The organism is Acetivibrio cellulolyticus CD2 (assembly GCF_000179595.2).
GTDB classification, from domain to species: domain Bacteria; phylum Bacillota; class Clostridia; order Acetivibrionales; family Acetivibrionaceae; genus Acetivibrio; species Acetivibrio cellulolyticus.
Genome location: NZ_JH556658.1, coordinates 176,808 through 234,478, shown reverse-complemented (window position 1 = coordinate 234,478; position 57,671 = coordinate 176,808). Strand labels below are relative to the sequence as shown.

The following is a 57,671-nucleotide window of genomic DNA, read 5'->3' as shown; positions in this document are numbered from 1 at the left end:
TTTATGTTATTCTCAGTATAAATAGATGCATTACATTTTGAAAGCTCAGTAAATACTGCACTCCGCACCGGGTCCTGCTCATTTTTGATACGGCATAGGAAGGCCAAAGTCTCATCAACGCCATGCCTTGATAAAGCTGTGCTTCTAATCAGCCAGGTAAGTGCTTGTGCCCTTTCCTCTGCGTTTGATGAACGTGCTGCTGTTTGTAGTATTTCTCTTGCATTATCTATATCACGATATAAAGTAATCATATAAGTTTTTGCCCGGCTTTCGTTGATTTGGCGAAGTCCAAGCATACGAGCGGCTTCTCTGTCACGTAATTTATGCGGCAATTCATATAATAATGCTTCTGGAAAAACTATTTCCTTTCGGATTTCTTTCTCATATACAGCCTCAAACAAATCTTCCCGGTCTGAAGGAGCGATATGATGCAGAAATTCTGCTATATGCGCAGGTTTCTCAGCAAGCAATTTACCTAACCCAATCTGTTGGTCTTTTGAGAAACATTTTAGGTTTTTTAATAAAGTTGTAGGTATTCCGTTTGAAATCAACTCTTTGCGTGATTCATTCCTGACCAACAAATCATATACTTTTTCAGGACATTTACGCACTAAAATACCTATGTTGGTTTTCAATAAAGGATGTACTATATCCTTTGGCCCCAAATTCATTGCACAATCCAGAATAAAATCCGGTTTCAATTCACACATAAGCTGAATTGCAGTGGAGAACCACCACCAAATATAAGTTTTTTGCCTTGATGATGCTTTTTCTAAGGACGTCTTAAAATAGTCCGAAACCACATCAAGATTCCTATAAGCTAGCATATGCCAACTGCTTATTACATGTCCGATGTCCAAAAGATATTTTTCAACAGTTTCTTTACTACAAGCCGGCAGCAGAATTGCTGCCTCATGTGCTCCCCACCTTTTGTACACCAATCCAATCAACCGTTCCGCCAATACCTGACGATTAATTTTTGTAATATTGCGTAGTAGGCATCTACGGCAATCCTGAGATAAATTTTCTATCTCTTTTACTATGTCATCATCTGAGGCTGCTTTTGCCAAAAGTCCTGCTGCTTTTTTTCTAACACTAACCATGCGATGCTTTAAGGCCGACAAGATTATATCAGTGTTTTTGGTTACTGAAGCACCTGTAAGCGCAAGCTGTGCTTCATATGCACCATCCTCAAGTAATGAAGAAAGCAATTTATGATATTGCTTTGAACTATTATTGTCACGGCCCATAATAGCCATTTTTTTCACCCTGTCCGAATAGCCAAGTAAATCTAATTCTTTTAGTAAATCTTTTTTATCAGGAACTTTTTTATTGAAAAGCATGTGTCACCTCATCACAAGAATTATTGTTTTACCCATTCTCCATTTTCTTCATAAGTATTGGTCAAAAAATCCCAAATAGTTTTTTCTTATAAGTAACCCCCTCTTTATAAAGGGCTTCAATAGTTTGCTCTATCACGTTGTTATTTGGATATAGATCATGCAGTTTGAATTCACCTTTCTTTAAACTCTATTTTATTTTTTTTCGATAAAACATCATATTCTGCAATAACAATATCATCATCTCTTAATTGAGCATTAAACTTATCCCTGAATATTTTTTCTACACAAACAACCGGATTTTTAATATAATGATATTTTGTTTTGATTTGGTCACTAAAATAATTTATAAAATCTGAGACATTAATATAATCTTCAAATTCTCCTATTCGCTTCATTTCCCAATGATGACAATCTCTCGGCACATCATAATTGTAATAACGGACATCTGTGATTACTTTCTTATTGTAATTTACACTAATATCGCAACCTAATAAACAATCACCAATTTCATATTTGTTTAAGCAGGTATAATTAAATATCAGCTTGGTATCATTTGTTAATTTTTTTGTATCATTATTATTTATATACATAGAAAACTCTTTAAGTTCAAAATCTGTATCAAACTCTTTTGCTATTTTACTACACTGTTCTTCAATTTGAGAAAGCTTATCTATTTCAGAAATTTTTATTTCTTTCAAACTGGAATAAGATGGATATGCATTTATATAAAGAATTACAAAAGAACATAATGTAAATATAAAAAGAATAGACAAAAATACAATTCCGATTTTTCGAATCATCTTAAGTAAATGATTATTAAAATAAAGCCTGTAAATCAACTCTGTAGCCCCGTATAATGGCAATACAGCAACACATATTAAAACCATTTTTAAGTACATACTCTCTACAATCATTTTCTCACCACTTAATCAATAATATGTATAAATTTAAGTATATATAAAAATGCAGTTGGGAAAAATATAAAATGCATAAAACACAAACCCACTGGCACATATAAAGCTTTCTTATTTTTGAATAATTTTATAAATATAGTTATTGGCAGAGCCAAATAAATTAAAACAGCCAATTTACTCAAATATACTTTACTCAGCACTGCATAAATAATCATACACACAATTGATAATACTAAATCTCCAATAAAACCTCCAACAAAAATTTTAAAAGTATTCAAAAGGAATCTAGAAAACAATTCAATAAAATTATCTTTTGTTCCACCTGTTTCAATGATCCCAGTATGTGAATTCTTTTGACTATTATCTTTCATAATTTATCCGGTTCCTTTTGTGATATTTACATTTTTCTGCCGCAATAATTTATATGAACTATACAAATACTCCTATTTCAAATTATAACATATATTATTACAGTAATATAATAAAGATTTCCAGATTAAGTGGTGTTATATTACTAAGTCGAAATTTCATAATGTCTCTAAAAATATAACACTATTGACTTTCCTAAACTATTGCAATAGTAATAAGGAGGAACAAACAATGAAACGCTTTCTAATTTTGGCTTTATGCTTACTTTTAATAATTTCTGTCATCGAAAGTAAGTCCGGTAACTCTATCTCAATATCTGCCGGTAACAGCAAACTCCCGGCTTTGGAATTAACAAAAGACAATGTAGTTCAGCTGTTTCTGCCAAAATTAAAGCAAACTTATAATTCTGCCTATGTAACCTTTCTTGTAGGCACAGTAATATCTTTTCCGTACATAATGGCCACAAATGCTATTTATTATGAGGAATTAATGCATCATTGCACTATCCTCTTGTTTTTCTGCAAATGCAATTGATCCAGAATTCTCCTTCCCTTCCCGGTCTGACATCTTGGGTTTTCCAAATTTCAATTCGCTGTAATTGATCAAAAGTTCTTAATAAATCATATCCAGTATTTTAAAATACAAATGCCCATCGAGATAACAGCTACAATGAAAATTATAGAAAAATTCAAATAAAAAATCAATTGCGAACTTGAAACATTTAACAGGATGACAATAAAAAGGCAGACAATGAAGCTTACAGTGTTTTGGAGAATCCCGGAGGATTGTTGAAGATAAGCTGGCAGAAAAGAAATTCTATATTACAAAGCCTGTAAATAAGGCATAACTTTATAAAAAGTTAGAGAACAAATAATATATCTCTATCTTTTTTATCAAATTAGTGATTAAAATCTACAGTTATTACTCAAAACCAAGAAGATTATCGTTATTTATGAATAGTCATATACTGGTCTTTTTAATTTCTTTATCTATATCCATTCCACCATATAAAACACGGATAACAGTGACTGTTTTATCCTCGTTTTGGGGAATATAAAACACTATGAAATTGTCTACAGGCATTTGGCAAAGCCTCCTACTACGCCATGGTTCTATTTCAAGCCTACGAAACCGACCCGGCATTTCATCAAGACCCCGTATGCCTTTTTCGATACTTTTCAATTGGCCTTCTGCTATCGCAGGCTCATGCAAGTTAAATGCGATGTACTCATAAATCCTTCTTAAATCAGCATCTGCTTGTTCTGTTATAACTATTTTGTATTTCATATGTTATAATCCCTACGGATGCGGGAAAACACCTTATCTGCAGGTTTTGTATTCCCTTTCACCAAATCTGCAAAACCTTTTTCCAACTCCGTATCCAGTTCAGTTTCAGTTAAGCTGGAAACTGCCACAGGTTTTTGAGCAGGAAGCTTAACATCAAAAGGAATTCCTCCATGCATAACAACCTGCTTTAAAAATATATTCACTGCATTAGATAGTGGAATACCTAATTGTTCCAGAACAGATTCTGCCTGCTCCTTCAGTTCTGGTTCAAGTCTTACATATAAATTTGTCGTCTTAGCCATAACCAATCACTCCTTCTATTAATATTATATCCAAATGTATTTACAATAGCAATACATTAAAAACCATGATCAGTTAAACCAAACCACCCTCTCATTACAGATACTTGAATTTCTGTACATTTTCCATAACCATTCATAGCTCTACCATACGTACCTCCCAGTATGAAATATCCCCCCACTTCTTTATAAATTTGATTACGACTACTACAATAATTATTTTATTTAATCTATGGAACTTTTTATATATAAAAAGTTATTTTACAATTCAAATTTGCATATTGACATTTATGCTAATCCTATAATATGATTAAATAGTACTTACATATTAACCCATAATAATCAGGTGAGAGGAGTGTTGAAAATGCAAACAACAATAAATAATGAGGTGTTATGTTTATAATTTAATATTGGGCCAAAAGAGCTATATTTATTCTGTTCTTGTGGCCAACCTTAAAAGTAACCGTCACCTGATAGCAATATAGAATTTTGCTATATAAGCGCGATAAGTTATCGTGTTTTTTTATTGCCATTTTTAAAATAGGATTATGATCCAGTAAATGACGCCGTGGTTACTATATCACGGTATTTTTATGCCCTTTAAGGGTCAGATATATGGAAGGAGAAATATAAATATATATGAATAATGTAACTATTATTTCATCTGAGAAGAATTGGCTTGAACAAAATGCTGTAAACCAACTTAACCAGATCAGTACACTGCCTGGCGTAGTAAAAGCAGTCGGATTGCCTGATCTCCACCCTGGTAAAACACCTGTTGGAGCAACAATTATCACTGAGGGTATCATTTACCCTCACCTGATAGGAAATGATATCGGCTGCGGAATGAGCATGTTTGCGACAGACATAGAAAAAAGGAAATTAAAAATAGATAGAATGGTTAAAAAAGCTGAAGATATTCAAAATTTAAAAGAAATTCCATTACCCGAATCAGAAGAAACAAATCAGACCTCCTCTCCCCTTGGCGCAAGCCTTGGTACTATAGGCGGAGGTAACCATTTTGCAGAATTTCAGGAGGTTGATACAATATTCGAGGAAAAAGCATTTAATAGCCTTGGTTTTGACAAGAACAGAATTACGCTTCTGATCCACAGTGGTTCAAGGGGTTACGGTCAGGCAATTCTTGATGATTGTATAAGAATTCATTCCGCTCAAAACGGTTTATCACAGTCTTCTGAAGCAGCTGCAGAATATCTTTCAAAACATGACAATGCAGTTTATTGGGCATCCCTCAATAGGAAGTTAATTGCATATAGACTTCTTAAAGCACTGGGAATAAGTACTCAAGCTGATAGGTTGATAGATTGTTGCCATAATAGCGTAAGTATAAAGAAATCTGATGACAAATTGCAATACCTTCATAGAAAAGGTTCACTACCCACAGATAAAGGCGCTGTTGTAATTCCCGGGTCAAGAGGCTCGCTAACATATTTGGTGATGCCAACGGATGCAACTTGTGTCTCAGGCTATTCTTTAGCACACGGTGCAGGCCGGAAATGGGAGAGAAGCTTGTGTAGGTCAAGACTTGAAAGCAAATATACAAAAGAAAGTATCAAGTCAACCAAGCTTAAAGGCAGAGTTGTTTGTGATGATACAAAATTGCTTTTTGAAGAAGCCCCGGAAGCTTACAAGAATATTGATATAGTAATTCAGAGTTTGATTGACTTTGGGTTGATAAGTATCATTGCAACTTTTAAACCATTATTAACGTATAAAAATTAGGAGGATTTATGTGGATACAGATTAGTTCTGGAAAAGGGCCTGATGAGTGCGAGCTCGCTGTGAGCCTTTTCCTGAAATCATATCAGAATGAATGTAAAAATAAAGGAATAATAACAAACGTAATCGACGCAATACCTGGTAACATATCAGGCAACTTAAAATCGGTGCTCCTGTCTCTGGAATGTCAGGCGCAAGAAGAATTAAACGGTACCGTTCTATGGATTTGCAAAAGCCCATACCGTCCTAACCATAAGAGAAAAAACTGGTTTATAAATGTAGAGGCTTTTCAATCCACTGAAAAACTCAACTTTTCTGAAAAGGATGTAAGTTTTGAGTCAATGAGAAGCTCAGGTCCCGGTGGTCAAAATGTCAACAAAGTTGAATCCGCCGTCAGGGCAATTCACCTCCCCACTGGCTTGACAGTGACGGCAAGTGAGGAAAGGTCACAGTATATGAATAAAAAATTGGCACTTGGCAGGTTATCAAACCTTATAAAAGCAATAAATAACGAGGATTCAGCATCACATAAAAAAACAATGTGGATGCAGCATAACGACCTTGAAAGAGGCAACCCGATCAGGATTTATGAGGGTTTGAATTTTAAACTCAAAGAGACAAAATAAAGTTTAAATTCAGCTGAAATGTCAATACAAATACGGTTAAGGGCTAACCCCACCACCTTAAGAATGTTTAAATAGTGTATAATAGTTAGTAAATTGATTGTTTTTGCTATTCATAAAAAGGCCTTTGGAAGAACTCTGTAAGGCCTTTTTTTATCTCCAATTCGCAATTCAATACTGAAATGTTTAAACTCAGTATGATATTATGCTACTCATAAACAGACCATTAGCTCTAACGCCAATCTAAATTTCTCGCTCCATCTATTATCTCATCAGGAAATCCTACATATTCCAGAAGTTTTATTGCATTTTTTGAAGTTGATGCTCCTTTATATATTTTATAATCAAAAGTAATATCCTTATCTTGCATCTGTTCACGAAAATGATAATTATCATACATTTTATCTAAGATTTTTGTTAGCTCAATATCATGAGATGCAACTATTGCAATGCAATTCTTTTTATGTAAAAACCTTAATATTGAAGCAGATGCCGCAATTCTTTCTTCAGTATTAGTTCCACGTAAAATCTCATCAATCGCACAGATAACTAATCTTTCTTCACTTAAATTCTTAATAATTCGATTCAAATATTTTATTTCCTTAATATAGTAACTCTCTCCTGCCATCAAATCATCACGTACCGCCATTGAAGTAATAATTCTTGCAAATGGTAAAATCATCTGTTTAGCCATACATGTGTGTATACTTTGCGCAAGAATTATGTTTATAGCAACCGCTTTTATATATGTAGATTTACCAGAAGCATTTGAACCGGTAATAATGCAACTTTTGTCTATTGTTACTGAATTACAAACAGGTTCATCAATTAATGGATGATATATTTGCTCTATTTTTAGTATATGTTCTTTATGAAAAGTCGGGGTACAAAACAAAGACAGACTTTTTCGAAATGAGGCTATTGTTATTGCCACATCAATCTCTCCAACCCTTTTATACAACTCTATAAACTCATTTTGCTTATTCTTTAGTTCACGAATAATCCGGTCATATCTCACAAAATCCCATAAAGTCGCACCTATTAGATAATCGGATAAAATACCAATGAAATCTCCTGATATAGTAGCATCTTTTTGGTTTTTTATTCTATTAACAATATTTGATAGCCTTTTGAATAAAACAACCTCTTTCTTCAAGTCATTAAATTTACTCTCATACATGAATTTTTTTGTATTAACAATTCGATTACCTACAGCTATTAAATCAATTATACTATCGAGCGTGTCAAGGTTAGCCTCATACACTATCTTACCTTTTAGGTAAATTGCTAAATTAATAGCAAATATAAATGCTGTTAGATATAAGAATTCAAAATTCTGCAGGATAATCGCCGGAAGAACGGATAGTGCTAATAATACTTGCATAAACCGATATCTCCATATGCCTGAAATCTTAAATTCATCTAAATTTGCTATAAATTTGGGCAAGTAATAGCACTTTTCATCCTTGCCAAGTCCACTTAGTAATAACTGAATTTCTTCTCTTTCCTTATCATTAGATGCAAAAAAACAAATTTTCTTTTCTAATAATTCTGTATGCGTATTGTTTTTAGGCAAACAATGAAGTAAAAAATATAATATCTGCTCCCCCACAAAAGAATTACAATTATTAATCCTAAAAAATATTTTGTCCATCTCCAAATCATTCCATGTTATGCTATCTAATTTTTCATCATTTGGTATTGATTCTGAATACTCACCCCAATAATAACCAATTTTTTCAACGTCATTTTTAGATACCATAGGTTTCTTACCAAACTGCCACTTTATAAACTTGCGAAGTTTTCTAATTTTTTTATTTCGATTGTAAATGCTTGATATACATACTAAAATAAGTATGCTTACTATAATTACTACTATCTGCATATTCTGTCTCCCCATAATATCTGTTTGTAAATTTATATTCTTAATGGTAAAGCTTTTATCATGCCCAATATGTACATTCTAAATATTGCAAAATCCGGTGAATTAACACTACCATCAAGGTTTAAATCTGATGCTGCAAGCTTATCCTCTGCCAATTTAGTAATACCAAGGAGATATCCTCTCATTAATGCAAAATCAATAGAGTTTGCGCTTCCATCTCCGTTTAAATCTCCATAAATAATATTTGGTGTAGGAGTTGGGGTTGCAATTATATCAGAATCCGGTTTCCAATTGTCGGTTCCTTTTAACAAGTTATCTATTGAATATAATGCAGCTTCGTCATCAGTCAATTGTCTTCTGGATGAATTAATAACCGCCCCTGGACCAGTGCTTTTGTATTCAAAAAAGCGGGCATTCTCTGGTAAATTGCCGCTCATACTAGTCCAACCGATGTCTTTTATATGTGCTCCCAAATAACATTCTTTATAAACTACATTTCCATTCGGGCGCCATGGTCTTCCCAAATATGTTGAATTTGCTGCAGCATCACTTTTTAAGTTGCAATTTAAAAACAGGTATCCGTAATTTGCAATATCTGTGCTTGCTGCCGTAACATAACCACCTCTTGAAGTTGAAACTATTTCACAATTATCAAATACAGCTGTTGCACCACCAAAAATGAAATCTGTATCACCAATAATTTTGCATTTTGAATAATACTGTCTGCCTGAGTGTGCATATAATGTATCCTGATTCCCAATAAAGATACAATCTTTTACTATTTGCCTATCACCGCGCATATAGGCAGCTACAGCCTGTTTACCGTCAGTATTGATATTTTCATCAAAGGAATTTTCGATAGTAAGGTTCTCAATAATTGCATCCGTTCCGTAGAGATAAAATGACGCTGAACCAGATGTACCATATGTAGTACCATCTGATTTTAATTTTCCAGCATAATTATCATATGTTATTATTGCTCCAGTGCTACTTTCCCCAATAAGATGAACTCTATTCTTTCTTATTGTCACGACCTCTTTGTATGTTCCATTCTTTACAAGTATGACAACTTCTTCCGAATTATCTGACGGTACTGAGTCAATTGCCGCTTGTACAGTGCTAAAATCACCGGTACCGTTTTTAGCAACTATTATATCTGCACTAACCGCGGCAGAAGTTACAATAGTATTAGAGTTTGTAAATAATGTTGCAATAGTAAAAATTACAGTTAAGAAAGCAGAAAACCTTTTTTGCACAAAAACTCCTCCTCATTAACATTCACATGGTTCAATCTAATAATAGTATACAATAAATTGGAGCATCTACCAACCATGCACCTTATTTACCTAATTGATGAATTTTGTGCAAATATTCATAAAAAACTATATACATTTAACAAATTGATGCCTGTGAAGATAAGCTGATAAAGTGAAACTTTACGAAAAGGTAGAGAATTTATCAAACTCTACCTTTTCATCAGATTAATAGTCAAAATCAACATTTATTATTTCAAAACCAAGAAGATTATCGTTATTTCTAAGTTTCATAATATTTTGAGTAGGAGCTGTAATAATTGCTGTTTTAACCATAACTCCATTTGATTTGATATACTCCTTCATGTGGGTCAATACTTTTTTTGCCTCTTCAAAATCATCCTGCTTTAATTCAACATCCGTATTTTCACTTTTGTATAGATCGAAAAAATATTTGTAGTTGCCTTCAAACCAAGCAAACTCCTTTTCAAAAAGACTTGCAGGATATTTTACCTGCATATCAAATTTAAGACCTCTATAAAACATACCCCGCTGGTAATCAAGGTATGCGTTTGTAGAAACATCCTCCGGCGTGAAAACAGAAAAACCTACGGGATGTGTGATGAAAAAGCGAAGAGAGTTTGTGTCCTTATTGGCATCATAAATCTTTTGGAATCCGGTGTCTACAGAAAACCAGCAGTATTCCAGCTTAACATCACCAATATCCCTTAAGATGTCTGGAAGTTCCTCAACTTTATAAGGTTTTTTGAAAATTGTAATTGCTTGGGTAATAGAACCTTGTGGAGAATTTTCGAGCTTGTCAAACTGTTCACCAAGTTTTTTATAACGGTTTTCGTATTTTTCTTCAGTAAGAAAATTATCAAGAGTAATCCAAGCGAGCTTACTATCTGTTTTTCCATACAATAAATCCAGATCAGTTTTATGTTCTATCTTTCCAAATATATTTGGCAGTATATACCGTTCCTTCTGTTTCGAAAAATTTTCTCCAAAAATATTCGCTGAGTATTCGCACTCGATTACTGTTTTTAATAGCCCTGGTTTATGTGTTATATGAACATCTGAGACAAGAAACTTTTTGAGGGTAACATTGTCAAGTATAGCTCTCTGATAGTTAAGGTCTCTTTCCGAATAAACATTTCTCATTATTTCAGGACCAATAAAGTTTACAAATATAAGAGAAAATGCAACTGCAGCTACAGATATCGCAATAACTTTGAAATAGAACTGTATTCTCAATTTTTTCAAGCCTTTCAAGATTTTCTTATCCCGAGAAACAAAGGTTTTATCTTCCATATCTTCTACTGATCGCTGACATTCCTCACACTCTTTCAGGTGTTGCTCTACCAAAACTGTTTCACTTTCGGACAGTTCACCGTCTATGTATTTTTTTAACTTTGATAATATGGATTTGCAATCATTACTTTTCATTTTCATACACCTCTCTAAATTTTTCTCGTGCCCTATGTAGAGTGACTTTTGCGGAATTTTCGGTAATACCTAAAATTGAAGCAATTTCCCTCAGAGAAAATCCGAAATAGTCCTTAAGAAGAATTATGGACCGGTATCTGACAGGTAACTTGTCAAGGGTAATATTAATAGTCATATTTGACAGTAGTCTCTCCTGTGGAATATAATCCATTGACCTTTCGTAATCCTCATTAATCAACCACCTGTCTTTCTTTCTCACATAATCTATGAACAAATTGTGTGCCACCCTTACAAGCCATGCCTCTCCAAACTCCGAAAGTTTGCCGGCATTTATCAGCATCAGAGTCTTGTAAAAAGTCTCTTGCACGATATCTTCCGAAAGTTTGGAATTGTTACAGAGATTAAGAATATAGCAGTATATTTTGTTGTAGTACTTTCTATAAATGCCTGTAAAATTATCCATATTCTCCTCGGGATGTTTTTCTAATAATTATAACGTATGATTGTGTTAAAAGGTTACACCAGTAAAAAACAATTTTACACTGGCGTTCCAGTCAATGTGTATGAGGTATGTCGAATGTGTCATCTAAAAAATTGAAGCCCCTGGGATCTAGGATAACATGACCCAGGGGCTAAAGTTAATTTTATAAAATATTCGTACCTTCTTAATGGAACAAGGTACTCACCCATTATAAATAAATTATGCGCATTTTGTAAATTAAATCATATAATTCAATTTAAATCGACTAAATAGTCTAATACGATGCTATTATTAATTTGATATTTTTGGAAAATTATGATATTTTTAGTACAGACTCGTCAAGATAAAACACCATTGATCGAATATATTTAGGAAATACTTAGTGCAGTTTTTCCAATAAATTAGCATAATCAAATCTCTCATTAAACTCCAAATAACATACTTATGGGGGCAAATAAGCCCCCACTTTTTTTGTAAACTTGATTTTCACATTTTTCTCTAATTTCGAAGACTGTGTAGAGGCGCTGGAATACGTCCTCCCCTATCAACAAACTCCTTACTGCTAAACTGGTTCACCTTCATAACTGGACCTGATCCCAAAAGTCCTCCAAATTCGACCATATCACCGACTTTTTTGCCTGGAGCCGGTATAATTCTAACTGCAGTGGTCTTATTATTTACAACTCCTATAGCCGCTTCATCGGCAATAATCGCCGAGATGGTTTCTGCACTTGTATCTCCAGGTACTACTATCATATCAAGACCTACAGAACACACACAGGTCATTGCCTCCAGCTTTTCTATTGAAAGAGCTCCATCAACTACAGCATTTATCATACCAGCGTCCTCACTTACAGGAATAAACGCTCCGCTCAACCCTCCTACAAAGGATGATGCCATTGTACCACCCTTTTTAACTGCATCATTCAACAATGCCAACGCAGCAGTAGTTCCATGAGTACCGCACTTTTCAAGTCCCATTTCTTCCAGTATATATGCCACACTATCCCCTATAGCCGGTGTTGGAGCTAACGAAAGGTCAACTATCCCAAATGAAACGCCCAACCTATTTGACGCTTCCCTTGCTACTAATTGGCCAATTCTTGTTATTTTAAAAGCAGTCTTTTTGATTGTTTCTGAAACAGTTTCGAAATCTGCTCCCTTTACCTTTGTAAGAGCGCTTTTCACAGTACCCGGTCCGCTTACACCTACATTAATAACACATTCAGGCTCACCTACCCCATGAAAAGCCCCAGCCATAAACGGATTATCCTCGGGTGCATTTGCAAAAACAACCAGTTTCGCACAGCCTAAGCCCCCACTATCAGCAGTTAGTTCAGCAGCTTTCTTGATAATCTGCCCCATTTCCTTAACAGCATCCATATTTATTCCTGATTTAGTAGTAGCAAGATTTACTGATGAACACACCTTTTTTGTAGTACTTAAAGCTATAGGAATAGATTGTATCAGTTTTTTATCGCCATTGGTATATCCCTTATGAACCAATGCAGTAAATCCACCTATAAAGTTAACACCTACTTCATCAGCAGCTTTGTCCATGATCTGTGCAAATTTAACATAATCTTCCTCATCAGAACTCTCGGCAATCAAAGATATTGGTGTAACTGAAATTCTTTTATTTATAATTGGTATCCCATATTCTTTTTCAATATCTTCTCCAACCTTTACAAGATTAGCTGCAAGTCTGGTAATTTTGTCGTATATTTTCTTCCTTGCAACATTTCCATCATGACTGCAACAGTCTCTGAGAGAAATACCCATTGTTATGGTTCTTATATCAAGATTTTCTTCCTGAATCATTTTTATTGTTTCAATTATCTCAAAAGGTCTTATCACAAAGATTCCCCCCTTATATCTGGTGCATGGAGTCAAAAATATCTTCATGCTGAATTTTAACAGATAAGCCTATTTCAACACCTTTTTTCTCCAGTTGCTCAGCTAAACCTGAAAAAGAAATAGACAACCCCGAAATATCAACCAACATTATCATCGTAAAAACATCCTGCATTGTAGTCTGTGAAATATCTAAAATATTTACATTGCAATTAGCAAGTATATTACTCAACGAAGCAATAATTCCAACTTTATCCTTTCCAATAACAGTCACTATCGCTCTCATATCCAATTCCCCCTTTGACAAAAATTTATCATAGTAGTAATTATACTCGTCCATCCTCACATTAGCAATATACTATTCTTCTTAAATAGCTTGTTTTTTGACATTATTTTTTGGTAATTGTTTTATCGGTCACACATTATAATTATGTTCATCCATGTAATAGTGCAAAAAAAAATGGTCAAAAGACCATTACATTTTTCTCAATAATATCTCAGCCTCATTTGCTTGTAACGGTTTGCTTAATAAAAATCCCTGCACCTTATCACACATATGCTCCTTTAGAAATTCCAGCTGTTCTTTTGTCTCTACACCTTCTGCCACCACTGAAAGATGCATTTTATGAGCAAGACTGATAACTGACTTAGCAATAGCTTCTTCATTGGAGTTTGATGTTATATCTCGCACAAAGCTCTTATCTATCTTCAGTGTATCGATTGGCAGCATCTTTAAATAATTTAAAGATGAATACCCTGTACCAAAATCGTCCAGGGAAATTCTAATTCCCTTTTCTCTCAATTCTTTTAAAACTGCTATCGTAAAATCAATATCTTGCATCGCAATACTCTCAGTTATTTCAAGTTCAAGGAGTTTTGGATCAAGACCGGTTTCATTGAGCACATTCTCAATTATTTTAACAAGGTTTTGCTGTTGAAACTGCTTTGCAGAAAGGTTTACGGCTATTAATACCGGTTTAATACCCTTTCTTATCCATTCAACATTCTGCATACATGCGGCTCTAAGTACCCATTCCCCTAAAGGGATAATTAAACCCGATTCTTCAATCATAGGTATGAACTCCATTGGAGGTACAAGTCCAATCCCCTCACGATTCCACCTTATTAGAGCTTCCACCCCAATAATATTTCCAGTTTTAATGTCTATCTGAGGTTGATAGAACAGTACAAATTCCTCTTTCTCTAGTGCATGTCTTAAGCTATTTTCCATATCAAGCTTGTCAATTATATTTTTATTCATTGATTCCATAAACATCTCATAACTATTTTTCCCGGTTTCTTTTGCCTTGTACATTGCTATGTCGGCATTTCTTATTAAGGTCTGCTCATCTTCTCCATCATTAGGATAAACAGCTATTCCAATACTTGCAGTTACATAATATTCTCTTCCCTCCAAAATCCATGGCTTTTGGAACTTTTCAATTATCCTCTCTACAGCTCTTGTAATATCAGTTAAAAGCCTTACATTAGGCTGTAGGATAATAAACTCGTCTCCGGCAAACCTTGCAACCGTATCAACTTCTCTTATATAGCCTTTGATCTTTTCACCCATCTGTTTTAATATTTCATCACCACAAGCATGTCCTAATGTATCATTAATTGTTTTAAAATTGTCGAGATCAAGAATGATAATTGCACATTTTAAACCACTTCTACGTGCATTAGCCAATGCCATATTGAGCCTATCGGAAAATAACGCCTTATTCGGCAAACCCGTAAGAGAGTCATAATACTCCATATCATATATTCTCTTTTCAGACCTCTTTATTTCAGTAATATCCTTAATCGCACTCACCGTACCAATTATTTCTCCTAATTCATTTCTTATTGGCAAAATCGCTCCTGTAACAAGATGTTCGTTACCATCAGTAGAGGCTAATACCGATATACTTTCCAGGTTTAGTTTAACTCCTCGATTTATTACTTCTTCCACGGAAAAGCTGCATGGCGCTCCATTCTCATCCATTAATCCACCAAGAACTTCATTCAGACATTTTTTCATAAACTCATCTTCGGATAAGGAAAACATTTTTTGTGCCTCAAGATTTGTAAACATAATAACGCCCTTTTCGTCAGTCGCAATTATCGCTTCACCTATGCTTGAAATAGTTACTTCCAACCACTCATGATGTTTTCTAAGCTCCCTATAAGCTCTCGTTATTTTCTTTTTAAGACGCTTAATATGAACCTGTAGCAAAATAAAAATAATAATTATCAAAACTGTAATGAATATAAACTTGTTTCTATGATAATTATCATAATACTCTGAGTGAGCGCCAAAATATTTCTGATATAAATTTTCATACTCACCTGTACTTATCAGATATTCAAGCTTTTTATTTACATATTTTACAAGGTCCTTATTTCCCTTCCTCACACCATATGCCAGCTGAACCGGATAAAGATTACTTTCCTGCGACTTGATTCTTGTCTTTAGTTCCTTTTCAATCAAATAGTAGTTCACTGCTTCCTGATTTTCAAAAAGAACATCTATCGTTCCCTTATCCAATGCTTCTAAAGCTTCTTCTACCGTGCTGAATGTAGAATAATTTTTAATTCCAACAACATCATGTAATATCTCCTCGGTGTACTGCTTATATCCAACGCCAACATGATACTGCTCCAAATCCTTAACGGAAACAATATTAAAATCGCTTCTGGTATATATTGAAATATAGCCTTTTAATACAACATTTGAAAATAAGAGTTCTCTCTTTCTTTCTTCATTTATAGCAACTAAACCACAAGTATCGATTTTATCATTAGCAACACCATCATAAACTCTGCTCCAGGAATCTGTTGAAAATTCAACATTATAATCACCATCAGCAAAAATAATATTTGATAGTTCAATTTCAAAACCATTAAATTTTCCATTTTGGCTGAATTTATAAGGTGGATAATTGTCTTCAGATTGATAAACAACAACAGGTTTATCACCATATACAACCTGGCAACTTATGAATATACTTGCTATTAATATAAACATAAACCTTAATATTTTAAAAAGCATCATAGTGCCTCCGAACACATTTTATCCCACATCAATAATATCGAATTCCCATATACAAAACTTAACAGTTTGATTCGAATATACAGTAACTGTTACAAAAACACTGTTAAATATTTCAGGTTATAATTTTTTTACGCTTTCGTCGAACATACGTTTGATTTTTACATGCAATTGTGGTAGAATTTTCTTATTAAAACCCTGGAGGTACAACAAATGGAGCTACAAAAAAAACTTGAAATACTCTCGGCAGCTGCAAAGTATGATGTTTCCTGCTCTTCAAGCGGCAGCTCTAGAAAAAATACAAAAGGTGGACTGGGTAACGGTTCAGCGTGTGGTATATGTCACAGCTGGTCAGATGATGGAAGATGTATATCTCTGCTAAAAATCCTGCAAACCAACAGTTGCATATACGACTGTGCTTACTGCGTTAACAGACTTTCCAACGACATTCCCAGAGCTACTTTTACCCCTCATGAAGTAGCTGGTTTAACTATAAATTTCTACAGAAGAAATTACATAGAAGGACTTTTTTTAAGTTCCTCAATAATTAAGAGCCCTAATTATACAATGGAACAGCTCTATGAATCAGTTAGATTATTACGTGAGGAATATAATTTCAATGGCTATATTCATCTCAAGGCAATTCCAGGTGCAGATCTTAGCCTTATTGAAGCCTCTGGCAGACTGGTAGACCGTATGAGCTTAAATATTGAATTACCCTCAAATAAAGGATTGCAGCTTCTGGCGCCACAGAAAACCCGAGAAACAATTTTAAAGCCTATGGGTTTCGTAAATTCTAAAATAATTGAAACAAAAGATAATAGAAAGTTTTTTAAGTCTTCCTCAAACTTTGTTCCTGCCGGTCAAAGTACACAGTTAATTGTAGGAGCTACTCCTGACCATGATCTCAAGATTTTGCGGCTTTCAGAAAGCCTTTATAAGGGATATAAGCTTAAAAGAGTATATTATTCTGCTTATGTACCAGTTTCAACCAACCCCAAACTACCTCTCATAAGCAAACCGCCTCTTTTGAGAGAACACCGCCTATACCAGGCAGACTGGCTGTTAAGATTCTATGGGTTTAACAGCAGTGAATTACTTGATGAAAAATATCCGGATTTCGATACAGAATTGGATCCAAAATCGAGCTGGGCTCTTAGGAATATTCACCTGTTTCCTGTAGACATTAATAAGGCTGACTATGAAATGCTTCTTAGAATTCCAGGTGTAGGTGTTCGCTCCGCTCAGAAAATCATTGCGGCAAGAAGAGTCAAACTGCTGGATTTTGATGATTTAAAAAAACTAGGTATAGTGTTAAAACGCGCAAGATTCTTTATAACCTGCAAAGGCAAATACTTTAGTAATATAGCCTTAAACGAATTTCATATAAGGCAGGCTCTCACAGATAAAAGTAAATTATCTCAGGATAACTGGGAGCAAATCTCCATGTTTTCCAATCTGGTCGAGATACCAACCCCTGAGGATAAATTCATGAGTTTGGCAGGTGAGCTATAATGATCAATTACTTTTATGACAGCACATTTGAAGGTCTTCTTACAGCAATATATGAAGCATATTACAGACACGAAATACCTGCCCACATTTTTTCATCAACATGCATTCAGCAGAGTTTGCTGGATACTAATGTACATATTACTACTGATGCTGAAAAGGCATCGAAGGTTTACAACAGTATTCGCGAAAAAATCTCTTACCAGGCCTTAAAAAATGTCTATCATGCCTATTTATCAGAGTTAAACGATATTGAGGTTCAAATTCTTAATTATATCAGGCTTGGATATAAGGAAGGCCGACAAGTAGACCTTCATCTTTCTGATGACAGAGTTTTGCCTGTCCATTCCGCCGCAAGAAAAGTAACGCGTGAAAGCCATCTGATACTTGGTATTTTGAGATTCAAACAGCTTGAAAACAATGTCTATTATGCTCAATACACTCCTGATCATAATATTACGACTTTGATATCAGGCCATTTTACCAGGAGATTTTCAGACCAGAACTGGATAATTCACGATATAAAAAGAAACTATGCTGCAGTGTTTGATAAAAATGATTGTATCTTTATAGACCTTGCCAACGAATCTCAGCTATCTGATTCTGAAAGCAACGATAATTATGAGGATCTTTGGAAAAACTACTTTACAAATATATGTATCAAAGAGAGGATAAATCCCAAACTTCAAAAACGCAATTTGCCCGCAAGATATTGGAACTTTCTAACTGAAAAGCAGTTGCAAACTAAGGAATAGCTGGAAATTTATCTATATAACCAAGTAAATACTGTCTAATATAGGCAAAATCAATTGAATTGATTGAGCTATCAGCATTAACATCAGCCGCTATTATCCCATTTTTACTTGGAAAAGCACTGCTTATACCTAGCAGATACATCCTTGTATAAGCAAAATCCAAGGAATTAACTGAATTATCACCATTTACATCGCCTATGATTATTGTAGGTGTTGGGGATAAATCTTGTGTTGGTGTAGGTATTGGTGTAGGCGTTGCTGTAGGTATTGGTGTAGGCGTTGCTGTAGCTGTTGTTTTCGAACTATTGGAGTTATTAATTGTAAATGTCATAGTATCTCCCGCAATACTTATATTGGTTATGTTCAATCCTGATGACTGTCCATCCCACAATTTAGAACTCGGGCTTGTTGTATCATTAAAGGCAGTATAGTTAGAACCATCAAACAAATCACTACTATCTCCGTAATTAATATTCCCCTCTAAATCAAATTCTCCATCTGCCTGTTCAACAGAAACCATATAATGTTTTTCATAGGTCATATCCTGCCAATTATTACTTCCATTCTCATCAATGTGCCATATAATTAACCCCTCATCGGGAATCTTAGCCCATCTTCCGGTTTTACTAATGTTCTCAATCAAAAAATACTCTTCCGGATTAGGTCCATCAAATTTGAACACTTCTAACGACCCTGCCTTTACAGAAACTGTAGTTTTATCCGGTAAATCATTCAGCGTCGTTACTTTCCCCCATCCACAACATATGCTTCTTAAATAAGGATCTGGTGGTACAGGATTTGCACCATATGAATAAGACATCACAGAATATAAACCCGCTCCTTTTGAATCAGAATCATAATCATACAAATCCGGCCATCCAAAAAGCATATGCCCATTTTCATGAATATATGTGGTAATATTGAGACTTTTCTCTAATGGAGCTATCTGGTAAGCTGATATCTTTACGTCATCAGCAGTAAAGGTTTCGTCCAAGCATCCAGAATGCGGCCAGAGCCCTTTTCCCCATCCCGTATCAGGGCTGCCTGCATATAATACATTAAGAGCCAGGACTATTTTATTACTATTTGTAGATAGTATAGAAAAATCAAACCCTTTTGACTCAAGATCCTGCAATGCTTCTTGAATTAACTCATTTGCCCTCACCCCTACTTCTATATCGGTATCCTCGTAATATGACTTCGGTTTTTTTGCAACATAAAAGTCTGTAACATAATTATTATAGATAACTTCTCCACCTGAAACATCATAAAAATAATCTCTTACTGATCCATTATTGCCATAACCATCATAGCCAACTTTATTTATCATATCAGAAACATTTTGCTTGGCTATATCAGTGTCCTTATCAGAAAATTTAATTAGAAGAGTTAATCCTAGAATTTTTGTACCTTCTTCTGTCTGTTGAACCTGCAATAAATTATTTTCCGAGCATAAACTTATATTGTTTTGCTGAGAGAAACCTTGTGAAAAAAATATTCTTTTAGCTTTATCAGCCTTATTTTCAATTACTTTTCTATTAAGTTTTTGACCTTTTGTTAGTTTTCTTTTTACTTCTACCTGCTGTTCTTTATTTTCATCTTTTGAATATTTAATCCCTGTGGAAACAAAATCATTCTGACCTTTGTTAACCTCCGCATAGCATATCCAGTTTGTATCCGAGTCACGCACCAAAGTATAACCATCAATGCTTTCAATTCTCTGATAAAACTCATCACCATATACTTTAACCTGTACATAAGAGTTGTCAGGCTGTTTTAATGAATAGACCTCTCCATTATGAGGTGCAGCAACAACTAACATTTGCTGAAAATATATTATAAACAGTGCACCAAAAAGAACCATCGCCGACTTTACATGGCTTTTCATAATATTTTCCCTCCCAAAAAACAACTCAAAAAAGAGGCCTAAAGTGAATTTGCAGTTCTTAGGCAAGTTCCATGCCCATACTGCTTTTAATAAAACCTTCAAATACATTAACATACTCCGGATCAAACTGTTTACCTTTATTTTTGGTTATTTCTTCAAGAGCTTCCTCTGGTGTAAATGTCTTTCTGTATACTCTTTTAATTATCATTGCAGAATAAGAATCGGCAATTTGCAAAATTCTCGCTTCGGGAGGAATATTTTCTCCCTCAAGCCCTTGCGGATAGCCTGAACCATCCCAAAATTCATGATGATATTGAACACAATTAAGTGTTTCTTTAGAAAGCTCCAAGTCATTCAAAATACTGATTCCATAATTAACATGATTCTTAATAAAAATATATTCCTCATCTGTTAATGAACCGCACTTTCTTACTATATCATTTGAAATCAGTACTTTCCCTATATCATGAAGCCATCCGGCAGTATAAAGTGAGTTTACCTTATCTTCCGAATACCCCAGTTCTCTGGCAAGCGCAGCTGCATATTGAGCAGTATATCCAGAATGTACATAAGTGTACATATCCTTTTCTGCAAGGACATTTAAAAGTTCATACCCTTCCTTGCAAAGTTTTGGAGTATCTTTATTTATAAAAATATTTAACCTGTGGTTTTTATACTTGTTATAATACATGTTAATATCTGCTTTATTAAGGAGCTTTTCGACATCATCCTCCATTGATGTTGAATTGGCCTGGCCAACAGAGAATGAAAGACTTATAGGGTCTATTTCAGGGTCTATAACAAAAACCTTATCCGCCATAATTTCCTGAAGCCTTTTTCCCAAATTCAAAATTTCCTGACTTCCATCATTTCTTAATACTATAATGAATTCATCTCCACCAAGTCTTCCAATAATGCTTTCAAACCCCTCTACTTCCTTTTTCAAAAGTTTTGCTACTTCAATTAACACCTTATTACCAGCAATATGCCCATATGTTTCATTCACCTGTTTAAACCTGTCCATATCAGTCAATAGAATTGAAATATTGCCTTTTTGAAGCATTTTCTTAGCCATTTCTATTGTATGAGAAAAATTCACCATTCCCGTGAGCGAATCATTAATACTCAAATTACGATATCGATTTCTCTCAACAATCAGCTTTGAAAACATCCGGTATATAATTACAGTAGAAACAGTGTATGCCAATTGTCCATTTACATTTCCGATTACTTGTGCCAATGCATATTTGCTGTTTCCTTCAATCACTTCTGGAATCAATAAGGCAAGCCTTAATGCTGGATACAATCCTACAATAAGCGGAATAATCCAATCATCTAAAAGTAGAACATATACGATCACTATAAAACTCCACTTGTTTGTTATAAATTTAAAAATATACTCCATTGAATTCGTTTTAACAATTGCGATATATACAACAAAAGCCACTACACTTAATAAACGCTTTATATACCAATTATTTGTTAAAAACTTAGCTGCAAGCATCAAAGCAGAAAAAATAGTAATCAAAATAATAAACAGATTGAAAACTTTGCATTCCCTGGCCGTAAGAATTATTAAAATAGCAAAACTAATCAAATACGCTAACGTAGGCAAATTAGATTTAAAGCTTTTAACTAATTTGCTGTCAAACTTACTATACATCAAATCACCTCAAAAATCCATTTTCAACCTCTAAGTCTACACAAAATTATCCAAAATTTCAATATTAATAATTTATTTTTTTAGAGTCAATTATTCTTTAGATTCACAAATTCTCCATTTTTGTATCTATTAATTGCATGACTTTGATTTTCAAGCAATAAAAACAAATATATTTCTATTTCATAATAAAATCTGATATAATTAGCTGTAAAGTTTTATATTCTTAATTAATTTTACTTTGCTTATTGGGGAGCCGATTATCATGAAAATTTTAGAGTTTTTTAAGACAATGAAGTTTTCCAGAGAGGAACTTTTAGAATTTGTTAAAAATAAAAAGGTTACTAAACGTGATCTTTTAAAGTTCCCTGGAACAAAAAAGGTTGTCAGAAATGAATATTTAGATTCTATTGATAGGATAAAACAAGGTGATGCTATTGCAAGAAAGGATTTTACAGATAGGCATAAAGGTTTTATTTTAGAAACAATTTCACATTCTTTAGGCAAGTCTACAGTTCCTAAAAACAGTCCTGAATTTGATATTGGATTGGATGCTTTTGATCATTCAATTGATTTGTTTAATCCTGATAAAGATAAGGATTTTCTCTTATTTTCAGAACAAATCATAAAGGAATGGGTGCTAAGTTATATAAGAGAAGGAAACACTAATCACACTCTGGACCAGATTGATGAAGAGAAATATTACCTTTATTGTAATTATGAATCCACAAAGGATATATCACAATTCAAAATGAATCTATGGGAGTATGGAATAAAACTTGGCGAATTACCTAATTTGTCTCCTGATGAAAAGCAAAATATTGGAATATGTGTAAGAATCGCCAGGAAGTTATATAATGATAATGATCTCTTCCAAAAAGTTGCTAAAGATAAGACTCTCTCTTTAGAAGACTTTACTGATAGTATAAAGGTAGATAAACGAATCTTTTATAAACATAAAAAATACATTATAGCTCTCACCTTGATTCTAAAGAATAATCTTAAGCTGTTATGCAGTTATTTAAAAAATGTAAACTTAAGAAATGACTATAGTGAAAATATTGGAGTTATACTTGAAGTTAACAATGATCAAGCAATTCTTTTTACACTTCAGGGTGAATTTCTAACCATTAAACTCAGTAAAACCAGCAAAGTTGGTGAACAAATCAAATTTGGAAGTTATAGGATACAAAAAAAGAATGCGAATATGAAATATATAGTGGCAGCTTGCGCAGTGACCAGTATAATAATCTTTTATGCAATATATCAGGGATGTATGCTGGTTATTAATAACGATAAGCCAGTAGCCGCTTACAATACTGAGGTCACTCCCGTACCAAGTTATAACAAAAATGCTACAGACACACAAAAAAATACATCTGATAATTTGATTGCAGAAGCTATAAATACTGTTGAACCCGAAATTACATCTACTCCTTCTGTGGACAGCACACCAACAAAAACATCTGCAATACTTGTACTCGAACCCTCTGATAGTATTGTACCTGCTACCAGACCTATTAATACAAATGCAGTTGCTACACCTGTAAAATCTACTAAAGTTTCCCCAATCCCAACTACTGTCACAAAAAAAGCAAGCAGCGTTCCTGGCGAAGTCCGTATAAGCTCGGATTTTTACAAGGTTCATGTAGGTAATCAATACACTATACATTTTTATTTAAAGAGTGGTAACAATGGAACCTCACTGATTTTATACCAAAACGGCAAAGAATATACAAAGTTTGATCTTGTAGATAAAACCCCCCGTCCTCAAGCGAGGAGAGTTACATTTAAAGCAACTGTTCCAGGAACATACACTTACAGGTGGGAGCTTAGAAATGAATTTGGTTCAACAAGCAGTAAAACTATAACCGTAAATGTTCTTAAGTAAGCAAACTCATAACCATATTAATATTCGTTTTTATGTGTTCTCATTTTATTGTTAAATTTAAAGAGGGGCGAATCCGCCCCCAAAATCAACTTGTTTATTTCTTTTATTTTTTGCGCTACAAAAACTTATTGAATAGATAATGCTTCAGCAAAATCGTATATGTCTTTAGCCAGTTTAGGTACTCTCAAAACATTCAGATGTCCTGAATGATAAGCAAAGGCATTCTTTATGCCTGCCATGTCAATAAATCTTTTATACTTCTTTTCGTCGATAACCTGATCAAACTTTGAATAAACCATTGCTATTCTACTATTGCTAAAATTACTATCCAGATTCTTACTTGGATCCATTTCAAGAAAAATATTTTCACACTTCTTCATATCAAAGCCTGAATTTATAAGATCACTTCCAATTGTGACAAACAAAGGTGAGTCCCATAACACCTCACATAAATCTGTAACCGGATTGATTAAAAACGTTGGTGTTTTCTGTTTATTTAAAATATAATTTCGTAAAGATACGCAACCACCCATGCTAAATCCCACCAAAATATTCGGAAGGTCATTTTCTTTTTCTATAAATTGAAAGGATGCCTCAATATCTAATACCGCTTGCTTAAAAGCATTTTGTGTTCTAAAAATATCTCCGCTGAAAAAATATTCTCCGCTAAATAAACTTGCTTTTGGTTTTCTTTCGAAGTGATAAGGCATTGTCATGAAATAAACATTAACCCTCAAATCATTAAGTAGTTTAAATAAATAACCATAGTTTAGCATATTGTCATCAAACAGCCCATGAACAAATAAAATATTATATCTTGCATTTTGTGCCGGATGATAATAAAGATGTATCATGTTATTCTCATGATAATATGTTGAAGTTTCAAACGACGGTATTTCAATCTTCTTATTGGTACTACTGTTTTTAATATAATTTACTCTACCAAAATTCAGACTGTTCGTTTTTTTTGTGAAAAGGCCTTCTGCCGGAACAAACAAGGAATGCTTAGGCGAATGATTAACCTTTTTCAACTTTTCATTTAATAATTTATCAATGGCTAGATTGTCTACAAACTTTGAACTTGCTTCATTCATATTCTTTATCCCCTTAAAAAATTTAAATAATCAGTTTTGCATAGTTTTCTTTATCGCTGGTTTATAGAAAAGTTTCGCACTTAGTGGTCTAATTATCTATAACACTAAATGCCAAATATATTTATTCTATTAATCCATTCAGTCAACTTTAAAACTTATGCTTTGCACCAACAAATATCACATTAGTATCGTCAGCGTAAATTATCATTATCAATTTCTACACTATCATCATAATCAATTCCTATATCAGCATCACCATAAGGTTGACTTAATAATATGTTTATTGTTTCATCAGTCTCCTTTAATACTTTCATGGTTCTTTCTTCGCTATAATTCCCATTGTATTCCGTAACGTTATCCCAAACTTTACTTAAACCCTGTTGTATATAGGTTTCTATTGGTCCCCATTCAGGTAAAGAAGGGTAAGCCTTTGTATAACTCATTTGTTGTTTAAATACTTTTCTCATACTATTTTCTGTTATCCATGGATCTTCATATGCTGCTTTAACTGTCGGAAGGTTTCCTGTTTTTTTACAATAATCAATTTGTGCTTTTGTTCCTGTAAGGTATTTGACAAAACCGATAGCTTCTGCCTGATACTTTGAACTCTTAAAAACCGATAAATTACTTCCTCCCAAAAATCCACATCTTTCTTTAGGTCCAGCTGGAAGCATTGCAACTCCAACTTTATCTATAAGGTCACTTCCTTCAGCAGGGTTAACTTCAAATTTCTTTTTATTATCTTCAAGAGTACTTATATTCCATGGCCCTATAATAGAAGTTGCATATTCACCATTTGCAAATTCCATTTCAACATCTGATGTATTCTTTTCAAGTGCGCTCATGTCCATTAAACCTTCAGTGGCCAACTCAGAATAAAACTTAATACCTTCGTAAGTTTCCTGGCTGCTAAGAGTTGACTTGCTATAGTCCGAATTTAAGAAACTGCCTCCTGCACCATAAACCCATGGTGCAAAGTTGTGTACAACATTCCAGTCATTTTTCCCAGGCATACCAAGAGAGGATAATTTTTTACCGTCTATCACGACATTGTTTAATTTTTTAAGTGCCGCCTTGAAAGAGTCCCATGTTTCAAAATCCTTTGCCGGGTCGACTCCAGCCTTTTCACATGCATCTTTTCTATAAAACAATGCTCTTGTTTCAACAAACCAAGGTACAGCAGTCATTTGTGTGCTTCCTTCCATTCTGGCTGTACTCAATGTCTGAGGTAGGAAGTCATCTTCCTTTATTCTTCCTGAAAAGTCTGTCAAAACATCCATGTAAGAAATTGCTCCAACCCAGGTAGTCCCAATCTGAGTTATATCCGGTCCTTCCCCTGATACTGCTGCAGCTGTTAGTTTAGTCCATGCACTCCCCCAATCTATAACAGTAAGATTCAATCCTACATCAGGATTAGCTGCTAAATATGGTTTAGCAACTTCTAATAAATCTGCATCAGGCCATGCTGAATTGTACATAACCCACATATTAAGCTCTTTTTCATTTCTATTAATTTTAGTCGGAACTGATGAAATATACACAGTTTTCGAATCACCATCCCAATCAACATATTTCCCGAGTGACTCACTAACAGCTCTTACAGGCAGGTATGTAGTTCCATCATAAATAAACGGCTCAACACTATTGCCATTTCCATCCTTAGGCTCAATTTGCTCTCCGTCAATATTAATCTTAATATTGCTATAATCAACTGTGATATTTTTCCTCATTGTCGAAGTATAAGCTGTTATCGTAGTAGTTATTAAAGTTGCCGAAATTGCACCTGCAATAAAGATTTTTGCTTTGCCAAAGAAATCCATTTTGTACCCCCTATTTTTTACTTTTGTGAATTATACTAACACAATCACAATTAACCGTCGAATTTTCACAATAATAAATAGTATATCATACCAAATTCTAGGTATAAAGTATAAACTCATTATTAGTGTTGTATTTTTCCGATAAAATACTTACGCATACTGAAAATACTAATATGAGTCTAATACTACGTTTATACGTTCATTTGCTTCCTTTAGAGCATTCATAGTTTTATTTGGGTCATACTTGCCATTAACTCCTAAAACATTATCCCAAACTTTGCTTAGTCCTTCTTGCGCATATATTTCTACTGGACCCCAATAGGGTATAGTTGGATAAGCAACAGCATAACTCATTTGATCCTTAAAAACCTTTCTCATGCTATTTCCTGTTATCCAAGTATCTTCATATGCTTCTTTCACAACCGGAAGGTTTCCTGTCTTTTTACAGTAATCAATTTGTGCCTGTTTACTTGTAAGGAAATTAATAAGTCTTATAGCTTCAGTTTTGTTTTTTGAACTTTCAAAAACCGAAAGTGTTGATCCGCCTAAAAATACTTTTCTACCATTAGGTCCTGCCGGAAACAATGCAACTCCAACATTATCAACAAGTTTATTACCATTATTTATTTTGTTATCTTCTAATGTTTGAATATTCCATGGACCTATGATAGAAGTTGCATATTTACCATTTGCAAATGCCGTTTCAATATCTGCTGTATTCGTATCAAGTGCAGCCCAATCAATCAATCCTTCATATGCCAACTCAGAATAAAATTTAACACCCTTGAATACTTCCTGGCTATTAAGTAATCCTTTGGTATTATTTGAATTTAAAAAACTCCCGCCCGCACTAAAAATCCATGGAGCAAAGTTATGTACAACATTCCAGTCATTTTTGCCGGCCATACCGAGAGCAGGCAATTTCTTGCCATTTATTTCGACATTATTCAGTTTTTTTAGTGCTGCTTTAAACGAATCCCATGTAGCAAAATCTTTTTTAGGGTCAACTCCTACCTTTTGACATGCATCTTTACGATAAAACAAAGCTCTTGTTTCTGCAAACCAAGGCACAGAAGTCACTTTTGAGCTTCCAGCCATTTTAGAATATTTAAGTGTTTGAGGAAGAAATTCATCCTCATTTATTTTTCCTGTAAGATCAGCCAAGGCTCCCATATAAGAAATCGCTCCTACCCATGTATTCCCAAGCTGTGTAATATCCGGTGCATCACCTGATGTTGCTGCTGCTGTTATTTTTGTCCATGCACTTCCCCAGTCCACTAAAGTAACATTTAGTTCAATATTAGAATTATTGCCCAAATAAGGTTTGGCAATTTCCATTAAATCATTTTCGGGGTATGCAGAATTTGGCATAATCCACATACTTAATGTTGCATTAGTCTTTGCAATTTGGCCGGATGATATTTTTACAGTCTTGGTATTTCCATCCCATGTTACACTTTTTCCAAGAGCCTGACTAACAGCCCTTACTGGCAAATAAGTTGTCCCTTCATAAATAAATGGATCAACTCTTTTTCCATATCCATCTACAGGCTGGATTAGTTTTCCGTCAATGTTGATCTTGATATCATTGTAATCAACTGTAATAGTTTTCTTTAATGTTGAAGTATATGCCGTTATCGTTGTAGTTACTAAGAGCGTTGTAACAACACCTGCAATAAAGAATTTTGATTTGTCAAAAAATTTCATATCGTTCCTCCATAATTTTGGTTTAAAATATTTGTGACATTATGTGTCGAAATGGAAATATATTCATATCAAACTTCCTTAAACAATATAGTATTTCCATGTATTCTCACAAAATATTATAGCATTATTGAACATCAAAATGCCACCAATTTTATTCCATATCCAAAGCACAAACAATATAGCAAAGCAGAACAACTAGCCCCGCGAAAAATCTGTTTTTTTAAAATACCCGACCAAAAAAATTCACTTTTTCGTATTTTACAGTGAATGGCAAAATGTTTTGTTCACTTAATACAAATAAAAAAGAAGGGGGTATGCAAAATGAAACAAAAAACAGTGGTAAACTTTTCGATTCTATTAAGTTTTACCATCTTGTTTTCATTCTTTGCAGTAAATGTACAAGGTGCAACAACTATCACCTCAAATCAAACTGGCACCATTGACGATTACAACTTTGAACTGTGGAAGGATTCCGGTACCACAAGTATGACTCTCAATGGTGGCGGCAAGTTCAACTGCGAATGGAGCAATATCAATAATGCGTTATTCCGTACAGGCAAGAAATTCGATGAAACCAAGACACATCAGGAACTTGGAAACATATCAATGGATTACTCTTGCAACTACGAGCCATCAGGAAATTCATATTTGGCTGTCTATGGGTGGACCAGTAGCCCACTTGTAGAATATTACATCGTAGAGAGTTGGGGCAACTGGAGGCCACCAGGAGCAACATCAAAGGGTACCATTACCGTTGATGGTGGTACATATGACGTATATGAGACCACACGAACCAATCAACCTTCAATTAAGGGCAATGCAACTTTTCAACAGTATTGGAGTGTTCGAACATCGAAACGCACGAGCGGAACCATATCTGTAAGCGACCACTTTAAAGCGTGGGAGAATATGGGGATGACAATGGGGAAAATGTATGAAGTCTCGCTTGTGGTAGAGGGATATCAAAGTAGTGGGAAAGCTAATGTAACTAGTATGTCAATTAATATCGGGAGCACTCCGAATACAACACCGACAACTGCAATACCAACTACTACAATCCCTGCAACTGAGAAAAGCGCTTTTACTACAATAGAAGCTGAGGATTATAACAGTGCCAATTCTTCAACTTTGAAAAATATCGGTACCGGTATAGGCTATATAGAAAAGGGTAACTCCCTTGTATTTAATAAAATTAATTTTGGCAGCGGCGCAGGCTCTTTTAAGGCAAAAGTTGCAAATGGTAACACTACTGATACAACTATTCAATTAAGACTTGGCAGCTCAAGCGGTACTCTTATAGGTTCATTAACTGTACCATCAACCGGCGCTTGGAACACTTACGATGAATTATCTACTACCGTTAGCGGCGCTTCAAGTATACAAGACCTATACCTTTGCTTTAATGGACCTGTCAATATTGATTCATTCTCATTTGGAACAGGAAGTGCTCCAACTACTCCCCCTATTTCTACAGTACTTCTTGGTGATATTGATGAAAATGGAAAAGTTGATTCAATAGATTTTGCCATCTTCAGACAGTATTTACTTGGGATGATAAGTTCCCTGCCTCAACAAGGAGACATAGATAAAAATGGTAAATTCGATTCTCTCGATTTTGCTGCTATAAGAATGTATCTTATGGGCAAAACAAGCAGTTTAGGCACCCTACCAACTCAAGCACCCACACAGACACCCACACCCATACATACAACCGCACCAACGTCAACTACTTCATTAGCAGGTAAAAAGCTTATTGCTCTTACTTTTGACGATGGTCCAAACACTTCACTAACTCCTCTTGTACTTGACAAGCTGGACAAATATAAGGTTCCTGCCACCTTCATGATGGTTGGGCAAAACGTTAATGATTCTACAAAATCTGTTATTGATAGAATTGTAAGTTCAGGGCATGAAATCGGAAATCATTCATGGGCTTATTCAAGTATGGATACCATGTCTGATGCAGACATTAAAACTTCTCTTAATAATACTACTACAGCTATTCAAAAGTATTCAGGGCAAACACCTAAGTTCTTTCGTGCACCAAATCTGGCATATAGCCAAACTCTATATAATGCTTGTGATTTAACATTTATACAGGGTGTTTTATGTTTTGACTGGCAGTCCTCAACCACTGCTGAGCAAAGAGCGAATTATGCTATACAAGGAGCAAAAGATGGTGCAATAATTCTGTTACACGATGTTCAACCATCGCCACATCCTACTCCTGAAGCTTTGGACATAATAATTCCTACACTTCAAAACCAGGGTTATACATTTGTAACACTAAGTCAATTGTTCAGCGCTAAAGGTGTTACCTTAAGCTCGTCAAATGATAAAGTGTATACAACAGTTCCGTAGCTTATGTAATAACATTGTTATCAATATATTTTAAATGGGGAAAGCATATGCTTTCCCCATCCTATTAGTCATTATTTCTTTTACTCTTAAGAAACTCAATATATTTCATGACTTCATTAATCTCATCAGTATTTAAATCTGATAAACCAATCATATCTTCCTCTTTAATTTCATCTTTTGTTTTATTAGAATTGTCTACCTTCTTAACGAAATAAGTAGCTATCGTCCCTGTAAGCATTCCAATAAAACCAATACCTACTAACATAAGAATTACAGCAATAATCCTACCTAATGTTGTTTTTGGAGATATGTCACCATATCCTACTGTTGATGCAGTTACAAAACTCCACCAAATCGCATCTTGAAAGCTATTAATTGTGTTATTCTTTTCTGCAAAATAAATCCCTATTGCCCCAAGGATAATAGTAATTAATGTAAAATAAATTACATACACAAAACCATTTGTATATACAAATTTTTTAGATTTTGATGAAAACCTTTTTACAAAAGAAAGTATCCTGAAAACTTTAAGGATTTTCACAAACCTAACGAATTGTACTATTCTGAATAATCTGAACATTCTAAATATTCTAAATATCGAACTAAACGGAATAATAGCTATTAAGTCAATAATGTTCTCCTTAAAAAAAGCCTTTTTATTTTTTGAAATGCCCAATCTCACAAAGTAATCAACCGCAAATATTATGAGAATACTTGTATCTATCAAATAGAATTCAGTAGATGATTCTATTGATATAATGCCTGTAAAATCCATAATAGCCATAACTACTGCAACTAAAGCCAAAACTGCGATAAATATTTCATATAGTATTATAAGTTTTTTATTTTTAGCGAAGTCTTTCATCTCCGATTTTAAATCTCCTATTTCCTTTTTAAATTGAAGAATCTCTTGTATATTATCACTTAGAAAACTAATTAGCCACAATTTTCCGAGCCCTTTCGTTTTAAACTTGAAGTTTGGTAGCATATATAGAAAACTCTTTTATAATATTTTTCCAACCTTTATCTCTAAATTGCTCCCCGTTTGGAGAGAAATTATTATAGTTTCCTCCATACCCATTCCTTTCTATTATTTCTGACAATTCGACCTCTATTCCTTTCATCATGTATATGATATCAAGTTGTTCAGAATTCAACTCAATAATCTTATCATTTTCCCAATCAATATCGGCAGTACAAATATAAACAGGGCCCTGTTTTAATATAATATCTATTACTTTTTTCATTTTGCCTATAATAGGAATACGCACCAACTAATATTACAGCTGATAAACATGCAATAACTATTCTGTATACTCTTTCATTGTTCCTCATCCAATCATCCCCTTTATAAATCAATAAAAAAACTCAAATTATTAATAATACACTTTGATTAAATCATATTTAGAATCCAACTTCAATAAAACATCCCAAATTATGTCTTCTTACCAGTTATAATAAATAGAGAATAGTCAACCCTTGAATCTTCAATTATTTTATAGTCTTTATAGAATACATGTGAATTAACATTTTTAAAACCTACTTTCTCTAATACCCTAATTAATACATTTTGATTAAAACCATTATGCCCATCAAAATCTGTTTCTAATTTATGAAAACTTCCATCCTCCTCTACTAAGTCAACAATAGATAGATACCCATTCTTTTTTAGTAACTTAAATAATATTTCAATTGCACTTTCTATGTCTTTTATATGATGCAATGCCATTGATGAATATATCAAATCATATTCTCCTAGACACCCTTCAAATGCCTCATGTATACCTATTTGAAATGCGCTCATATTTTTAATGTTTTCTTCAGAAATCTTTCTGTTTAGTACTTCTATCATTCCTTCTGAATTATCAATAAGCGTTACATTCCTAAATTTCTGATAAAGATTAAAACTAACAAGCCCAGTTCCACATCCAAATTCCAGAACACTATATTCTCTATTTACTGGAACCGACTGAAGTATTTCATTTGCAACTATTTCAGCCCTCTTCTTTCTCTGTTCAGTATCCCAATTATTTGCAGCCTGATTAAAATCCATAATTCCCCTCCAAAATAACAATTTTCTTAAACCATAGCATCAACTGAAAGTATAGCTCAAATTCATTCCATGGTACAGATATTAAGGGGGATATATAAGGTTAATTTCAACTTGAGTTTTTTCAGATTCAACAAAAAAGATCCCGGGATTATAAAACATAACATTACCAAAACCTTCTTTAATTTTACCATCTTTAAAATCAAGTATATTGTTATTGTTTTTATCATGAAATGCAAATATAGAATAGTTCCCGTACGGAATATTCTCAAAAGTCACCTCTGAAGTAGCATTCTTTATTATACTCCCCTTTTGTGTTGCAAATGTATTAGCATCATTGGTCTTACCTGTTTTATTTATAAAGGGCCCATTCCAATTCTTATTAAACAGCTTTACAATAACTTGGCCGGAATAACTATTAAGCAAATTTATTTTAACTTTGATATCACTGGTTAATGGGATTGATTCACTTATTCTATTTCCAGCAACTGCTTTGGTTATTGAAATATCAAAAAAAGGTATCTGGCTAAAAAACCTTTTGGTGCTTTCAGTACTTTTTATAGCGCCTAGATATATGAGCTTTGTCTGATATGAATAATTTTCTGAATTAGGATGGTTAATAAGCCAGATATTTTTATAATCTTTGATTGACTCGTAAAAGTTAAACCATGTTACAATTTCATTAGGATAGTAAGCATCATAGGCAGAAAGCTCCTTGTGATTATTATTACCTATATATAGAATGTTTTTATTCTTGGGAAAGTAATATGAAAACAAGTTGTATGTTTCTTCATCAAAATGAACAAAAACGTCATTAGGGGCAATACGTTTTTCCAAATACTCTGTTGTTTTCTCAATAGGTGAAGATAAATTCTCAGAAGAAATATAAAAGGCATGAGGTAGTGAAATAATGAAAAATAGTATACATATCAAAATTAGATATTCTCTTTCTCTAATAAGGGAGACACCGTAGGAGAATGCTATAATAAAGACCCCCATAACCGGTATACTAATCCTTTCAAAAAAAACAGGAGAAGCAACAGTTGAATAAATTGCTCCTAAAATTATAGTTATCAAATATACTGCCATCCCAAAAGAAATCATTAATCCGTGGGCTTTTTTGTTAATAAATGTGTTAAAGAGGGCTACTGCAATAAAAGCTACAGAAATAATAAATATAGGTATTTCTATATATAAACTTATACCATAAAAATTTGAAAATGGTGCAAGAAATGCTCTTAATATAGCAGGTAGGGTATCAAGAGGCCATATAAAATCCGAAAGGTTTTTAACCATTGGTTTGAAGAAATTCAATGCCGATGGAATATAGATAATTATAACGGTTGCAGCTGATATAATATATCTCTTTAGAGCGTACCTGTTTTTCACAAATATCCATCTTAGCATAATATACATGGCTATTGCTGCTGGAAATACTGCATAGTTATATATATTCAAGGATGCCACCGTTAAAAGTAAAAACCTTAACCAGTCAGTTTTCCTGTTCTCCATCGCAGCTAAATATCCATAGAGAATACTTGAAGTAGTAAAAAAGATGCTCCAGGTATACATTTTTGCCTCATGAGCAATATTTGTAATAAAAGGAGTTGACAATATAAAGAAAGCATATACAAACCCAACTCTTTTTCCAAAAATTCTTTTAACCGGCCCTGCCCCCAAGGCAGCAATGCATATAACACCTATAACTGAAGGAAAACGCAAAGTGAATTCTGTATAACCGAAAATATCACTAAATATCTTTAAGAGTATGAAATATAATGGCGGCTGTCCATTATTATATGCAATTCGGCAAATATCTGAAATCGGATGTTTAATAATTGCAGCAGTTAATGTCTCCTCATGCCATAAGTTATTACTTAAAATTCCAATATTGAGGTAGTATAACCCTGCTGCTAAAAGTAGTATCCAGCTAATGATAAACTTATAATCCTTTTCAGGTAATCTTATTTTCATTTAGTATATTCTCCCCAAAAATGAATTTTAGTTTTTATTGTGCTTGTCAGTAGATATCTTTACATAATATAATATATATGCCAATAATTTCTCTATTTCAATATTATATCGTATATGATTTTAAAAGTTAATAGCCTTAATCACACTTTTTAAGAAGCCATTTTGATTTCTTTGGGGGGTAAATATGATAAAGAAAATAAGAACATTAATTCTGATATGGTTTTGCTGGTTGATTATATTAATTGGTTTTCAGGCTATTGTAACAATGCGAACCAATGTAATCCATCCGGACTATGTACTTGACTGGTGCGTTAAGGAAACCTACACTAATAGTAATGAAAGCAATGTGTATTTATCCAATAAATTTATGAATACCCACGTAGCTTGGGACTCCCAGTTCTACTTAAGCATTGCGATGGAAGGATATGATAGTGATAGTATCAGAAAGATTAACTATGATGATAAAATCTATTCTTATAATTATGCTTTTATGCCGTTATACCCCATGTCAATAAGGTTACTTTCCTACCTGCCGAGGGCTTTGGGAATGGAGCCAATAGCAGCATCAGTACTTGCAGGCTTATTTATTTCAGCATTTGGTGCACTTATTGGGATAATTTCTTTATACCTGCTTTTTGAAGACAAATTAGGCGCTGAGGGTGCTACCAGGAGTGCTTTCTATTTTCTGATATTTCCTACAAGCTTCTTCCTCCTTCAGGTATACACTGAAGGTTTGTTTGTAGCATTTACATTTTCATCTCTTGTTCTAATGAAGCGAAAAAAGTACCTGGCCTCATCAATTATAGCAGCTTTAGCAATACTTACGAGGGCTGTGGGCATTACACTAATTATTCCGTTAGTGGTAGAAGTTCTAAAAGATGTTGATTGGGAGAGTTACAGAGCCAAAAAAACAAAAACATGGAATATAGTTAGAATGGGACTTCCCGCACTTTTTCCAATGGCGGTGTTTATTATCTGGAAGATATCCTTTTGGGGAAAGAATTTTAGCATAGTAGAAAGAAATGTCTTTGGATTAAGCCCTTTTAATCTTAAGAATACTATATATTACTGGAAAAAATATATTGGGTTTGTGCTTGAAGGTAATATGCAAACGTTTGTTTTCTGCTTTATAGAAATTTCGATTATAATTCTTGCAATAATTGCTTGCAGGTATACCTTAAAAAAGGATACATCAATTTCCCTATACAGTTTTTCAGCGCTGCTTATTTCTGCAACAAGTGGTCAGGCAATAGCAAACTCACGTTACATACTGACTCTTCCTGCTGTTTTCTTATTCCTGGGTTTAATGGGCAAGAAAGTAGTTTTCGATAAAGCCTGGACACTTGCAAGTATACTTTTAATGGGCATGCTGGTAACGTTGTTTTCATTTAATATGTGCGTAGTATGAGTTAAAATGCCACATTCCTCCATATACCATATTTACTATTTTTAACCTATAGGTTATTATTATTACATGACCCATTTAGGCAACACATCCATTATTGGGCAAATTTTCTTAAGGGAGTTGAAGTTATGTGGGAAAACAGTATTAATATCAATGATGTAGCTGAAATCAGGGCAAGATCAACAGTATATTTAGGAGTAGGAGCAATTAAAAAAATCAGCGATATCTGCATGCAATTAAACTCAAAAGGCATCTCCAAAGTGGCAGTTGTCACTGGAAAAGGTTCTTATATTAAATCAGGTGCCTGGGATTATGTAGTCAAAGCTTTTGAAGAAAGTCAAATCAGTTATGTACTTTATAATGGCGTAACTGCAAACCCAACTGTAGACCAGGTCGATGCTGCTACCAAACTTGCAGTTGAATTTGGTGCACAAGCTGTGTTATCCATTGGTGGAGGAAGTCCTATTGATGCTGCCAAAGCTGTTGCTATAATGATTGAATATCCGGATAAAAATTCAAGAGATCTATTTGAATACCAGTTTACACCTCAAAAAGCAGTTCCGATCGTTACTATAAATCTTACACATGGTACTGGTACTGAGGCTGATAGATTCTCTGTAGTAAGTATTCCGGAAAAAGAGTTCAAACCTGTCATAGCCTACGATTTCATATACCCGCTTTATTCTATTGACGATCCTGCGCTAATGACTTCACTTGCAGCCGATCAAACGGTTTATGTATCAATAGATGCTTTAAACCATGTTATCGAATCTGCCACTACAACTGCAGCGAATCCTTATTCCATACTGCTGGCCAAAGAAACTGTCAGACTTGTAGCAAAGTACCTGCCCATCGCAAAGAGTAACCCAAAAGATCTTACTGCAAGATATTATCTTCTTTATGCTTCACTAATTGCAGGTATTTCTTTTGATAATAGCCTCTTACATTACACTCATGCTTTGGAACATCCATTGAGCGGCGTCAAACCGGATCTTGCACATGGCCTTGGTCTGGCGGTTCTCGTTCCTGCTGTAGTAAAGCAGATTTATCCTGTTTCAAGCCAGGTATTAGCAGATATTCTATCCCCAATAGTAAACGATCTGAGCGGATCACCTGATGAAGCAGATAAAGCCTTTAAAGGCCTAAGGAAATGGCTTTCGGAAATGGGCGTTGAACCAGGCCTTAAGAGTATCGGCTTTAATGAATCCGATGTACAGAAATTGACCGATCTTGCATTCAACACGCCAAGTCTCGGATTGCTTCTAAGCCTTGCACCTGTTGAAGCAACCAGAGAATCAGTTTCAACTATATATACAAACTCTCTTTAGTAGCTGTTACTAATGGCAGAACCAATTGAACATGTCTGCCATTTTTGTTAAAGCCTTTTTAAAATATAATTGTTTCACAGCTTTCTTCTAAAACACAAGCGAATCTTTTAAGGTTCGCTTTTGTTTTAGAAGAAAACTCCGGAAGTATTAGTCAATAACTATTCTTATTTGTTTTCCAGCTTAATTAATTTTATACTGTAATTATAGATGAAAAACTCTAAAACTAAATTTGAAGTATGTTTTTCATCTAAAGTAGATAACGTTTAAGTGCCATATAAATTTAACTTTACTGTTCGTTATCTATACCTATAAAATAATTTTTTTAGAAAACCGTTATGTTTCTGCCAAATTATTGTATTAATTATTAGAGAGATACAAAAAGACTCTTTAAGCAATTGCTTTTTAGGCCTAACAAAAAAATTTAACAGGGGTGAGTGTTCTTATTGGATACAGAACAATTATTAATAAATAATACCTTGAAGGGTGATATGGATTCTTATTCGAATCTGGTTTTAAAGTACAAGGACCGCATATTTGCATTTCTCCTTAAAATGACCCTTTCAAAGGAGGATGCTGAAGAGCTTTTACAGGAAGTATTTATAAGCGTCTATAAAAACCTTTATTTGTATAACAGCAACTGGAGCTTTTCTACATGGATATACAAAATCGCTGCTAACGCTTTTAATAACTTTTATAAGAAAAATAAACGCAATCGGAATTTTGACAATATTAATGCACTCGACCAACTATCCTGCAGCTTTGAAGATTATCCTGATATTATTTATGAGAAAAAGGAGCATTATGCTAAGGTTGTAAAACTGATAAACAACTTAAAACCTGATCAAAAAATCGCGCTTGTATTAAAACACGTGAAAGGTTTTTCGTATAGTGAAATCGGTAAGATCCTTAATATATCTCCTCAAGCAGCACAGATGAAAGTTCAAAGGGCAAAGGAAAGTATTTGCCATCAATTTAAGAAGATGGAGAGGAGTTCTTAAAATGAAATGTAAATATAATTTTGAAGATATTATAAAATACACTGATAATACGATGTCTGAAGAAGAAAAAAAAGGCTTGGAAAATCATATTAATTCCTGTGAGGTTTGTCGGAATACATACACTGCTCTGATGTTTACAGATAAGTTCTCCAATAGCGAAGCTTATGCAGATAAGAATTTTCACAAGGATATTATAAACAATCTGGATAAAGAGAGGTATTCAAAAAACAATCTGGTACTATTCAAATTCCGCAAAGCAATTAAGCCTGCTATTTCAATAGCGGCATGTCTGGCAATCATTTTTACTTCCTTTATGTTTAGAAAGCAGCTATTCCAATTTGTAAACAACACTTATTCAGCTGTCGTCAATAAGACGGAAAATCATGATACCCATGAAGGTCAGAATTATCCCACAATACTTTATTATTCCCAATTAGGAATATGTACGCCCACAATCACTGCTGTCACAGTACCATGCAGCGGAAAGACTGGTCCCGGGTCACAATTTGAAGATGTTATTAATTTGGAATATGGAAAGCTTATATGGGTATTAGATAGCGCTGAAAAGGATACCAACTGGTGCCGTGCCAAATTAATGCCTGACGATTCAAATACCGAGTTTTGGATTAACATCGAAAATATTGACCTAAATGCCAGGTTCACATTTTCTCTTGATAACCTTGGACTCAGCATATCAGAAGCATCTACATTTGATTATGTCATTTCAAATGAAACTGAGGAAAATGATGTTCAACTGAAAATGCTGCCAGATTCAAGCAGCGACTCTGTTGCTGATGTAAAGAATGGCGACCTTATACGTGTTATTAGACTAGATTCCAAATGGAGCCTTGTAAAAAAATTAACGGATACCGAAAAAGATTTTACTTGCTATACAGGTTGGATAAACAACGATAATTACAAGCTCTGTAAAAAAGGTACTTCTACAAATCAAGGGTTTATTCAGAAGAATACTAAAGTTTATGAAAGAGCGGATCAAAACTCTCCTGTTTCAAAGTCTTTCCAAGCTACAGCTTTAATGGTTCCTGTGGTTATTGAGTCTGTAAACGGAGAATGGACTAAAATCTCAAACGGATATAATGAATTTATAGGCAAATGTGTTACAAAGGCAGATTCTAATGAAGCATATAAATACCAATACCCTATCAGTGGTTGGGTAAAATCAAACGAACTGATAACCTCTTTCGATGGCATTAACCTTGATGCTTTAATAAACCCTGAAATTGACAAAGTCGATTTTGCTGATAAAATCAGAAAAGAAATACTGAACTCAACCGAAATAAAGTTAAATGCTAACGATATTGAGAAAAGCATTATACTTAGCCAATCTCAGAAAGAATCAGTTGCCCAAAGTCTTACATCCATTGATGACCTTGAGTTTTATGAGGGAGGCATCCAATTTGAAAGGGAAGCTATATATCCATTCTACTCTCTTGAATGGAAGATGGATTCAGCATCCGGACAGAGTAATTACCGGTTTGTTGTTGCAGGAGAAGACAAACTTGCTATCGTTATTCCTCCTGAAAGGTATAACTACTATGCTTACCTTAATTACGAGCGTGTACCTGTAAGATTTATAAAGGTTAGCAAAGGTTTTGTTGAATATATTAAATCTCTGATTCCAACACCTGCTAACGATAATAAAAATAATATAAATTATCTTTTCAATGCGCAAAAAGTTGTTTTTGGAAACGAGTCAGGTACCGGTCCTCAGGTTGGAAAATGTGTAAGAGCTATAAAAAGCTACATGGGAAGCGAAATCGATTCTAATAAAATGGTCAAACGCAATTTAGGTGAAATATCGTACTTTGATTTTATATTGGCTGATTCAAGTACACTTAGAGTAGAAATTTATGAAAACTATATATACTTTAACAATAAATGGTATTCAGTTAAGGGTAATCCCCAAAATATAGCACTTGACTTGGTTACAGGAAGTTTCTAAGTCCAGCATTTATAAAAATCAGCTACCCCTAAAGGGGTAGCTGATTTTTTGTTTAGACTATATACCTGTTCTAATTGTTTCAAATGTAGGTACTTCAGGTAAATCCCCTGATATGGGCCTGAAAAACACTTCAAGATGCATCTTATCCGGAATAAATATAATTATTTGCTGTGTTCTATCATTATAAAGGTTACCTTCATTCATTGGACCAGGATTGGTACCTTTATGAAATGTAGCTACTTCCTTTAATTCCGAAAGTGTAACTTTAGAACCCTTAGATAAAAGTTGAGATTTCATTGAATCCCACCTTGTAACGTTAAATATATTCCCAGTATAATTATCAAAATTCCCGTTTATCATAAAAGAATTTACAGTTCCGACACTATCACTTATCCCCCAGTTAACTCCATCATTTAAAACAGAATCTGCTGTTCGGACCTCTCTTAAACAATTACTTCCTGTACTAATGTTATTTTCTAAAACGGCACTAGTTTTACTATCTGATAGGAAAACCAGGTGACTGAAAGTATAATTTCTATCACTTGATTTCAAGTAATCTGCAACCTGATCCAACTTTTTATAGTTCTCCAATGCATACCTTATATCGAATACATACGATGATCTTGAATCGGATGAATAAGGCATACCTGTTTTTGAATCTAGGATCGCTGCAAATACCTTATTGTCATTTAATCCTGTAATAACACCCATAAATCCAACGTATCCAATTGTGCAAATTGATTTCCTGCCATTTTTTATAGTAAGAACAGCTTGAAGCTTAGCGATTTGGTTTTGTGAACCAGCATACCAATCAAGAATTCTAGCAGACATGGTTTTATTAATTTCTGAACGTTTTCCATACACAGAAAGTGCTGAGCACTGAGTTCCTCTGGCAATATCCGGGAATAAATTAAAAATAAAGCATTCGTCAACTGAAAGTTTATTGTCTCCTATGACATTCTCTGTTCCTCCGGAAAACCCTGATGCCAGACCTTCAATTTCATCAATATATTCCTGTTTAATCTGCGGTTTGATATCTTCAACTCTCGACAAAAACTCGTTATAAACTGCTTCATTACCTGTTACCTCAGCAATATAGGAATCACATAAAGCTTCGTATTCAGGAACCGACTCAATTATTTCCTTACCGTATTCTGCACCCATTTGATAATGAGATAAACCAGTTGTATAATCGAGAACCACCTCATAATGAGTATCCTTGCCAATCATTTTAACAGGTTTACAAGCTTTTGCCATTGATGTTGAAGGTATAATAAATGTTGAAATCACTATACACATCAGTACTGCTAAAATTTTCTTTCTCATTTTACATTATTCCCCCTAATTTGATTTTTTAGTTTATAATATCACAAAATTATTATTGTGTAAATATAAGGTAATTAAAGTCAAACATACGATTTTATCAATATAGAGAAAATATTGTTACAAGCTTGCAAAACATAAGGTTCACCTAATCAACCACATAAGAAACGAAAGTGTTATTATAAGAAAATTTTTACAGACTTTTTTGGCAGTACTACGTATCTAATTATGTGAAGGTTGAAAGTTAATGAAGGGTAATTGGAAAATGAAAGATGCCATAATAAGTTGGAAAAAAAGAAGTTTGATGATGCTTTTGAAAATAATAAAGCTCTACATACCTGGATTTATTAAGAAGAAAAAAATGCTTGAATTATTCCGTTTAACTGCTGATGCTTTTCAATGTGAACCGCCGGATTTACGGCGACTTACTTTTGCAAGGATTCTGTCAGAATACGCATTATTTACGAAGGTTCAGGCTGAGGGTTATTTTCAGAGTAGCCTCCCTCTTGATGAATTAAAACAGCGATTATATAAAAACTCCTATACTTATGGCCAGAACCTTAAGAAAAGTTTTCATATTGCATCCCGGGAAGAGGCAGTTGCAATGCTTGAGGTCATTTATAAGCTTATTGAGATAGATTTTAAATATGAGCAGGATAAATTTATAATAAAGCGGTGCTTTTTCAGTAAATATTATTCCAAAGAAGCTTGCAAGCTTCTTTCTTCGTTAGATAATGGGCTGGCAGCAGGCCTTTTAGGCGGAAGGCTGCGTTTTTATCAAAGGATACCTGAAGGCTGCAGTTGCTGCAAAGGTTATTTAAAGGGAGGGTTTTTGAAATGAAAAAGGTAATAATAGTTGGTAGCGGAGCTGGTGGAGCAGCTGTTGCCAAGAAGTTACAGGGAAAGTTTCATGTGACTGTTCTGGAATCAGGTAGCTATTTTAAGCCTTTCTCTTTTAATTTATCCGCCTTTGAAAAGCTTAAAAAGACAGGACTGTTTTTCGATGAAAGAGAAATACAACTGCTGTTCCCATCAATGAAAATCCGTAAAACCGAAGAAAGAATGGTCATGGTCAATGGGATTGGTCTGGGCGGAACCACTACCCTTTCTGCCGGAAATGCACTTCGCATAGACAAAGGATTTAAGGAGCTTGGAATTAATTTGGACGATGAGTTTGAAGAGCTTTACAGAGAAATTCCCATTACATACGATCATCAGAATAAATGGCGGGATGCAACAAGAAAATTATTTGAAATATGCAGGCAAATGGACTTGAATCCGAAGCCTATACCGAAGTTTGGAGATTACAAAGGTTGCACCAATTGCGGAAGATGTGTTCTGGGCTGTCAGTTCGGTGTTAAATGGGACAGTCGCCAATTTCTAAAAGCTGCACAGGATCTGGGCGCAGAAATTGTCACAGGTTGCAAAGTTTCCAAAGTTGCTTTAGAAAAAGGCCTGGTTAGCGGAGTACATACACAAAAAGGTTTCTATGCTGCTGATATTGTTATACTTGCGGCAGGCGGTTTTTCAACCCCAGTAATCCTTCGGAATTCAGGAATTAAGTGTGAAAACAAGCTGTTTGTCGACCCTGTTCTCTGCGTAGCTGCCGAATCTAAGGGAAGCTTTATGAACAAAGAGCTTTCCATGCCCTTTGCTGTACAGAAGGAACATTATATCCTATCGCCATATTTTGATTTTCTAAGCTTTTTCTTTAATAAAAACTGGCGGCACCCTGCTGCCGATATACTGACACTTATGGTTAAGCTTGGAGACTCAAGTAATGGATGTACTGATAACAATCGTATAAGAAAAACACTTACAGAGGTTGATAAGGAAAGATTACAGGATGGAGTGGACATTTGCAGGGAGATCTTTTCAAGATACGGTATCAAAAAAGAGAATACTTTCCTCGGAACAATTAATGCAGGACATCCTGGAGGTATGCTGCCACTTACAATTAAGGAATCAGAAACCTTTCACAATTCAAGGCTTCCTGAAAACCTGTATATTGCAGATGCGACCCTGTTCCCCCAATCTTTAGGAAATCCGCCCATACTTACCATCATGGCTGTGGCAGGTAGAGTAGGTAAAATAATAATGGAGAGATTTATATGATAGTAGAAAAAACAAAACCAATAATTGAAAACAAACCAAATATACATAAGGTGCTTTTGATGGGTTATAACGGTGCCAATAATACCGGTTCGGAAGCACGTCTTTTAACCATCATTGAAGATGTTCGTAAAGTATTAGGAGAGGATATCGAAATTACTATTCCAACAATGTTCAGTGACAATCTTCGCCGGTATATCAAGGAAGGTCCAAAACTAAAAATTGCAGAATATCCGCCAGTATATTTTTTAACCTTACGCAGATTGGTTCGGGAACACGATCTGATCCTACTTACTGAAGGCAGCTGCTATATGGATACATGGAGCTTTTATTTGCTTTGGGCCTTTTTATGGGTGTCCTGGTGCGGCTTTAAAAACAGTATACCTGTTGTTGCTTATGCCGTTGATTCCGGAAGTCTATCCGCACTAAACAGAATGCTGGTGCAAAAAGTAGCATCTAAAACAGATTTAATCATTACCCGTACCCAAGCCTCAGCAGATCGTCTCAAAGCCGGGAAAATAAGTGCTCCTATTGCAGTAACTGCGGATTGTGCATTTGATTTTCACACCGATCCTGACGACAATGACTTATTGAAAAGAATATGGCCTAAGGCAGCTTCGGGCACTATAGGGATTGCAGCAGTAGATTTTTATCTCTGGCCTGTGGTATTCCGTCTCTGGGGACGGCGTAAAAACTGTTACCGCTGGCCTTTCTATTACTCTGATTCCCGTGAACGTCGCGTTGCCCGCGAAACCATGGCAGAGAACTACGCCCGTTTCGCAGATCGAACTATCGAAAAACATGGGCGGCCCATTACCTTTATTTGCATGGAAGAGCTGGACGAATCTTTTGCAAGGCTAATTCAATCATCAATGCGTCACAAAGATGAAACCAGGATTTTTTCATCCCGGGAGTATAATGCATCCCAGATAACAGCAATACTAAGGAGTCTTGATCTGTTGATTACCTCCCGCTATCATGCAGGAGTGCTTTCTCTGGATGCTGCTGTGCCTCAAGTAGCCATGGGCCATGATCAACGCTTACGTGATCTTTACCGGGATCTAGGAATCTATGACCAGTATTTTTTGGAGCACTCATCGCCACAACTCTTTCAATTGCTAGATGAGCGAGTTGAATCTTTATTGCAAAATCCTGCCTGCCAACAGATAATCCTCCGTAAAAACAGTCAAATACAACAAATGCGTTCTAAATATAACATAGATCTCCTTGCAGAATTTATAACCCAGACTGCATGGATAAGAACTAAAGCGAAACGGAACCCCCAGCCCAAGGAGGTGATTTCGTGAATGGTGCAATCTTAATTACTGGAGCTACCGGTTTTTTGGGAACGCAAGTTACACGATTGATCCTTGAACAGACTGAACTTCCCGTAATTGTTCTGGTTCGGGGCCAGAATTTAATTTCTGTTAAACATAGGCTGGAAAGAATCTGGTGGGATTGGCCCAATCTGGTCCATGAAATTGATAACCGTATTAAGGTATTAAACGGTGACTTAAGCCTTCCCAAATTGGGTCTGATTGATTCATCCTATAACGAACTAATTTCATCTGTTTGCTACATAATCCATCTTGCTGCAGATATACGGCTTAATGAGCCGCTTGACAGACTTCGCAAAACGAATGTTGATAGCATTCAAAATATATTGGATCTTGCCTATGCGGTTCATCAGCATCATGGATTAGTCAGGTTCTCCCACGTTTCCACCGCCTATGTAGCCGGAAGACGAAAAGGAAGGATTTCAGAGGATGCCTTGACCAACTGTTATGGATTCTCCAACAATTATGAGCAAAGTAAATTTGAAGCTGAGTCTTATGTAATGGCAGCAGGAAAAGAACTGCCTATATCTGTTTTCCGTCCCGGAATGGTTATTGGTGATTCGAAAAACGGAGCCATAAAAACATTTAACACTATATATTTTCCGCTTCGTTTATATTTAACCGGAAAATTGAAGTTCTTCCCTGTCAACCCATCATTGAAAATAAATATGGTTCCTTGTGATTATGTATCTGAAGCCATCGTCAAATTAACCTTCGATCCAAAAGCACAAGGACTAAGCTTTCATTTAACTCTGCCCAATGAATCACTTCCTACCGTAAAAGAAATGATTAATTTCACCAGAAATTGGGCTAAGGAAAATCTTCATCTTAAGCTTCCAACACCAATTTTTCTGCCGTTCCCTGTTAGCCGATTTCAGTGGATTGGTCGATTCCTTCCACGAAAGAATGTTATTCATTCACTGCTTTCTTTAGCTCCTTACTTTGAAGAAGACCGTATTTATGAGCGTGATAATATTGATAGACTGCTCGGAGCTTACAAGGAAAATTGGCAAAATTTCTTCCCGCAAATCCTAAAATTTGCTGTGCAACATGGATTTATGCACCGTTCAGAGCGGACGGTACATGAGCAGGCTCTTTTCCGTCTATCCGGTAAAAGCCGTCCGGTAAGATTTCATGATGTAACCTCAGATAAAATAATTTCACGTGACCCTGGTGAGATCAGTTATGAAATCGGAAGGGCTGTCTCTTCAATTAAGCAGATGGGAATTCATCCGTGTGACCGGATTGCCATTATAGGATTTAACAGTACATGCTATTTCGTAATTGATGTCGCTATCGGATTAAGCGGCGCTGTCAGCGTACCTTTATATTACAGCAGTCCTGTCAGAGAACTGACGGACATCATTGATACCTCCGGCAGCAGGTTGCTGTTTGTAGGTGTGCCGGAAATTCTGGAGAAATTGGTCGGCACCAGTTTAAAAATACCGGTGGTTTCTTTTTGCCGTGAAAATCCAAAATGCGTTTTACCTGAAAACTTCATGAGTTGGCAGAACTTTTTAATGCTCTGGGACGGTTGTGAAGCCTCTATGAAATCACCTGCAGGATTTGGTGATATAGCCACTCTCCGCTATACCTCCGGAACAACGGGTCGCCCTAAAGGAGCTGCTTTCAATCACGCCAGCCTGAGTTGGATGGCAGAAACAATCGCCTCTTTACCTCCCTGGAAAGCCAGGACTCAAAAGGTATTTTACCTGTCTTTCCTTCCTATGAACCATGTGGTAGAAGGAATTCTTACTTCATATGCCCTTTTTTATGCCCCGGCACCTGTGGATGTATATTATCTGGAAAACTTCCATGATCTTCAGAAAATGCTTCCCAAAATCCGGCCGACTATCTTTTTTTCAGTTCCCAGATTCTATGAAAAGATTTGGGAACAAGGTGCAAAAAGTTTTATTGGTCGCATATATTTAAGAAGCAGGAACAGTTTTATAAAAAAGTTATTTGCAATTATTCTCCGTGTGGTTGTGAAGAAGATAGCAGGTATTGACCGTTGCGCTCAATTAATCGTTGGTTCTGCACCGGCAAGTATCGGACTATTGGAAAATTTCAGATCAATAGGAATAGATATTCATAATGCTTATGGTCTGACGGAAGCACCCCTCATCACCTTAAACCGTTATATGGCTAATAGAACAGATACTGTAGGTGAAACTCTTCCGGATACAAGTATCCGTATTGCCGATGATGGAGAAATATTGGTCAATGGTCCCCAGGTTATGAAAGATTACTTTCAAGACAAGGATGAATCGCCATTAGAGGAAGGTTGGCTGCATACAGGGGATCTTGGCTTTTTGACTGATAACAATTATCTTGTGATCTCCGGTCGAAAAAAAGAAATAGTAATTAATTCTTACGGTAAGAATATCAACCCTGTAAAAATTGAATTAATGCTCAGAGAAGCCACTGGAATCAATAATGTTATGGTATATAGTGATAAAAAGCCATATTGCACAGCACTTCTCTGGGGTTGTGCGGCTGATCCGACAGCAATTGAAAGCGCTATACAAAAAGTAAACCTGCAGCTCTCACACCCGGAACAAGTAAAAAAATGGGCTATCCTGACTGATAACCTATCAATTGAAGGCGGTGATCTCACCGCAAACCTGAAAATGAAACGATCGGCCATAACTTTAAAATATGCAGGGATAATTGAGTCTTTATATGTAAAGGAGTAAATATTAATCTGAATTAGCTCTTTTTACTCAATTCGAAAAAATATATAAGAAAGGGGAACCCGAAGGTTCCCCAGATAAAATACTTATATCTTCCCCAAATAACTTTTGGTTAGTCTCTGACAATAGGTTCGGTTCCCCAAATAAGATCATTACCAACATATCCGCTGATATTGCTGTTTTGTGTCCATATATAAGCGGATGGCATAAAGGAATGGTCATTTGTCTGGGTATAAGTCATATAATCGGAAGTATTAACTCCGGATTTTATAACTACTGTACTTCCAGGCGCAAGAATTCCTGCATCAGGTCCAAAGCTGTATTCAATATAGTAATTTGTACCCGAAGGCATCATTGATGTTTTCTGGAATCTTGTACTTACATTATTATTTCCGCAACTTGCCCAGAATATTGTACAAGTCTGAGGTTTAGTTGTTTCGTTGGTGTAGTGGTAACGCACTTTAACATCTGAAAGGTTGATTGAGTCAGTTCCAGTATTCATTATGGTAATAGCCGGTTTAATCATGTTGGCTTGTGGAGAACTGTCTTCAGATAGATATTGTACACTTATTGAAGGAGCAGCAGGTTTTTCAATTATTGACATATCAGGTCCCTGTCCCCACATTGTCTTATATCCCAACGCAACAACAATTTTTGGATTTTCCTTAAGAGTATTCTCATTAATGAAGCTGTGGTCGTCTGCCTGACTGTAATATGAATAATCACTTGTATGAATACCTACTTTTACAGTAACCTTTTCATTAGGCTTTAACATTGTCACATTATCGTTAAATCCTATTTCAAGATAATATTTCTTTGCTACCGACGTACTGTCATAAAGAACAAAGTTTGTTGTGGTCTTGTCATTACCTGCACTTGAGTAGTACATATCAGCAATCGGAGCTTTTCCAGTTTCATCTGTGAAGAAATATCTGATCTTAATGCTTGATAGAGGTATATTTACACTGCCTGTATTCGTCACTTCAATTAACGGCTGTATAATATTTACCGTATCAGCAATAGAGTCATTACTGCTGCTTACTTTTAATTTTCTAAGATCATCAATTATAATACTTCTTTTTACATAAACTTTTTTGTCATCATTTGAATTGGTTGTTCTTAAAACAAATTTCAATTCATGTACTCCAATGCTTAGGGATTGGGTGTCTAATATAAACTGGAAGCCCGGATTTGTACCTGCAAGTTCGGGATGTCCTGTAATATCAGATCTTGGAATACTGACAGAAGCACACCCCAAATATTTACCATCCCTGTATATTTCAACTTTATCAGCTGAATTGTTTTGTGCCCAGGCCCAACCATCTATTGTGATTTTACCCGAAACAATTTGATTGTTATCAAGGTTATCAATATTAAGCTGGGGAACATTTGAGTTTATTGAGTACCTTGCAATAGGAACCTCTCTGGCAGCTATCTGTCCGACAATGTCCAGAGTATGTTGTCCATATGGCAAGTCTTCGGGATTCACCTCGTAATTATAAGTGGCAGTATTAAGGTTATATTCAACATCGCTTGCATAGTATCCGTCTACCAATGCAACCATATTTGTATAATCCCTGTCAGGCATAAACCGTCCGGCAATTATATGATTGGCACCGGCATCTATTATTTCCTTATCTTCAACTACCGTTTCGAATTTTAAAGGAATCAGGTTTTCAGAAGGTATAACTTCTTTTGCTTTCAAGCTGCTTTCCCAATAAAGCTTTACATCTTTTGTCGTATCACGACATGTAATTTTTATGGTATATTCCTTGCCAGCTTCCATATAGACTGTTCCATAAGTTGCATCATAGTTGTCTTCAAGCATAAGGCATGTTCCATCGACCCAAATGGATACTTTTTTACCGGTTTTTGACATTTTATAGATTCCTTCTTCCGATGCTTTGATGGTACCTTCCCAGCGAACTGAACCATGATCTTTAAACCAGCTGTTTTCAGAAAGCGACAGGTCAAAATCAATTTTTGAGTCTGTTTTAATCAGTTCGCACTCATGGAGGCAATCATCTGAATAATACTGGGCTGTGAGACCATTTGATTCATTGGCTGTATTATTAACCGGAGCAGGTGTACCGGTATTGGTACTTACCGGGTAAAGACACCCCGCCGGAACAACCTCCTTACTGAATTTATCACTTTCCCAGAACAGTGTAAGTTGGCTATAAGGCGATAAATTCAGTTCCCTAATTAAACATGCCGCCTTTATCTGATAGTACTGGTTTTCATCCAGTGCAATTGGGGTATTTGGGTCCACCCTCTGATTATTTATATACACTGCCATATCGGGATTATTGGAATAAAGCTTGTAGTCACCTGAAACCTTTGGTTTCAAATATCCAAACCAGTATGTATTAAGCATTACTTCATTGTTTTTGTCTATCTCATATAAATTATCAAATTGCTTCTTCGTAAAATCCAGGTCTATTTGAGTATCAATTCTAGCCATTTGTTTTTCAATAGGGAAAGAACTTGAATAGTAGTTATTGATTTTATAATATGCATTTAAACCGTTTTTCTCAGTCCCTGCTATTTTGTCATATATTAAGTTTGTTGTGTTTGCATTGCTATAAAATACTTCAAATTCTTTTATGCCTATTTGTGTGGCATCTCCCGGGTCTGTAATCAGAAGCCTTACATACCTTGCTTCAAATTCATTTGTTTTCATGTCTGATATGCTGCCGGTATTATTGGTTACGGTATCAATATCCTGCCAACGGTTCTGACCTTTTAGAATCGCCTGCAAAGTATAACCCCTTGCAACACCATTAGTGGAATCCTGTAATACCTTCCATTGGCTTAATTTATAGAAGTCCCCAAGGTCAACTGTGATCCATGAATTTTTTTCTTTTCCCTTTTCAGGGCTCCACATATCATCAGTTTCATTTTCAATGCCATTTACAGCCTTATCGGAAGTAAAACCTGAAGCTGTATCTGAAGTACTTGCCATTGTAGTTTTGCCTTCTGCAATGTTTATATTATATTTGGTCTTGCTAATACTTGAGTCGGTATAGGAGTCATAGTACAATTCAAGCTCGCTTAATCTAAAATCGTCATTATAGGTTTCATTATCAAAATAGACCATTATATACTGTGTTGAAAAATCAACAACAGATCGGTTAATTTCGGTACCAGTACTGTTTTTGACTTCATCAATCTGTATCCAGCTATCTGTCGGCTTTTTAGAGTATTGATGACTATTCAAGCAAGTGCTATCGTCAGTAACCATCAAAGAAATGCTATCAGCTGGAACAAGTTTGGATAATTTCCATCTGTTTATCCTGTATCTTGCCCCGAGATCCAAAATCAGCCAGGTCTTGCCCGCATCTCTATCGATTGACCATATTGTTGCAATCCCTTCTGTTATATTCTGATTTGCAACATCTCTGGATCCTAGTCTACTCCATGATTCCCTACTGTTGTAATAATATGTCTCAGGCAATGTTTGAATCACTCCACCTGAAGTTTTGAGAACATAATTATTAATTGGATATGTAATTCTTTTGTAATGACCACATTTAGTATATTTATAAGATATATTACGATAGCGGATATAACCTTTTTTAGGAGGATTGGATAAAATTTCCGGTGAGAAAGTTACTTTTCCATCAGGTATTTTATAAACATAGTGTATCCACTGACCCTTTTTAGCTATAGGGTAGTAAGCTTCAAAAGAGTTTTCAGTTCCAGCGCCCGATGCTATCTTGATGTCACCGGTAATATCTTGAAACGATGCATCAGGTGAAATATATGCATCGAATGCTACAGTATAATTTTCATCATTAAAAAAAACACCACCCAAGTGATCGGTTACAGGATCGATTGTAATCTGCGGATTACCTGCAAGATTGTCCCCAAAAGGAATCTGGTATGTATAGCTGTTTTTTATGATATCGTCGGCAGTATTGTCGATATTTGACGCCTCATCGTTAAAGAGACCAAGTTTGAATTCGACACCTTGGAAATAATCTACATAAGACCAATCATTATGTCTAGTTTTCTTAACCCTTATATATCTCGTTACGAAACTTTCAACAGACTTTTGGTAAATAGGACCTTCCCATTCACCCCTCCCTTGAGAAATGCTGTCAATAGTAATCCAATTAACTTTGTCGGGGCTTATTTCAATATCAAAACTGTATAATACATAGTTTTTATACGAAGGCACTTCTAATCCTCCTGTATTACTGCAGTTAATATTCCAACGATTAAACCAATAGTAGCCTCCAAGGTCTATAGTTTGATCCATTCTACCATTAACAAAAAGTGATTTTTGCTTTGAGATAGTTCCCTGATAGAAGTAAATTGGGCTACTTTCGTTGTTCATATAAATATAACCGTCAATTTTACCGTATTGGAAATTGGTACCTTCTACGTCTAAATCACTTATGGGATAACCAAGAATACTTTTTTCAGCTCCCATAGCTACCCAGGTTCTATAATCATGTATGTAATCAATAGCATAAGTTCCTATACCTGCTTTAGAGTATATTGCAACATTTTCAAAGCGGCAGTTCATGCCTACTCCATCTGAACAATACACTTGGTCACTAGATGGAAAACCATAGTACAGATACCTTGTTTTCCATTTTTTATATATATCGCCGTAAATCACCATCACGCCTGTACTGTCTGTCTCAAAAATAGCTCCATTTTCAAATTCTGAGTATCTCTTGCCCTCACCACCATATTGTTCGTCTCCAATTGGCATTCCGATAGGAATAATTTTCTTGTCAATAATCTCAGACCACTTCCTGGCTATTTCACCATGTATGGTATATGTTCTATCATCCTGATCCGAATAAAACACCACACCATTCTGATACTTCCTATATGCTCCTGTTGTAATATGCACATAGGAAGATTCCGGTTGTCCCAATTCCGGTATGCTCTTTGCCTTATCATCAATAGCCGCTTCTCGTTCTTTAGTATTTGTAATTACATAAACAGTATTGTTGATAGCTGTTATATATCCATTTTGAAAATTCTGAGTATATATACCATCATCAATAGGATAACCTAATTTGCTTTTTTCTCTTCCAAGCTCCTCCCATTTTTTAAGAATAGGAGAGTATCCAAATATATGAGCACCCAAGCCTGGATAGTAGTATATGGCGTTGGAATCCAATTCTACTACCATACCTTCACCATCATCACAATAATGTTGATTTTGTATTGGTAAGTACTTAATGCCTCTAAAATATTTCTCATATATCTCACCAAAAACAGCAGTGGGACCATATTGTTTGCCTTTATCCCAAAAAATGGCACCATACTGGGTAGGTACACTTGTAACATCTGTAAGCCGCCCATAATCTGATTCTTCAGCAACGGGAAGACCAAGCCCATCCTTTATCTTATCACCGAGCATTTTCCATGTAGAAGCCATTTGACCATTTAAACAAATAGCTGTACTGCTTCCATCTTCGTATGTAATGACATTGTCATCATAATAAGCCATAGCTCCGTTTTTAAGATGGGTAATTTGCGGTTCCAAACCTGCCAGCGAAGGAATTGTTTCCTGTTTATTCCTAATCATCTTCTCACGGTATGCTTGAAAATTAATCTCAACATTAATACTGGTATCAAGGAATATTTCATAGGATTTAACTGCTCCCACATCACTACCGCCCATTTTACCCTGAAAATCAAAACTATAGGTACCTGTTTCGAATGAATCTTCAAAGCTAAAATTGTCATTACTTACTGCCAGAGTAAAGTCTCTGATATTTCCTTTCTCATCCTTCGATGAAAGTGAGATTTCGTCACAGCCTTGTGCAAATCCGGATATTTCGTACTTCCCATCCTGCGGATTATAGTGTATACCTGTTATAATGATACCTTCTGATTTTTCTCCCGCACCATACCTAACTGTGCTTTCACTACCAGGTATGTTAATAGGAATTACTGAAACACTCCAGTCACCGGTAGTGCTTCCTGTAAAAATTATACTTTGTGAAGACATAGGTTCGTCAATTTTTTCGTATACTGTTCCATCCGGTCTTTTTATTTCGAGTCCATAAAGACCATCACTGCTGTCAACCCTAATATTGTATACTCTTCCAGCAACAACAGGAAGCTGAAAGGTTTTGGCAGCTTCGTTACTGGCTATTACAGCATCATTAACAGTCACATTGCTGTATCCGTCATCTTGCATTATTTGTGCAATATCGGAAGGTATTGTTCCTGGAATAATATCTCCAGTTCCGTTTTCAATTTGAAATGAAACCATTCCCTCAGCTATATGATTATACTTGGTTTCATCAATAGGCTCGTGAATATAAGCCCCAGTTTGGAGTCTGTTCAAACTGTCCTTAATATTTATATCTTCACTGGTTGCAGGTTTATCACCTCTGGCATCATAAGCTCTGACCTTTAACGTATAATTTCCAGTTTCAAAATCGGAGGGTTTTATCATATATTCAAACGGTGGTGCTGTACAGGTTTTTACAATTTTATCACCCGTACTGGTCGATACTATGAATTCAACACGACCAACTTTTATATTGTCTGTAACTTCGGCTTGAACAACAGTATCTGACGAAACCAAGGAATTTACAGGTTGTATGGATAATATTTTTGGAGGCTCATCATCAAACTCACATCCTCTTTGCGCAAATATTTTCCATGTTTCATACTCATGACCTTTTGCATATCCAAGCTCATACCACTTTTTAGCAAAAGTTACAATATTGAATCTTGGTCTTAAGCTATAATTACTTTTATTAAGTATCATGGTTGTGGCTATTTTGAAAAACCCTTCATTGACTCCATCGGATTTATCGGTATCCAGGGAATTGATATAATTCTCAAGTTCGCAAAACAATGCTACAATTGAGCCTTCCACATTTGTACCCCTTAGGTTTTTATCTGTGAAAGCTTCCAATCCCTGAATAGCTACATTTTGACCGGCTTCATTTTTTGCATTGACAGAAATATTATCAAAATCCATATTTACCAAAACATTGTTTAATTCAGGAGTTTCTACTTGATGAGAATAAGTATGCGTACCGTTTGCAACCAGAGCAAAATATTCTGCCCATCCTTCGGAATATGCAACTTCTGGGCTTGTTTTCTTTGTATATGTATGATTCACCAGTTCTTCATCCTTTTGATATGGTACTGTTGCGAAACGATCCATTAAAAAATGCCCATATTCGTGAACAATAGTAGTAGGCCCATAAGCAGATTTTATTTTTTGTGTATCCATATTAATTATTTTGACTTTTGGATCATAATTGCTGATTTCTATATCGTTTCTCAATTTGATACCAACATTCCCAATTTTATCTATATTTCTAGTATTCTTTATCCAGAACTCAGAAGCTCTTCTTGCGCCGGCTACAGAGTTAAAGGCACCGTTTGAATCCAATTCAATTTTACCAAAATCGATAGTTCCTGTTTGCAATTTCTTGCCTTGAGATGTGAATGTGACTAATTGTGAACCTGATGAAACATCATAAGCATCCGATATATAAGAAGGGTCAGATGCCTTAATCAGCAAATAAACCTCATCTCCACCATAATTTGTAATATTAAAATCATCGGGAAACTGCTTACTGATTGTAAAATTGCCATTTTCATCGGTTTTTCCATCTGCAACGGCCTGTGAGACTCCTTTCTGACAAATGTAAAAACTGAAGTTCTTTAGCGGAAGGTATTCGATTTTATTATCGACTGTTCCACCTTTGTAATAAAGGGAACCTTTTATTGTGTCAGGTCTTGGAAGAATTTTTATTTCATCAGGTGGATTTACTATTGGAGTAGGAACAATTATACTGGGATTGGACGGTACAACTGATGGTGATGGTTCCTCGGTGTTGGTACCAAGATAAAATGTATATCTGTAATAAGCTGTATCCTCAGTATCAGACATTGTCTGTGGACAAATCCACCTTGCACCTGGTGTAGCTATTTTTGACGGATCGGGAGACCTGTCGTTGGTAGATAATAGTGACGGAAAAATGTATTCAAACTGGTTTCCATCGCTACCCCTCAAGCGTTCATAAGGCTTGTGATTTTCCCATTTTGCATCACTGAATGACGGTTTCATCCAGTCTTGTTTATCAAAAATTGTTAACTCACCTGCTGATTTTGCTTTCCAGCTTTCATCAAAGTTATATGGCGAAGCTGTATATGCCTTCGTATTTGTTCCGGTTGCAAAACGGTAGTTTACAAAACCAGATGGTCCTGTAGTGACTTTTATCACCGATAAAAGGTATTTTGCCTCGGCAGAGTAATCTCCTCTTACCTTTATTGCAACAACGTTTTTACCTGTCTTGAAATCGGCCTGCTTAAGTTCCATTTTCGAGCTATCAAGACCTAAACCAAGGCTTACGAACTCTCCGTTTACATAAAGCTCGTAATCGCCTTTACATGAGATATCAACCGATCCGGACCAGTCAGTAAATGCCTGAGTTGCTGCAAAAGTATTGAGAGGCAAGCCACCCATCAATAATGCGAGTAAAACCAAAAAAGAGATCATTGAATTTCTTTTTTTACCCATTCTTCTTCCCCCTTATTAAATTATGTTATTTATTAGTTATTTGCGAAATGCTATAACGCTTGAATTTACTGCATTTCAAATTGATATTTTTATTGTTTTCCCCCTCCGCTTCTAGTAAAATATAGGTATCTAATCCAATTTTAAACAAGAGAAGGGGAAAACAAATGGTAAAACTTTATAAACAAATTTCTTTTGCTGACACATTCGAAGAATGTAAAGATGTTTTTCAAAATAATAAGCCAAAATTTCTTAAGCTACTCTCACAACATCTTGATTTATCTTCGCTTATACCACAGGATTTTTATTGGTCTTACCACAAAACTCTAGGGAGAGACCGTAAATATTCACTCTCTTCAATGCTTTCAGCATTAGTTCTGCAGAAAATTCTTGGCATTCCTACAGTTTCGCTACTCATTATTTTTCTTAATTTATGCCATGAAGCCCGTGAATTCTGTGGCCTTCCAGACGTCCCTCATAACTCTCAGTTTACACGGTTCAAACAAGATTTCGTTATTTACCTGGAAAACTTCTTTAACCACCTTGTAGATATTACAGAACCTATTTGCCAGGAAATTAACACTACTCTTGCATCCACTATCGCTTATGATACTTCAGGTATTGAAACCTTTGTAACTGAGAATAACCCAAAGTTCATAAATTCTATCATAAAAAAACTCAAAGGCTTTCTACAAGGACAAGCCTGATGTCGATGTATATAAAATGGCTTATAGCCTTATGCCTTCTTCAG

Annotated in this window: 39 protein-coding genes (1 of these 39 only partly in view); 16 read left to right on the top strand and 23 right to left on the bottom strand. The window is 35.1% G+C overall.

The window, feature by feature from the left end; genetic code table 11:
• From ACECE_RS0216850 to ACECE_RS0216840, 3 genes are all read right to left on the bottom strand, one after another.
• Window positions 1–1,343, bottom strand: the 5' end (the start) of a protein-coding gene (locus tag ACECE_RS0216850) for a hypothetical protein (protein WP_010249366.1). It extends 2,023 nt beyond the left edge of the window; only the first 1,343 of its 3,366 coding nucleotides appear in the window; the start codon lies at window positions 1,341–1,343; its stop codon lies off the left edge, out of view.
• A 170-nt stretch (window positions 1,344–1,513) separates the two neighbouring features.
• Complete coding sequence (locus tag ACECE_RS0216845) at window positions 1,514–2,257, bottom strand: hypothetical protein (protein ID WP_010249364.1); 744 nt, start codon at window positions 2,255–2,257, stop codon at window positions 1,514–1,516.
• Between the two features lie 11 nt (window positions 2,258–2,268).
• Window positions 2,269–2,628 (bottom strand): hypothetical protein, encoded by a 360-nt coding sequence (locus ACECE_RS0216840; RefSeq protein ID WP_010249362.1) that lies wholly within the window; start codon window positions 2,626–2,628, stop codon window positions 2,269–2,271.
• Between the two features lie 229 nt (window positions 2,629–2,857).
• Between ACECE_RS0216840 and ACECE_RS0216835 the strand changes: the two genes are divergently transcribed.
• Window positions 2,858–3,160, top strand: a complete 303-nt coding sequence (locus ACECE_RS0216835) for a hypothetical protein (protein WP_010249360.1) — start codon at window positions 2,858–2,860, stop codon at window positions 3,158–3,160.
• Between the two features lie 426 nt (window positions 3,161–3,586).
• Here ACECE_RS0216835 and ACECE_RS0216830 read toward each other — a convergent pair whose 3' ends face one another.
• Together ACECE_RS0216830 and ACECE_RS0216825 are read right to left on the bottom strand one after the other, a co-directional pair.
• On the bottom strand, window positions 3,587–3,913 hold the full coding sequence (locus ACECE_RS0216830; protein ID WP_010249358.1) for a type II toxin-antitoxin system RelE/ParE family toxin: 327 nt from the start codon (window positions 3,911–3,913) through the stop codon (window positions 3,587–3,589).
• Window positions 3,910–4,215, bottom strand: coding sequence for a type II toxin-antitoxin system RelB/DinJ family antitoxin (locus ACECE_RS0216825; RefSeq protein ID WP_010249355.1), 306 nt, complete (start codon window positions 4,213–4,215; stop codon window positions 3,910–3,912). The genes ACECE_RS0216830 and ACECE_RS0216825 overlap by 4 nt, the downstream gene beginning before the upstream one ends.
• A 636-nt stretch (window positions 4,216–4,851) precedes the next feature.
• Between ACECE_RS0216825 and ACECE_RS0216820 the strand changes: the two genes are divergently transcribed.
• Both ACECE_RS0216820 and prfH read left to right on the top strand, forming a co-directional pair.
• Window positions 4,852–5,955 carry an RNA ligase RtcB family protein gene (locus ACECE_RS0216820; protein ID WP_010249354.1) on the top strand — a complete coding sequence of 368 codons (1,104 nt, stop codon included), beginning with the start codon at window positions 4,852–4,854 and terminating at the stop codon, window positions 5,953–5,955.
• 8 nt (window positions 5,956–5,963) lie between these two features.
• Complete coding sequence (gene prfH, locus ACECE_RS0216815; protein ID WP_010249353.1) at window positions 5,964–6,578, top strand: peptide chain release factor H; 615 nt, start codon at window positions 5,964–5,966, stop codon at window positions 6,576–6,578.
• Between the two features lie 229 nt (window positions 6,579–6,807).
• On the opposite strand, the gene ACECE_RS0216810 is transcribed toward prfH, so the two are convergent.
• The 7 genes from ACECE_RS0216810 to ACECE_RS0216780 all read right to left on the bottom strand — a co-directional run bounded on the left by ACECE_RS0216810 (window position 6,808) and on the right by ACECE_RS0216780 (window position 16,507).
• Window positions 6,808–8,460 carry a MutS-related protein gene (locus ACECE_RS0216810; RefSeq protein ID WP_010249352.1) on the bottom strand — a complete coding sequence of 551 codons (1,653 nt, stop codon included), beginning with the start codon at window positions 8,458–8,460 and terminating at the stop codon, window positions 6,808–6,810.
• 32 nt (window positions 8,461–8,492) lie between these two features.
• Window positions 8,493–9,716 (bottom strand): pectinesterase family protein, encoded by a 1,224-nt coding sequence (locus ACECE_RS0216805; RefSeq protein ID WP_010249351.1) that lies wholly within the window; start codon window positions 9,714–9,716, stop codon window positions 8,493–8,495.
• A gap of 225 nt (window positions 9,717–9,941) precedes the next feature.
• Window positions 9,942–11,162, bottom strand: a complete 1,221-nt coding sequence (locus ACECE_RS0216800) for an anti sigma factor C-terminal domain-containing protein (RefSeq protein WP_010249350.1) — start codon at window positions 11,160–11,162, stop codon at window positions 9,942–9,944.
• On the bottom strand, window positions 11,152–11,625 hold the full coding sequence (locus ACECE_RS0216795) for an RNA polymerase sigma factor (RefSeq protein ID WP_010249349.1): 474 nt from the start codon (window positions 11,623–11,625) through the stop codon (window positions 11,152–11,154). The genes ACECE_RS0216800 and ACECE_RS0216795 overlap by 11 nt, the downstream gene beginning before the upstream one ends.
• 516 nt (window positions 11,626–12,141) lie before the next feature.
• Window positions 12,142–13,500 carry a PFL family protein gene (locus ACECE_RS0216790; protein WP_010249348.1) on the bottom strand — a complete coding sequence of 453 codons (1,359 nt, stop codon included), beginning with the start codon at window positions 13,498–13,500 and terminating at the stop codon, window positions 12,142–12,144.
• 13 nt (window positions 13,501–13,513) lie between these two features.
• Complete coding sequence (locus ACECE_RS0216785) at window positions 13,514–13,783, bottom strand: ACT domain-containing protein (protein WP_010249347.1); 270 nt, start codon at window positions 13,781–13,783, stop codon at window positions 13,514–13,516.
• Between the two features lie 189 nt (window positions 13,784–13,972).
• On the bottom strand, window positions 13,973–16,507 hold the full coding sequence (locus ACECE_RS0216780) for an EAL domain-containing protein (RefSeq protein WP_456049027.1): 2,535 nt from the start codon (window positions 16,505–16,507) through the stop codon (window positions 13,973–13,975).
• A gap of 237 nt (window positions 16,508–16,744) precedes the next feature.
• Between ACECE_RS0216780 and ACECE_RS0216775 the strand changes: the two genes are divergently transcribed.
• Window positions 16,745–18,046 (top strand): putative DNA modification/repair radical SAM protein, encoded by a 1,302-nt coding sequence (locus ACECE_RS0216775; RefSeq protein WP_010249345.1) that lies wholly within the window; start codon window positions 16,745–16,747, stop codon window positions 18,044–18,046.
• Window positions 18,046–18,798, top strand: a complete 753-nt coding sequence (locus ACECE_RS0216770) for a TIGR03915 family putative DNA repair protein (protein WP_010249343.1) — start codon at window positions 18,046–18,048, stop codon at window positions 18,796–18,798. Before ACECE_RS0216775 ends, ACECE_RS0216770 begins: the two co-directional genes overlap by 1 nt.
• Here the strand turns inward: ACECE_RS0216770 and ACECE_RS27865 are convergent.
• Complete coding sequence (locus tag ACECE_RS27865) at window positions 18,788–20,686, bottom strand: M6 family metalloprotease domain-containing protein (RefSeq protein ID WP_162862568.1); 1,899 nt, start codon at window positions 20,684–20,686, stop codon at window positions 18,788–18,790. The genes ACECE_RS0216770 and ACECE_RS27865 overlap by 11 nt on opposite strands.
• A 58-nt stretch (window positions 20,687–20,744) precedes the next feature.
• Window positions 20,745–22,349: a bifunctional diguanylate cyclase/phosphohydrolase gene (locus ACECE_RS0216760; protein ID WP_010249339.1), complete on the bottom strand. Its 1,605-nt coding sequence runs from the start codon at window positions 22,347–22,349 to the stop codon at window positions 20,745–20,747.
• Window positions 22,350–22,611: 262 nt separating this feature from the next.
• On the opposite strand from ACECE_RS0216760, the gene ACECE_RS0216755 reads away from it, so the two are divergent.
• On the top strand, window positions 22,612–24,237 hold the full coding sequence (locus ACECE_RS0216755) for an anti-sigma factor domain-containing protein (RefSeq protein WP_010249338.1): 1,626 nt from the start codon (window positions 22,612–22,614) through the stop codon (window positions 24,235–24,237).
• 125 nt (window positions 24,238–24,362) lie between these two features.
• Here the strand turns inward: ACECE_RS0216755 and ACECE_RS0216750 are convergent, their stop codons facing one another.
• The 3 genes from ACECE_RS0216750 to ACECE_RS0216740 form a co-directional block, all read right to left on the bottom strand.
• Entirely contained in the window at window positions 24,363–25,331 is a 969-nt protein-coding gene (locus ACECE_RS0216750; RefSeq protein ID WP_010249337.1) for an alpha/beta hydrolase, read from the bottom strand.
• 191 nt (window positions 25,332–25,522) lie between these two features.
• A complete protein-coding gene (locus ACECE_RS27860; protein WP_010249335.1) occupies window positions 25,523–27,151 on the bottom strand; it encodes an extracellular solute-binding protein in 1,629 nt (542 codons plus the stop codon).
• 168 nt (window positions 27,152–27,319) lie between these two features.
• Entirely contained in the window at window positions 27,320–28,858 is a 1,539-nt protein-coding gene (locus ACECE_RS0216740; RefSeq protein ID WP_010249333.1) for an extracellular solute-binding protein, read from the bottom strand.
• 321 nt (window positions 28,859–29,179) lie between these two features.
• On the opposite strand from ACECE_RS0216740, the gene ACECE_RS0216735 reads away from it, so the two are divergent.
• Window positions 29,180–31,219 carry a glycoside hydrolase family 11 protein gene (locus ACECE_RS0216735; RefSeq protein ID WP_010249331.1) on the top strand — a complete coding sequence of 680 codons (2,040 nt, stop codon included), beginning with the start codon at window positions 29,180–29,182 and terminating at the stop codon, window positions 31,217–31,219.
• 64 nt (window positions 31,220–31,283) lie between these two features.
• Here the strand turns inward: ACECE_RS0216735 and ACECE_RS0216730 are convergent, their stop codons facing one another.
• The 4 genes from ACECE_RS0216730 to ACECE_RS0216715 form a co-directional block, all read right to left on the bottom strand.
• A complete protein-coding gene (locus ACECE_RS0216730; protein WP_040428655.1) occupies window positions 31,284–32,084 on the bottom strand; it encodes a potassium channel family protein in 801 nt (266 codons plus the stop codon).
• 100 nt (window positions 32,085–32,184) lie between these two features.
• Window positions 32,185–32,466, bottom strand: a complete 282-nt coding sequence (locus tag ACECE_RS0216725; RefSeq protein ID WP_010249327.1) for a hypothetical protein — start codon at window positions 32,464–32,466, stop codon at window positions 32,185–32,187.
• A gap of 188 nt (window positions 32,467–32,654) precedes the next feature.
• Window positions 32,655–33,272 carry a class I SAM-dependent DNA methyltransferase gene (locus ACECE_RS0216720; protein ID WP_010249325.1) on the bottom strand — a complete coding sequence of 206 codons (618 nt, stop codon included), beginning with the start codon at window positions 33,270–33,272 and terminating at the stop codon, window positions 32,655–32,657.
• Between the two features lie 81 nt (window positions 33,273–33,353).
• Window positions 33,354–35,243, bottom strand: coding sequence for a DUF2141 domain-containing protein (locus tag ACECE_RS0216715; RefSeq protein WP_010249318.1), 1,890 nt, complete (start codon window positions 35,241–35,243; stop codon window positions 33,354–33,356).
• A gap of 184 nt (window positions 35,244–35,427) precedes the next feature.
• On the opposite strand from ACECE_RS0216715, the gene ACECE_RS0216710 reads away from it, so the two are divergent.
• From ACECE_RS0216710 to ACECE_RS0216695, 4 genes are all read left to right on the top strand, one after another.
• Window positions 35,428–36,651, top strand: a complete 1,224-nt coding sequence (locus ACECE_RS0216710; protein WP_010249317.1) for a mannosyltransferase family protein — start codon at window positions 35,428–35,430, stop codon at window positions 36,649–36,651.
• A 125-nt stretch (window positions 36,652–36,776) separates the two neighbouring features.
• Window positions 36,777–37,976, top strand: coding sequence for an iron-containing alcohol dehydrogenase (locus tag ACECE_RS0216705; protein ID WP_010249316.1), 1,200 nt, complete (start codon window positions 36,777–36,779; stop codon window positions 37,974–37,976).
• A 443-nt stretch (window positions 37,977–38,419) separates the two neighbouring features.
• Entirely contained in the window at window positions 38,420–38,974 is a 555-nt protein-coding gene (locus tag ACECE_RS0216700; protein ID WP_010249315.1) for an RNA polymerase sigma factor, read from the top strand.
• 1 nt (window position 38,975) lies between these two features.
• Complete coding sequence (locus ACECE_RS0216695) at window positions 38,976–40,937, top strand: anti-sigma factor family protein (protein WP_010249314.1); 1,962 nt, start codon at window positions 38,976–38,978, stop codon at window positions 40,935–40,937.
• A gap of 57 nt (window positions 40,938–40,994) precedes the next feature.
• On the opposite strand, the gene ACECE_RS0216690 is transcribed toward ACECE_RS0216695, so the two are convergent.
• A complete protein-coding gene (locus ACECE_RS0216690; protein WP_010249313.1) occupies window positions 40,995–42,263 on the bottom strand; it encodes a C45 family autoproteolytic acyltransferase/hydolase in 1,269 nt (422 codons plus the stop codon).
• A gap of 244 nt (window positions 42,264–42,507) precedes the next feature.
• On the opposite strand from ACECE_RS0216690, the gene ACECE_RS0216685 reads away from it, so the two are divergent.
• Genes ACECE_RS0216685 through ACECE_RS0216670 form a run of 4 tightly spaced genes read left to right on the top strand, consistent with a single transcriptional unit; the run spans window position 42,508 to window position 48,405 of the window.
• Window positions 42,508–43,101 (top strand): hypothetical protein, encoded by a 594-nt coding sequence (locus tag ACECE_RS0216685; protein ID WP_010249312.1) that lies wholly within the window; start codon window positions 42,508–42,510, stop codon window positions 43,099–43,101.
• Entirely contained in the window at window positions 43,098–44,375 is a 1,278-nt protein-coding gene (locus tag ACECE_RS0216680; protein ID WP_010249311.1) for an FAD-dependent oxidoreductase, read from the top strand. Before ACECE_RS0216685 ends, ACECE_RS0216680 begins: the two co-directional genes overlap by 4 nt.
• Window positions 44,372–45,679, top strand: a complete 1,308-nt coding sequence (locus ACECE_RS0216675; protein WP_010249303.1) for a polysaccharide pyruvyl transferase family protein — start codon at window positions 44,372–44,374, stop codon at window positions 45,677–45,679. Before ACECE_RS0216680 ends, ACECE_RS0216675 begins: the two co-directional genes overlap by 4 nt.
• Entirely contained in the window at window positions 45,676–48,405 is a 2,730-nt protein-coding gene (locus ACECE_RS0216670) for an SDR family oxidoreductase (RefSeq protein ID WP_010249302.1), read from the top strand. Before ACECE_RS0216675 ends, ACECE_RS0216670 begins: the two co-directional genes overlap by 4 nt.
• Before the next feature lie 109 nt (window positions 48,406–48,514).
• Here ACECE_RS0216670 and ACECE_RS0216665 read toward each other — a convergent pair whose 3' ends face one another.
• A complete protein-coding gene (locus ACECE_RS0216665) occupies window positions 48,515–56,923 on the bottom strand; it encodes a cellulose binding domain-containing protein (RefSeq protein WP_010249301.1) in 8,409 nt (2,802 codons plus the stop codon).
• Window positions 56,924–57,087: 164 nt separating this feature from the next.
• On the opposite strand from ACECE_RS0216665, the gene ACECE_RS27855 reads away from it, so the two are divergent.
• Window positions 57,088–57,627 carry an ISNCY family transposase gene (locus tag ACECE_RS27855; protein WP_010249300.1) on the top strand — a complete coding sequence of 180 codons (540 nt, stop codon included), beginning with the start codon at window positions 57,088–57,090 and terminating at the stop codon, window positions 57,625–57,627.
• Window positions 57,628–57,671: the final 44 nt, after the last annotated feature.

Excerpts from the sequence above, each read along its gene's own strand:
- ACECE_RS0216845 (WP_010249364.1), bottom strand. The coding sequence starts at position 2,257 with ATGATTGTAGAGAGTATGTACTTAAAAATGGTTTTAATATGTGTTGCT.
- ACECE_RS0216840 (WP_010249362.1), bottom strand. The coding sequence starts at position 2,628 with ATGAAAGATAATAGTCAAAAGAATTCACATACTGGGATCATTGAAACA.
- ACECE_RS0216835 (WP_010249360.1), top strand. The coding sequence starts at position 2,858 with ATGAAACGCTTTCTAATTTTGGCTTTATGCTTACTTTTAATAATTTCT.
- ACECE_RS0216830 (WP_010249358.1), bottom strand. The coding sequence starts at position 3,913 with ATGAAATACAAAATAGTTATAACAGAACAAGCAGATGCTGATTTAAGA.
- ACECE_RS0216825 (WP_010249355.1), bottom strand. The coding sequence starts at position 4,215 with ATGGCTAAGACGACAAATTTATATGTAAGACTTGAACCAGAACTGAAG.
- ACECE_RS0216820 (WP_010249354.1), top strand. The coding sequence starts at position 4,852 with ATGAATAATGTAACTATTATTTCATCTGAGAAGAATTGGCTTGAACAA.
- prfH (WP_010249353.1), top strand. The coding sequence starts at position 5,964 with ATGTGGATACAGATTAGTTCTGGAAAAGGGCCTGATGAGTGCGAGCTC.
- ACECE_RS0216810 (WP_010249352.1), bottom strand. The coding sequence starts at position 8,460 with ATGCAGATAGTAGTAATTATAGTAAGCATACTTATTTTAGTATGTATA.
- ACECE_RS0216800 (WP_010249350.1), bottom strand. The coding sequence starts at position 11,162 with ATGAAAAGTAATGATTGCAAATCCATATTATCAAAGTTAAAAAAATAC.
- ACECE_RS0216795 (WP_010249349.1), bottom strand. The coding sequence starts at position 11,625 with ATGGATAATTTTACAGGCATTTATAGAAAGTACTACAACAAAATATAC.
- ACECE_RS0216785 (WP_010249347.1), bottom strand. The coding sequence starts at position 13,783 with ATGAGAGCGATAGTGACTGTTATTGGAAAGGATAAAGTTGGAATTATT.
- ACECE_RS0216780 (WP_456049027.1), bottom strand. The coding sequence starts at position 16,507 with ATGTTTATATTAATAGCAAGTATATTCATAAGTTGCCAGGTTGTATAT.
- ACECE_RS0216775 (WP_010249345.1), top strand. The coding sequence starts at position 16,745 with ATGGAGCTACAAAAAAAACTTGAAATACTCTCGGCAGCTGCAAAGTAT.
- ACECE_RS0216770 (WP_010249343.1), top strand. The coding sequence starts at position 18,046 with ATGATCAATTACTTTTATGACAGCACATTTGAAGGTCTTCTTACAGCA.
- ACECE_RS27865 (WP_162862568.1), bottom strand. The coding sequence starts at position 20,686 with ATGAAAAGCCATGTAAAGTCGGCGATGGTTCTTTTTGGTGCACTGTTT.
- ACECE_RS0216760 (WP_010249339.1), bottom strand. The coding sequence starts at position 22,349 with ATGTATAGTAAGTTTGACAGCAAATTAGTTAAAAGCTTTAAATCTAAT.
- ACECE_RS0216755 (WP_010249338.1), top strand. The coding sequence starts at position 22,612 with ATGAAAATTTTAGAGTTTTTTAAGACAATGAAGTTTTCCAGAGAGGAA.
- ACECE_RS0216750 (WP_010249337.1), bottom strand. The coding sequence starts at position 25,331 with ATGAATGAAGCAAGTTCAAAGTTTGTAGACAATCTAGCCATTGATAAA.
- ACECE_RS27860 (WP_010249335.1), bottom strand. The coding sequence starts at position 27,151 with ATGGATTTCTTTGGCAAAGCAAAAATCTTTATTGCAGGTGCAATTTCG.
- ACECE_RS0216740 (WP_010249333.1), bottom strand. The coding sequence starts at position 28,858 with ATGAAATTTTTTGACAAATCAAAATTCTTTATTGCAGGTGTTGTTACA.
- ACECE_RS0216735 (WP_010249331.1), top strand. The coding sequence starts at position 29,180 with ATGAAACAAAAAACAGTGGTAAACTTTTCGATTCTATTAAGTTTTACC.
- ACECE_RS0216730 (WP_040428655.1), bottom strand. The coding sequence starts at position 32,084 with ATGAAAGACTTCGCTAAAAATAAAAAACTTATAATACTATATGAAATA.
- ACECE_RS0216725 (WP_010249327.1), bottom strand. The coding sequence starts at position 32,466 with ATGAAAAAAGTAATAGATATTATATTAAAACAGGGCCCTGTTTATATT.
- ACECE_RS0216720 (WP_010249325.1), bottom strand. The coding sequence starts at position 33,272 with ATGGATTTTAATCAGGCTGCAAATAATTGGGATACTGAACAGAGAAAG.
- ACECE_RS0216715 (WP_010249318.1), bottom strand. The coding sequence starts at position 35,243 with ATGAAAATAAGATTACCTGAAAAGGATTATAAGTTTATCATTAGCTGG.
- ACECE_RS0216710 (WP_010249317.1), top strand. The coding sequence starts at position 35,428 with ATGATAAAGAAAATAAGAACATTAATTCTGATATGGTTTTGCTGGTTG.
- ACECE_RS0216705 (WP_010249316.1), top strand. The coding sequence starts at position 36,777 with ATGTGGGAAAACAGTATTAATATCAATGATGTAGCTGAAATCAGGGCA.
- ACECE_RS0216695 (WP_010249314.1), top strand. The coding sequence starts at position 38,976 with ATGAAATGTAAATATAATTTTGAAGATATTATAAAATACACTGATAAT.
- ACECE_RS0216690 (WP_010249313.1), bottom strand. The coding sequence starts at position 42,263 with ATGAGAAAGAAAATTTTAGCAGTACTGATGTGTATAGTGATTTCAACA.
- ACECE_RS0216685 (WP_010249312.1), top strand. The coding sequence starts at position 42,508 with ATGAAGGGTAATTGGAAAATGAAAGATGCCATAATAAGTTGGAAAAAA.
- ACECE_RS0216680 (WP_010249311.1), top strand. The coding sequence starts at position 43,098 with ATGAAAAAGGTAATAATAGTTGGTAGCGGAGCTGGTGGAGCAGCTGTT.
- ACECE_RS0216675 (WP_010249303.1), top strand. The coding sequence starts at position 44,372 with ATGATAGTAGAAAAAACAAAACCAATAATTGAAAACAAACCAAATATA.
- ACECE_RS0216665 (WP_010249301.1), bottom strand. The coding sequence starts at position 56,923 with ATGGGTAAAAAAAGAAATTCAATGATCTCTTTTTTGGTTTTACTCGCA.
- ACECE_RS27855 (WP_010249300.1), top strand. The coding sequence starts at position 57,088 with ATGGTAAAACTTTATAAACAAATTTCTTTTGCTGACACATTCGAAGAA.